This is a genomic window from Vibrio sp. L5-1, from assembly GCF_021728315.1.
In the GTDB taxonomy this organism is placed as follows: Bacteria; Pseudomonadota; Gammaproteobacteria; order Enterobacterales; family Vibrionaceae; genus Vibrio; species Vibrio splendidus_K.
The window spans coordinates 631268-688938 of sequence record NZ_JAKKCQ010000002.1 but is presented as its reverse complement, the minus strand read 5'-3'; the positions used below and the strand labels follow the sequence as shown (position 1 = coordinate 688938).

Annotated in this window: 52 protein-coding genes, 1 riboswitch and 1 other annotated feature (2 of these 54 running past the window's edge); of the genes, 38 read left to right on the top strand and 14 right to left on the bottom strand. The window is 44.4% G+C overall.

The features are described from left to right. Both ycfP and L3V35_RS09890 read left to right on the top strand, forming a co-directional pair. Positions 1 to 125: the 3' end of an alpha/beta hydrolase YcfP gene (gene ycfP, locus L3V35_RS09895; protein ID WP_237299508.1), read on the top strand. It extends 415 nt beyond the left edge of the window; 125 of the gene's 540 nt are visible here — the last part of the coding sequence; its start codon lies beyond the left edge, outside the window; it ends in the stop codon at positions 123 to 125. 510 nt (positions 126 to 635) lie between these two features. After that, positions 636 to 1925, top strand: coding sequence for an NAD(P)/FAD-dependent oxidoreductase (locus tag L3V35_RS09890; protein ID WP_004736261.1), 1290 nt, complete (start codon positions 636 to 638; stop codon positions 1923 to 1925). 95 nt (positions 1926 to 2020) lie between these two features. Here the strand turns inward: L3V35_RS09890 and L3V35_RS09885 are convergent, their stop codons facing one another. From L3V35_RS09885 to L3V35_RS09870, 4 genes are all read right to left on the bottom strand, one after another. Then, the gene (locus tag L3V35_RS09885; protein ID WP_237299506.1) at positions 2021 to 2566 is read right to left on the bottom strand and encodes a GNAT family protein; all 546 of its coding nucleotides are present in this window, start codon (positions 2564 to 2566) and stop codon (positions 2021 to 2023) included. Between the two features lie 137 nt (positions 2567 to 2703). Further along, on the bottom strand, positions 2704 to 3471 hold the full coding sequence (locus L3V35_RS09880) for a peptidoglycan binding protein CsiV (protein WP_017086100.1): 768 nt from the start codon (positions 3469 to 3471) through the stop codon (positions 2704 to 2706). Positions 3472 to 3534: 63 nt separating this feature from the next. After that, positions 3535 to 6996 (bottom strand): transcription-repair coupling factor, encoded by a 3462-nt coding sequence (mfd, locus tag L3V35_RS09875; protein WP_237299505.1) that lies wholly within the window; start codon positions 6994 to 6996, stop codon positions 3535 to 3537. A 6-nt stretch (positions 6997 to 7002) separates the two neighbouring features. Further along, positions 7003 to 7572, bottom strand: coding sequence for a hypothetical protein (locus L3V35_RS09870; RefSeq protein ID WP_004736257.1), 570 nt, complete (start codon positions 7570 to 7572; stop codon positions 7003 to 7005). Between the two features lie 227 nt (positions 7573 to 7799). Here L3V35_RS09870 and lolC point away from each other — a divergent pair, with 227 nt between their 5' ends. From lolC to lolE, 3 genes are read left to right on the top strand one after another with little or no spacing between them, the layout of a single operon-like run. Then, complete coding sequence (lolC, locus tag L3V35_RS09865) at positions 7800 to 9008, top strand: lipoprotein-releasing ABC transporter permease subunit LolC (protein ID WP_237299503.1); 1209 nt, start codon at positions 7800 to 7802, stop codon at positions 9006 to 9008. Then, positions 9001 to 9693 (top strand): lipoprotein-releasing ABC transporter ATP-binding protein LolD, encoded by a 693-nt coding sequence (gene lolD, locus L3V35_RS09860; RefSeq protein WP_017083246.1) that lies wholly within the window; start codon positions 9001 to 9003, stop codon positions 9691 to 9693. Before lolC ends, lolD begins: the two co-directional genes overlap by 8 nt. After that, a complete protein-coding gene (gene lolE / locus L3V35_RS09855) occupies positions 9694 to 10938 on the top strand; it encodes a lipoprotein-releasing ABC transporter permease subunit LolE (protein ID WP_237299501.1) in 1245 nt (414 codons plus the stop codon). A 226-nt stretch (positions 10939 to 11164) separates the two neighbouring features. Here the strand turns inward: lolE and L3V35_RS09850 are convergent, their stop codons facing one another. Continuing rightward, positions 11165 to 11677, bottom strand: a complete 513-nt coding sequence (locus tag L3V35_RS09850) for a DUF2062 domain-containing protein (RefSeq protein ID WP_017078948.1) — start codon at positions 11675 to 11677, stop codon at positions 11165 to 11167. 17 nt (positions 11678 to 11694) lie between these two features. On the opposite strand from L3V35_RS09850, the gene L3V35_RS09845 reads away from it, so the two are divergent. The 11 genes from L3V35_RS09845 to pyrF all read left to right on the top strand — a co-directional run bounded on the left by L3V35_RS09845 (position 11695) and on the right by pyrF (position 23294). Continuing rightward, positions 11695 to 14022, top strand: coding sequence for a DNA internalization-related competence protein ComEC/Rec2 (locus L3V35_RS09845; protein ID WP_237299500.1), 2328 nt, complete (start codon positions 11695 to 11697; stop codon positions 14020 to 14022). A gap of 31 nt (positions 14023 to 14053) precedes the next feature. Next, the gene (msbA, locus tag L3V35_RS09840) at positions 14054 to 15802 is read left to right on the top strand and encodes a lipid A ABC transporter ATP-binding protein/permease MsbA (protein ID WP_054546671.1); all 1749 of its coding nucleotides are present in this window, start codon (positions 14054 to 14056) and stop codon (positions 15800 to 15802) included. A gap of 14 nt (positions 15803 to 15816) precedes the next feature. After that, positions 15817 to 16824 (top strand): tetraacyldisaccharide 4'-kinase, encoded by a 1008-nt coding sequence (gene lpxK / locus L3V35_RS09835; RefSeq protein WP_146457273.1) that lies wholly within the window; start codon positions 15817 to 15819, stop codon positions 16822 to 16824. Then, positions 16805 to 16984, top strand: a complete 180-nt coding sequence (locus L3V35_RS09830; RefSeq protein ID WP_004736429.1) for a Trm112 family protein — start codon at positions 16805 to 16807, stop codon at positions 16982 to 16984. The genes lpxK and L3V35_RS09830 overlap by 20 nt, the downstream gene beginning before the upstream one ends. Continuing rightward, a complete protein-coding gene (gene kdsB, locus L3V35_RS09825) occupies positions 16984 to 17730 on the top strand; it encodes a 3-deoxy-manno-octulosonate cytidylyltransferase (RefSeq protein WP_004736427.1) in 747 nt (248 codons plus the stop codon). The genes L3V35_RS09830 and kdsB overlap by 1 nt, the downstream gene beginning before the upstream one ends. Before the next feature lie 292 nt (positions 17731 to 18022). Beyond that, positions 18023 to 18703, top strand: coding sequence for a (d)CMP kinase (cmk, locus tag L3V35_RS09820; RefSeq protein ID WP_171314744.1), 681 nt, complete (start codon positions 18023 to 18025; stop codon positions 18701 to 18703). Positions 18704 to 18809: 106 nt separating this feature from the next. Continuing rightward, positions 18810 to 20480, top strand: coding sequence for a 30S ribosomal protein S1 (rpsA, locus tag L3V35_RS09815; RefSeq protein ID WP_017057038.1), 1671 nt, complete (start codon positions 18810 to 18812; stop codon positions 20478 to 20480). 121 nt (positions 20481 to 20601) lie between these two features. Continuing rightward, positions 20602 to 20886 carry an integration host factor subunit beta gene (gene ihfB, locus L3V35_RS09810; protein WP_017073307.1) on the top strand — a complete coding sequence of 95 codons (285 nt, stop codon included), beginning with the start codon at positions 20602 to 20604 and terminating at the stop codon, positions 20884 to 20886. A gap of 129 nt (positions 20887 to 21015) precedes the next feature. Further along, positions 21016 to 21288, top strand: a complete 273-nt coding sequence (locus L3V35_RS09805) for a lipopolysaccharide assembly protein LapA domain-containing protein (protein WP_004734544.1) — start codon at positions 21016 to 21018, stop codon at positions 21286 to 21288. 12 nt (positions 21289 to 21300) lie between these two features. Beyond that, the gene (gene lapB, locus L3V35_RS09800; protein ID WP_004734543.1) at positions 21301 to 22476 is read left to right on the top strand and encodes a lipopolysaccharide assembly protein LapB; all 1176 of its coding nucleotides are present in this window, start codon (positions 21301 to 21303) and stop codon (positions 22474 to 22476) included. Positions 22477 to 22598: 122 nt separating this feature from the next. After that, on the top strand, positions 22599 to 23294 hold the full coding sequence (pyrF, locus tag L3V35_RS09795; protein WP_146457277.1) for an orotidine-5'-phosphate decarboxylase: 696 nt from the start codon (positions 22599 to 22601) through the stop codon (positions 23292 to 23294). Positions 23295 to 23420: 126 nt separating this feature from the next. On the opposite strand, the gene miaE is transcribed toward pyrF, so the two are convergent. After that, positions 23421 to 24215, bottom strand: coding sequence for a tRNA isopentenyl-2-thiomethyl-A-37 hydroxylase MiaE (miaE, locus tag L3V35_RS09790; RefSeq protein WP_012604394.1), 795 nt, complete (start codon positions 24213 to 24215; stop codon positions 23421 to 23423). Positions 24216 to 24316: 101 nt separating this feature from the next. Beyond that, positions 24317 to 25081: a hypothetical protein gene (locus tag L3V35_RS09785; protein ID WP_004734562.1), complete on the bottom strand. Its 765-nt coding sequence runs from the start codon at positions 25079 to 25081 to the stop codon at positions 24317 to 24319. Between the two features lie 322 nt (positions 25082 to 25403). Here L3V35_RS09785 and cysB point away from each other — a divergent pair, with 322 nt between their 5' ends. Continuing rightward, the gene (gene cysB / locus L3V35_RS09780; RefSeq protein ID WP_004734561.1) at positions 25404 to 26378 is read left to right on the top strand and encodes an HTH-type transcriptional regulator CysB; all 975 of its coding nucleotides are present in this window, start codon (positions 25404 to 25406) and stop codon (positions 26376 to 26378) included. Positions 26379 to 26547: 169 nt separating this feature from the next. Continuing rightward, entirely contained in the window at positions 26548 to 27756 is a 1209-nt protein-coding gene (locus L3V35_RS09775; RefSeq protein WP_237299498.1) for a methyltransferase, read from the top strand. A 174-nt stretch (positions 27757 to 27930) separates the two neighbouring features. Here L3V35_RS09775 and ald read toward each other — a convergent pair whose 3' ends face one another. Next, positions 27931 to 29055: an alanine dehydrogenase gene (ald, locus tag L3V35_RS09770; protein ID WP_017107652.1), complete on the bottom strand. Its 1125-nt coding sequence runs from the start codon at positions 29053 to 29055 to the stop codon at positions 27931 to 27933. 156 nt (positions 29056 to 29211) lie between these two features. Between ald and lrp the strand changes: the two genes are divergently transcribed. From lrp to L3V35_RS09740, 6 genes are all read left to right on the top strand, one after another. Further along, positions 29212 to 29706: a leucine-responsive transcriptional regulator Lrp gene (gene lrp, locus L3V35_RS09765; protein ID WP_004734558.1), complete on the top strand. Its 495-nt coding sequence runs from the start codon at positions 29212 to 29214 to the stop codon at positions 29704 to 29706. A gap of 162 nt (positions 29707 to 29868) precedes the next feature. Beyond that, a complete protein-coding gene (locus L3V35_RS09760; protein ID WP_237299496.1) occupies positions 29869 to 33051 on the top strand; it encodes a DNA translocase FtsK 4TM domain-containing protein in 3183 nt (1060 codons plus the stop codon). Between the two features lie 75 nt (positions 33052 to 33126). Then, complete coding sequence (gene lolA, locus L3V35_RS09755) at positions 33127 to 33723, top strand: outer membrane lipoprotein chaperone LolA (RefSeq protein ID WP_237299494.1); 597 nt, start codon at positions 33127 to 33129, stop codon at positions 33721 to 33723. A 64-nt stretch (positions 33724 to 33787) separates the two neighbouring features. After that, a complete protein-coding gene (locus L3V35_RS09750; RefSeq protein ID WP_017089177.1) occupies positions 33788 to 35143 on the top strand; it encodes a replication-associated recombination protein A in 1356 nt (451 codons plus the stop codon). A 142-nt stretch (positions 35144 to 35285) separates the two neighbouring features. Further along, on the top strand, positions 35286 to 36593 hold the full coding sequence (serS, locus tag L3V35_RS09745) for a serine--tRNA ligase (protein WP_004734554.1): 1308 nt from the start codon (positions 35286 to 35288) through the stop codon (positions 36591 to 36593). 211 nt (positions 36594 to 36804) lie between these two features. Beyond that, a complete protein-coding gene (locus L3V35_RS09740) occupies positions 36805 to 37071 on the top strand; it encodes a DksA/TraR family C4-type zinc finger protein (protein WP_017073321.1) in 267 nt (88 codons plus the stop codon). A gap of 104 nt (positions 37072 to 37175) precedes the next feature. Here the strand turns inward: L3V35_RS09740 and bioA are convergent, their stop codons facing one another. Further along, positions 37176 to 38453 carry an adenosylmethionine--8-amino-7-oxononanoate transaminase gene (bioA, locus tag L3V35_RS09735; protein ID WP_237299492.1) on the bottom strand — a complete coding sequence of 426 codons (1278 nt, stop codon included), beginning with the start codon at positions 38451 to 38453 and terminating at the stop codon, positions 37176 to 37178. Positions 38454 to 38612: 159 nt separating this feature from the next. Between bioA and bioB the strand changes: the two genes are divergently transcribed. The 4 genes from bioB to bioD are packed head-to-tail and all read left to right on the top strand — an operon-like array spanning position 38613 to position 42347. Then, entirely contained in the window at positions 38613 to 39665 is a 1053-nt protein-coding gene (gene bioB / locus L3V35_RS09730) for a biotin synthase BioB (protein ID WP_114633222.1), read from the top strand. After that, positions 39652 to 40863 (top strand): 8-amino-7-oxononanoate synthase, encoded by a 1212-nt coding sequence (gene bioF / locus L3V35_RS09725; protein ID WP_237299490.1) that lies wholly within the window; start codon positions 39652 to 39654, stop codon positions 40861 to 40863. Before bioB ends, bioF begins: the two co-directional genes overlap by 14 nt. Then, complete coding sequence (gene bioC, locus L3V35_RS09720) at positions 40864 to 41667, top strand: malonyl-ACP O-methyltransferase BioC (protein WP_237299489.1); 804 nt, start codon at positions 40864 to 40866, stop codon at positions 41665 to 41667. Then, positions 41664 to 42347, top strand: a complete 684-nt coding sequence (bioD, locus tag L3V35_RS09715; protein WP_054546661.1) for a dethiobiotin synthase — start codon at positions 41664 to 41666, stop codon at positions 42345 to 42347. Before bioC ends, bioD begins: the two co-directional genes overlap by 4 nt. Positions 42348 to 42457: 110 nt before the next feature. Here the strand turns inward: bioD and L3V35_RS09710 are convergent, their stop codons facing one another. Further along, positions 42458 to 42625, bottom strand: coding sequence for a hypothetical protein (locus L3V35_RS09710; protein WP_017078977.1), 168 nt, complete (start codon positions 42623 to 42625; stop codon positions 42458 to 42460). Between the two features lie 277 nt (positions 42626 to 42902). On the opposite strand from L3V35_RS09710, the gene htpX reads away from it, so the two are divergent. Further along, entirely contained in the window at positions 42903 to 43766 is an 864-nt protein-coding gene (gene htpX, locus L3V35_RS09705) for a protease HtpX (protein WP_010439977.1), read from the top strand. 261 nt (positions 43767 to 44027) lie between these two features. Here htpX and purB read toward each other — a convergent pair whose 3' ends face one another. The 3 genes from purB to mnmA all read right to left on the bottom strand — a co-directional run bounded on the left by purB (position 44028) and on the right by mnmA (position 47344). Next, positions 44028 to 45398: an adenylosuccinate lyase gene (gene purB / locus L3V35_RS09700; protein ID WP_017083261.1), complete on the bottom strand. Its 1371-nt coding sequence runs from the start codon at positions 45396 to 45398 to the stop codon at positions 44028 to 44030. 143 nt (positions 45399 to 45541) lie between these two features. Next, complete coding sequence (hflD, locus tag L3V35_RS09695; protein WP_004734565.1) at positions 45542 to 46159, bottom strand: high frequency lysogenization protein HflD; 618 nt, start codon at positions 46157 to 46159, stop codon at positions 45542 to 45544. A 48-nt stretch (positions 46160 to 46207) separates the two neighbouring features. Then, positions 46208 to 47344: a tRNA 2-thiouridine(34) synthase MnmA gene (gene mnmA / locus L3V35_RS09690; RefSeq protein ID WP_237299487.1), complete on the bottom strand. Its 1137-nt coding sequence runs from the start codon at positions 47342 to 47344 to the stop codon at positions 46208 to 46210. 203 nt (positions 47345 to 47547) lie between these two features. Between mnmA and L3V35_RS09685 the strand changes: the two genes are divergently transcribed. After that, a complete protein-coding gene (locus L3V35_RS09685; protein WP_004734567.1) occupies positions 47548 to 47817 on the top strand; it encodes a hypothetical protein in 270 nt (89 codons plus the stop codon). A 102-nt stretch (positions 47818 to 47919) separates the two neighbouring features. Next, the gene (locus L3V35_RS09680) at positions 47920 to 49224 is read left to right on the top strand and encodes an inosine/guanosine kinase (protein WP_004734568.1); all 1305 of its coding nucleotides are present in this window, start codon (positions 47920 to 47922) and stop codon (positions 49222 to 49224) included. Between the two features lie 173 nt (positions 49225 to 49397). Here the strand turns inward: L3V35_RS09680 and L3V35_RS09675 are convergent, their stop codons facing one another. Then, positions 49398 to 49808, bottom strand: coding sequence for an H-NS family nucleoid-associated regulatory protein (locus tag L3V35_RS09675; RefSeq protein ID WP_004734569.1), 411 nt, complete (start codon positions 49806 to 49808; stop codon positions 49398 to 49400). A 364-nt stretch (positions 49809 to 50172) separates the two neighbouring features. Next, positions 50173 to 50350: riboswitch (Lysine riboswitch) on the top strand. Positions 50351 to 50462: 112 nt separating this feature from the next. On the opposite strand from L3V35_RS09675, the gene L3V35_RS09670 reads away from it, so the two are divergent. The 7 genes from L3V35_RS09670 to hisA all read left to right on the top strand — a co-directional run. After that, entirely contained in the window at positions 50463 to 52055 is a 1593-nt protein-coding gene (locus L3V35_RS09670) for a Na+/H+ antiporter NhaC family protein (RefSeq protein ID WP_102557357.1), read from the top strand. 189 nt (positions 52056 to 52244) lie between these two features. Continuing rightward, positions 52245 to 52380: a sequence feature (His leader region), on the top strand. 53 nt (positions 52381 to 52433) lie between these two features. Then, entirely contained in the window at positions 52434 to 53330 is an 897-nt protein-coding gene (gene hisG / locus L3V35_RS09665) for an ATP phosphoribosyltransferase (protein ID WP_029224816.1), read from the top strand. After that, positions 53330 to 54649 (top strand): histidinol dehydrogenase, encoded by a 1320-nt coding sequence (gene hisD, locus L3V35_RS09660; protein WP_017094422.1) that lies wholly within the window; start codon positions 53330 to 53332, stop codon positions 54647 to 54649. Before hisG ends, hisD begins: the two co-directional genes overlap by 1 nt. A 9-nt stretch (positions 54650 to 54658) precedes the next feature. Beyond that, positions 54659 to 55699, top strand: coding sequence for a histidinol-phosphate transaminase (gene hisC, locus L3V35_RS09655; RefSeq protein ID WP_237299485.1), 1041 nt, complete (start codon positions 54659 to 54661; stop codon positions 55697 to 55699). Positions 55700 to 55830: 131 nt separating this feature from the next. Then, on the top strand, positions 55831 to 56919 hold the full coding sequence (gene hisB / locus L3V35_RS09650; RefSeq protein ID WP_004734574.1) for a bifunctional histidinol-phosphatase/imidazoleglycerol-phosphate dehydratase HisB: 1089 nt from the start codon (positions 55831 to 55833) through the stop codon (positions 56917 to 56919). Between the two features lie 24 nt (positions 56920 to 56943). Then, the gene (gene hisH, locus L3V35_RS09645; RefSeq protein WP_004734575.1) at positions 56944 to 57558 is read left to right on the top strand and encodes an imidazole glycerol phosphate synthase subunit HisH; all 615 of its coding nucleotides are present in this window, start codon (positions 56944 to 56946) and stop codon (positions 57556 to 57558) included. A 43-nt stretch (positions 57559 to 57601) separates the two neighbouring features. After that, a protein-coding gene (gene hisA / locus L3V35_RS09640) for a 1-(5-phosphoribosyl)-5-[(5-phosphoribosylamino)methylideneamino]imidazole-4-carboxamide isomerase (protein ID WP_012604374.1) crosses the window boundary here: on the top strand, positions 57602 to 57671 show its 5' end (the start). Its footprint extends 668 nt past the window's final position; 70 of the gene's 738 nt are visible here — the first part of the coding sequence; the start codon lies at positions 57602 to 57604; its stop codon lies off the right edge, out of view.

Genomic DNA, 57671 nt, shown 5'->3' with positions numbered 1-57671 from the left:
ACAATACCAAAACAGCTGACGCGTTAGAAGATTATTATGATGTCATCTGGGACGAAAAAGAGAGTCATAAGTTCAAAAAAATCTCTCAGCACTTGCAGACAATGAAAGCGTTTAAAAACGCTTAATTATTCCAGTTATTTTATAAAAGCAGCACTCAATTGAGTGCTGCTTTTTTACATCTGAACTCAAGAGCCGAACATTAATCAAATGGTTGTAGCTATTTTTTCGAAGAGTTTGAGCATTTATAGATAAGTTTGCGCAAACGTTAACTAATTCGCCGCGAATCCTCATTGTGGGCAAGGATTTTTGTTGCGGTCATCTTTTTGCTATATATAATGTTCTCAAGCAAAATATTTTGATAAATATCAAGAAAAATTGAGAGCGAGTGATAAAACTTGCCCATTATTTGTGCTCTACCTCTCAGGTAGTCACCTTTTTTATCCAAGTGAGCAAAGCGGCAAGCCAATGTTTGTTGCTTGTAACCCCTCTAACTACTCGGTGAGCTGTCGTTATTCTTTTTCGCGGTAATCCAATTTGTATAGCCTTCGCATTCAAGGCCGAGTAGATACATAGAATTTATCGGTTGGAGTAATCGAGCCGAACCCCATTTATTCATTTTGTAGAGGATTGTCATTGTGACAAAAATTATCGTAGTAGGCGGTGGTGCTGGTGGTTTAGAACTAGCAACTAAGCTAGGCCGCACTTTAGGTCGTAAAAAGCGTGCCCAGATTACTCTGGTAGACCGTAAAGCAAGCCACCTATGGAAACCATTACTTCATGAAGTAGCAACGGGTTCATTGGACGAGGGTGTTGATGCGTTAAGCTACCGCGCACACGCAAAAAACCATTACTTCGATTTCCAAATGGGCAGCCTGAACGACATCGATCGTGAACGTAAAGTGATCGCTCTGAGCGAACTGAAAGATGATCACGGTGAACTGCTTATGCCAAGCCGTGAACTTGAATACGATATTCTTGTGATGGCGCTAGGTTCAACGTCAAATGACTTCAACACACCAGGCGTTCGCGACAACTGTATTTTCCTTGATAGTCCAGAGCAAGCGCACCGTTTTCGTACAGAAATGAACAACCAGTTCTTAAAGCTTCACGCTAAGAACGGCCAAGGCACAGTGGATATTGCTATTGTTGGTGCTGGCGCTACAGGCGTTGAGCTTTCTGCAGAACTGCACAACGCGGTTAAAGAGCTTCGTACTTATGGCTTTGGCGATCTAGATTCAAGCAAGCTGAACGTTAACCTTGTTGAAGCGGGTGAGCGTATTCTTCCTGCCCTACCTCCTCGCATTTCGAGCGCAGCGCACTCTGAGCTTACGAAGCTTGGTGTAACTGTGCGTACGACTACAATGGTTACACAAGCTGATGCTGACGGCCTAACGACTAAAGATGGTGAGAAGATCCCAGCACAAATCATGGTTTGGGCTGCAGGCATTAAAGCGCCAGATTTCATGAAAGATATCGGTGGTCTTGAGACGAACCGTATCAACCAGTTGGTTGTGAAAAATACGCTACAAACTACGCTTGATGACAATATCTTTGCTATTGGTGACTTAGCGCAATGTACGCAAGCAGATGGTTCATTCGTTCCACCACGTGCACAAGCGGCTCACCAGATGGCAAGTTGTGCGTTTAGCAATATCATTGCTAAATTAAACGGCCGCGATCTGAAAGATTACATCTATAAAGATAAAGGCTCACTTGTTTCGCTAAGCCGATTTTCTACGGTAGGTAGTTTAATGGGTAACCTAACTAAAGGTTCGATGATGGTTGAGGGTCGTATTGCTCGTATCGTTTACATCTCTTTGTACCGTATGCACCAGATGGCACTTCACGGACTAATTAAAACATCGCTGATGATGTTAGTTGGTCGTATTAACCGTGTACTTCGTCCAAACCTAAAGCTTCACTAATCAGGTAAGCCTTCTAAGATCATTACGCTGATAATAAAAAAGAGCTCTTCGGAGCTCTTTTTTGATCGTGTCGACTACGTGTTGTTTTAGCCTACTTAAGAGGTTGGAGGTAATACGGAGTAAACCACGCCATCTCTCGGCTTACCGTTAAAGATAAAGCGATTCTTAGCAATGGTTTCACGTTCAGCGCCACATTTCTCGATCAGCTTTTGGCTGGGTAGGTTCTCTGTATCGCAGACAATCTCCAAACGCGTTAACTTGAGCAGTGCGAAGCAAAATTCAAATAAGGCAATCATCGCTTCCTTGGCAATCCCTTTTCTTTGAAATTCATCACCTACCCAGTAACCTAAACTTGCCATGTTAAAGGTGTGGTAAAGCTCATTAATGGCCACCATTCCAACCAGTTGATTGCTGTGGCGTTCAAAAATACCAAATCCAAATGCGTCTGCTTTTACCCAATTTAAGCGGGTAGCCAGAATGAATTTCTCGGCTTCTACAATAGAGAACGCATCGTGGCACCAGTCTACCCATGGAAATAGGCTAGGGGATGTTTGGATCAACCGTGAGAACTCAGGAGCGTCTGTAGCTTCAATAATTTTGAGGCTGAGGTGTTGAGTATTTATCTGAAAGTCAGGGCTCATAAGAAATACCGAATTACATGTAAGTACTGAACAAAGGATTCAGGACAGAATAAAGATAGATAGCACTTAATAAAACGCCCTCACAATGGAGGGCGTATTGAATTATTTATATAATTATAGCTGAATCGGCAAGTAACTTACTGCGCAACGCGTCGAACTTGAATCACCATGCCAAGAAGCGGGTGATCAAGGTAGTGAGTCTCAGTACTGCGCATACGACGTTTTTGGTCCATGCGGTAGCTCTTAAGAAACTCTTCCACTTCAACAGTCGGAGAGATTTCAGTGAGGTTGCCCACTTGAACATTGCTTTCGGCGCCACTTACTGGTGAATCTAGCTCGATTTGTTGCTCTTGAAGAGTCACTTCACGAACGCTCGGTGCTTTTAAATCCAATGTTGTTTCAGCGTAGAGGTAATGCTGAACGTAGATTTGTAGCTTGCCGTCTAATTCGTACAGTGGCTTATCAATGGTCTCTTCTTTGAAGCCATCAGTATTTGCTGCAGTTACTGCACCTTTCTCTGAACCGTCAGCGTTGAAGTCTTTTGAGAAATCTTTACCTGCTTGAATGTGGAATACAGGTGCCGAGCTCTTACCTTGGTCGCCCTGACGCCAAGCGGTATGCATTAGCACTTCAAAACCAGCGTGTTTACGTAGTTTGTCTTTCTGAGGCGTTAACTTGTATTCCGAGTAAGGCAGCATTTGTACGCCTTTCTTTGCTCGGTATTGGGTGTCTTGAAATGAACCAACGCGCTCAAGTGAAATCTTAGGCTGTGTGTTAGGCCAAGATTCATTCACTTTTTCTGCATCAACAGCACGCTTAAAAATGATCACTTCTATATCAAATTGTCTCTGCGCCAAACTTGGCAGTGAGACGAACAATAGTAGCAGTGGGATCAGTCTTTTCATTTTTACTCCGTCTTCCAGCCGATCTATCGGCTGGATAATTTATATGTGCAAGTGGATTGGGTCTTATGCTGAAGGCAGCAAGTTCTGTCTGAATTCGCCCAATAAATCACTAACAAATTGAATTCGTTTCCGTCTGTCGACCAATGGTATCGTAAACTTGAACTTTGTTGGTCCTTCCATTGAAAACTTTTGCGGTTGAGATTGCAACAGTTTAACAAGGTAGGCCGGGTTTATGTCAGCATCTGGGTAGAATTCTAAGAATCCACCTTTATCGTGAGCTTCAATTTTCTTCGCTTTGATTGACGCAGCGGCTAATTTTAGCTCAGAAACTGACAACAAGTTCTTGGTAGCATCAGGTAGAAGGCCGAAGCGATCAATCAGCTCGACTTTCAACTCGGCCAATTCGTCGGTGTCACTCACGCTCGCAATACGCTTATAGGTAGACAAACGTGTATTGATGTCTGGGATGTAGTCATCAGGCAACAGTGCAGGCAGGCGCATCTCAATTTCAGTTTGTTCACGCAGTAGGTCATCAAGCGATGGCTCTCGTCCCTCTTTTAATGCCTCAACTGCTTGTTCAAGCATCTCCATGTAAAGCGTAAAGCCAACCGACTGGATTTGACCACTCTGTTCATCACCGAGTAGTTCACCTGCACCACGAATCTCTAAGTCATGGGTTGCTAGCGTAAAGCCTGCACCTAAGTCTTCAAGGGAAGCAATGGCGTCTAATCGCTTGACGGCATCTTTGGTCATTGCTTTCGGGGGAGGTGTTAGCAAGTAGGCATAAGCTTGGTGGTGAGATCGACCCACACGCCCACGCAATTGGTGCAGTTGCGCTAAACCAAGGTTATCGGCTCTGTCCATTAATATGGTATTTGCCGTTGGTACGTCGATACCTGTTTCTATGATGGTTGTACACACTAGCAAGTTAAAACGCTGGTGATAGAAGTCATTCATGATGCGTTCTAGCTCTCGCTCTCGCATCTGACCATGGGCAACGGTGACACGCGCTTCTGGAATCAGTTTTTGCAGTGACTCAGCCGTCTTTTCAATCGTGTCGACTTGGTTGTGCAGGAAGTAAACTTGACCACCACGCATGATTTCACGCAGTACCGCTTCTCTGACTATTGCGTCATCACTCTCGCGAACAAAAGTCTTTATTGCTAAGCGTCGTGCGGGTGGTGTGGCGATGATGGAAAGATCTCGCATACCGCTCATTGCCATATTCAACGTTCTCGGAATCGGTGTCGCGGTTAGCGTGAGGATATCGACATCCGCGCGCATCGCCTTCACTTTCTCTTTTTGGCGCACACCGAAGCGGTGTTCTTCATCGACGACTAACAAGCCAAGGTCTTTAAACTTAAGGTCACTGGAAAGCAGCTTGTGAGTACCCACTAAGATATCGACCTTACCGTCGGCAACATCTTGCATGATCAATTTCTGTTCTTTAGCTGATTTAAATCGCGACAGAACTTCGACACGTATCGGTTGGTTCGCGAAACGGTCTCGGAAGTTTTCAAAGTGTTGCTGAGCAAGTAGCGTCGTTGGTACTAACACAGCCACTTGTTTGCTGTTGTCGGTACATACGAATGCCGCGCGCATCGCGACTTCGGTTTTACCAAAACCAACGTCACCACACACTAAGCGATCCATGGCTTTTGCTTGGCACATATCCGACATAACAGCATTGATGGCCATTGCTTGGTCATCCGTTTCTTCAAACGGGAAGCCAGACTTGAAGGTCGCGTATTGGCCACGATCGAGTACAAACTTGTAGCCAGGCTTAAGCTCACGCTTAGCGTAAACATCAAGCAGTTCGGCTGCAACGTCACGGACTTTCTCTGCGGCGCGCTTACGAGCTTTCTGCCATGCTTCGCCACCGAGTTTATGCAGTGGTGCAGAATCTTCAGCGCCGCCAGAGTAGCGGCCGATTAAGTTCAGAGAAGCAACAGGTACGTAGAGCTTGGCATCATTTTGATACTCAAGCGTTACGTATTCTGTTTTCATACCACCCGCTTCAAGTGTTTGCAGGCCGATGTAACGACCAATACCGTGGTCAATGTGAACAACAGGTTGACCCGGTTTGAGTTCGGCTAAGTGACGAATGACAGTGTCGCTGTTAACGCTTTTCTTGTCTTTCTTACGACGTTGTACAACGCGATCACCTAACAGGTCGCTTTCACAGACAAGGGCTATGTTTTGCTCTTCGTGGATAAAACCATGCTCAGCCGAACCTAGGATCAGGCTGAATTTATCTTTACCTTTAATCGCCGCGTCGAGGTTTTCAACTTCGCTTGGACGAACTTTGATGCCTCGAAGCAATTCACTCAATGCTTCACGGCGGCCTTCAGACTCAACCGAAAAGACCACTTTGCCGTCGAAGGCTTCAGTGAACTTTCTTAGGTTAGACAAAGGTTCTTTATTCTGATGTTGAACGCTGAGATCAGGCAGAGATACAACCGGAAGGTTGGTACGTCCGGCTTTTTCTTCAATTAAATCTAAGCTCAGATTGACCTGTGGCTTTTGTTTGAAATGTGCGAACAGTTCGTCTTTTTGTAGCCAAAGTTGTTCAGGTTTCAGCAGTGGTCGTAACGGGTCAACACCGCGTTGTTCGTATCGATGAGAAACGTCTGTTAGGAATGAATCTACCGCGGTCTCGACATCACCTAGAACGAGGATTTGCGCTTCATCGGCAACATAATCAAACAAGGTTTCAGTATGGTCGAAGAACAGCGGCTGCCAGTATTCAATACCTGCGGGCCAAGTGCCTTTTGAAACCTGCATATAAACCGATTCTGGTTCACGGCGCGCATCAAATTGTTGGCGCCAGCGAATGCGGAAATCTTCAATAGCACTTTCAGAGGTTGGGAACTCGTGAGCTGGCAGCAAACGGATCTCAGAGATATCTTCAATAGAGCGCTGATTTTCAGGATCGAAAGTACGGATGGTGTCGATCTCGTCATCGAAGAAGTCGATACGATATGGGTCTTTGCTGCCCATCGGGAACAAGTCGAGAATGGAACCTCGGCTCGCATATTCACCCGGGCCAAACACTTGGTCTACGTAGCGATAGCCTGACTTTTCAAGCTGAAGACGCAGCTTTTCCAACGAGTAGAGGTCGCCGGTTTTTACCATTAAGGTATGCTGCAACAAGAAGTCACGCGGCGATTGACGCTGTAGTAGCGTGCTGATCGGAACGATCGTAATGCCATCTTTTAACGTTGGCAGAGCATAAAGGCGAGCGATACGGTCAGAAATGATCTCTTGGTGCGGTGAGAAGCTGTCGTATGGCAGAGTCTCCCAATCAGGAAATAGTGCCACTTCATGTGACGTAAACTGCTCAATTTCTGATTGAAGCTTGAGTGCGATTTGAGGGTCGGGCACTGCAAGTAAAGTATGGCTGTTATGCTGCTCCGCAAGTCTAGCGATAGTAAGCGCGAGAGATGAACCAACTAGGTTACCGATGTGTTTTTTATCACCGGCGCCTTTGAGCTTAGGTAGTGTGAAAATGGATTGTTTTGTCATGTCTATTTACTTGTTATCTCGTTCTAGAGAGCGTTGACGTAAGAGCTTTTGTTGTTGATGAAGTGCAGCCTTGATCAGCAAGTCTTGGTCAGTATCACGAAGATGTGCATATTTGAATTTGATTTCGAAGCCTGAATCTTTAGGTTCGCTAGCGAAGACTTCCGCGTAACAATAAATAGCGGCGGCAGGGTGCTCGATAAAGAGTTTGGCTTTAACTAAGCGACCCGCTTCGATATCTGTTTTGGAAAAACAAGAGAACTGACTCGCGCCAAATGAATACGTGTGGGTACGAAATTGTTCATCATCTTGTTGCGATAACATAAAGCTCAACAACAGGTTTAATTTAGAGTTCTGTGCATCCAATAAACTGATGACATTCTTCAAGTCGCTGTTTTTCAGTTCGTTGCGAGCACTGTCAGCTAATAGATCCAATTGGCTAAATTCACTTGCCACGACAAACGGGGCAGGGATCTCAGATTCAAATTGAATTTGAGAAGGTAAAGTGAAGCCACTGTCCATTGGTTCAATATTCGCGGTGAGGCTGTGGTGAACGGTGAAAAACTCTTGTTCTGTCATGCGTTAGTTCCTTGAAGTGATCTATTGATTATCGCTATGTGGCCGCAGTAATCAAGGTCAGTTAATTGAAAGTCTCAAATAGTTGTTTGAAAGTTGGCTATTTGACAAGGTTCTGTTTTTCAAGCCTAACTAATTGAGTTAATTCACTCTATATTTTCAATTAACCCCTACACAGTAACAGCAATACCCGTTACATTAACCCGCATCCCCTTTAGATGGTTCAAAGTATGTTTCATCCTATTTCGTTGTTTGTTGGCCTGCGCTATTTGAAAGGTCGTTCAGGTGATCGCTTTAGCCGTTTTGTTTCTTATATGTCGACGGCAGGTATCACCATTGGTGTGCTGTCTTTGGTTACTGTTTTATCGGTAATGAATGGATTCGAAGCGCAGTTAAAAGACCGAATTCTCGGTGTCCTTCCTCAAGCGGTGGTTTATGAGCAAGGCGGTACCACGTCTCTTTCTGCTCAAGCGCCTAATTTTGCAGAGCAAATGTCGCTCAATGGTCACGTTGAACCTATTGTTCGCAGCGAAGCGGTAATTCAAAGTCCTGCTCAGTTATCTGCAGGTCTGTTGATCGGCATTGAACCTAATTCAGATGACCCTCTTCAGAACCACTTGATTGCGGGTAGATTGTCTTCACTTAAAGCTGGCCAGTATCAGCTTTTCCTTGGTCATACTTTGGCAAGAAACTTGAAAGTGTCTATGGGTGACAAAGTTCGCTTAATGGTCACCAGCGCCAGTCAATACACGCCACTAGGGCGCATACCTAGCCAACGAAATTTTACCGTAGCTGGCATTTTTAACACGGGCTCGGATATCGATGCTCAATTGATGGTTACCGACATCAAAGACGCGGGGCGATTGATGCGTTATAAATCCGATACCATTTCAGGCTGGCGCTTGTTCTTTGAAGACCCGTTTGAAGTGGCGAAACTGTCTAATCAACCGTTACCTGAAGGTTGGTTGTGGAGTGATTGGCGAGACCAACGTGGTGAACTATTCCAGGCCGTTCGAATGGAAAAAAACATGATGGGCTTAATGCTTGGGCTGATCATCGGTGTTGCAGCTTTCAATATTATTTCGGCACTTATCATGGTGGTGATGGAGAAGCAGTCTGAAGTGGCTATTCTTAAAACCCAAGGCATGACCGATGGTCAAGTTATGGGGATATTCATGGTTCAAGGCGCAAGTAGCGGCGTGATTGGTGCCCTATCAGGTGGCGTGTTAGGCGTTGCTCTAGCGATGAACCTCAATACTATTTTAGAGGCGATGGGTGTTGCTCTGTTCTCATTTGGTGGACAGCTGCCAATATTGATTAACCCAATCCAAATTGCGGTTGTTGTGGTTTTGGCTATTGTACTTAGCCTTGTTGCGACTGTATTTCCTTCTTATCGTGCATCTTCTGTGAAACCTGCTGAGGCCCTTCGTTATGAGTAATTTTCTTCAATGTAATGATATCCGTAAAACGTACCGCGAGGGTTCGTTGGATACCGAAGTCCTCAAAGGTGTCAGCTTCGAAATCGAAAAAGGTGAGCTGGTTGCAATCATTGGTACCTCAGGCTCAGGTAAAAGTACGCTATTGCATATTTTAGGGGCATTGGATGATGCTTCCGACGGCAGCGTTAGTTTTCTCGGGCAGGACTTAGCGTCTTTGAGCTCGAATAAGCAGGCCAAGCTTCGTAATCAACACCTCGGTTTTGTATATCAATTTCATCACCTTCTTTCGGACTTCTCAGCGCTTGAAAACGTAGCGATGCCGTTGCTTATTGGTGGCGAAAAGCCCGCTAAAGCGAAAGAAGAAGCACAGCGTTTGTTGGATAAAGTAGGGCTAAGTCATCGCGTTGATCACCGACCTTCGGAGCTTTCTGGTGGCGAGAGACAACGTGTGGCGATTGCGCGAGCTTTAGTTAACAAACCTGCTTTGGTGTTGGCGGATGAACCAACAGGTAACCTTGACCACAACACAGCGCTGTCTATTTACGATTTAATGCGTGAATTGAACCGCGAATACGATACCGCTTTCTTGGTTGTAACCCATGATGGTGAACTTGCGGGCAAGATGGATCGCCAACTGCACATGCAAGACGGTTTGCTGGTTAACGTAGAAAAAGAGGAGAGCTAAGTGTTTTCTTCTTTATCTCTATTGATAGGCGGCCGATTTAGTCGGGCGAAACAACGAGACAAGATGGTTTCGTTTATCTCTCTGTCTTCGACGATCGGTATTGCTGTCGGCGTCGCGGTGATCATCATTGGTTTGTCTGCGATGAATGGCTTTGAGCGTGAACTGCAGTCACGAGTACTTTCTGTTATCCCACATGGGGAGTTCGAGGGAGTCAATGAACCTGTGACACGTTGGGAGCATGTGATCGAACAAGCGACCCAACATGATGATGTTGTAGCGGCTGCACCTTATGTGAAAATTACTGCGCTTGCCGAAAAGGGCAAAGAGCTAAAAGCGATTGAAGTCCGAGGTGTTGACCCACAACTTGAGCAACAAGTATCGAGCCTATCGAGTTTTATCGATAAGCAAGCTTGGAGCGAGTTTAAGGCAGGGCAACAACAGATTATCTTGGGTTCTGGCGTGGCCAATGTACTCGGCGCGAAAGTCGGTGATTATCTAACTCTGATGATCCCGACGGTGAACGGTACAGTGAAGGTGCAAGCCCCCAAACGAGTTCGAGTCAAAGTCGTTGGTTTGCTGACGCTTAATGGCCAAATAGACCACAGCTTGGCTCTGATCCCGATTGGTGATGCGCAAGTTTACGCAAACCTAGGTGAGGCAGTGACAGGGGTTTCTTTAAAAGTGACCGATGTGCTGAACGCAAACTCGATTGTGCGTGAAGTTGGCAACCAGCTTGATGTGTACGTGTACCTGCGTAGCTGGCAACAGAAGTTTGGTTTCTTGTATCGAGATATCCAGTTGGTTCGCACCATCATGTATTTAGTGATGGTACTGGTTATTGGTGTGGCTTGTTTCAATATTGTCTCGACTCTAATGATGGCAGTAAAAGACAGAGCATCAGAGATCGCTATATTAAGAACCATGGGCGCATCGGACGGCCTTGTGAAACGCATTTTTGTATGGCAGGGCGTATTCTCAGGTGTGTTAGGTAGTTTGGTGGGTAGTGCAATAGGCGTGTTAGTCGCGCTTAACCTAACCACGATTATCAAAGGGCTTGAGAAGCTTATTGATCACCAATTTTTGTCCGGTGATATCTATTTTGTCGACTTCTTGCCTTCGCAACTCGATATGACAGATGTTGTTGTCGTTTCTGGTACTGCTATTGTTCTGAGCCTACTGGCTACGTGGTACCCAGCATCACGAGCGGCTAAGTTGAACCCAGCAGCAGTGCTTAGCTCGAAGTGATTTTCGAAGTAATACTCTAAGTAAACGTCACGTTGCGCGATAGACTAACGGCATAAACAAAAAAAGGATCCCTGATGGGATCCTTTTTTATTGAATTCAATTCGTGTTCTTTACGACTTTCGTTACATGTCAATCTTGCAGAGTTCAGTGGCTCATCTGATTTTAACTTGTGTACGTTTTAAGTGAAGCGCATACAAGGATAGATTGAATAACAAGGAACGGTCGTTCAGTACCTTGCTTGTCGCTTCTTCCAGCTTCTTACTACTGAGTAACGCCATAACCCGCGAATACCAAAGTAGCCAACCATTGCAGAAACCACACCACAAATCAGACAACCCAGCAGGAACGGAGGTCCTATGGTGCTCATTTGCGCCAAGATGAAATCCCAAGACAGTTCGAAATGAAAGGCTTGAGGCGGCACATGCATCACAAACGCGCCTACTTTATAAGCAAAGTAGAACAGCACCGGCATAGTCACAGGATTACTGATCCAAACCAGTGCGACAGACAGTGGTAGGTTAACACCACATGCGACCGCAAGACCTGCAGACATAATCATTTGACTTGGTAAAGGGACAAACGCCATGAATAACCCAACAGCGAACGCACCAGCCGCAGAGCGACGATTAAGGCACCATAAGTTGGGGTTGTACAAAACATTGCCAAAAACTTTCAATGCTTTCTGACGTTTGATTAGCTCATGGTCAGGCATAAATCGTTTGATAAACTTTCTTGGCATAGGAGGAAGCTACTCTCTTGTTTAACACTTGGTTCTTGATTTCATTTGCTGCGACAGTTGTGTCTGCCAGCTTCTGGCCTGTGATGCCACATTGGGTTTGGGCACCATTGATGCTGTTGTTACTGCTAGCATCAACAAAGTATAGCGTTTTCCGGAGAGCAAGAGGTCTAGCAACAGCATTGATACTAGTTATCTGCCTAGGGAATGCGATTGAAATACAAACGAGTCGCTTATTCCAATCAGGGCAGAATACTACCATAAATGCTTCGGTTGTTAGCCTTTTTAGTGAAAATAGCCACGGTTTTGAAAGCGTAATAGTAGCCAGATCAATTGGCGGCGAAAAATTAATCTTTCCCCAATTGATAAAATTGCGTTTGTTTACTCCTTTTAAGTTGACGCTCGGGGATGATGTCTATTTATCTGTCTCAATAAAACCAGTGTGGGGTAAACTTAATGAAGCAGGCTTTGATCTAGAAAAGTATTTGTTTAGCACCGGTGTGGTTGCCAATGCAACTTACAGGGCCGATACCAAATATCGAATTCACACCAATACTAACATGCGGTCTCATTGGTTTGAAAACCGTCTTGAAAGGTTAAGTGAGTTAGCAAATCAAGACCTCATTATGGCTTTGAGTTTTGGTTATCGAGACCTTATCCATCCTCAGCGTTGGGATTTGCTTAAAAGCAGTGGTTTGATTCACTTGATGGCTATCTCGGGGCTACATATTGGGATTGCCTTTGGTATCGGCTATCAGGTAGGAAAGATATTCAGGTTACTCTCACCTTCATTTCTTTGGTTTCCCACAATATTCGGTCTCGGCTTAGCCTATTTCTACAGTTGGTTTGCCGGATTCACGCTGCCAACCTTGAGAGCTTTAGTGATGTGTATTATCGCGAGCTATTTCTTGTGGCGTGGGCAAAATATTAGTGTGCTTCGGTATGTCGTCTTAAGCCTGTGCGTGGTTCTGCTGATTTGGCCGTTTTCAGCATTGTCGAGTAGCTTTTGGCTATCCTTTGGTGCGTTGGGTGCCGTTATTTATATCGCCTTGAATAGTCGGCCATCATCTTCAAATGCCACTCTTATCGATCGATGGCGGCAGCTCATCAAGATTCAGCTGATGCTGACATTTCTTATTGCTCCCTTTTCGATACTGTTTTTTAAAGGGGTGAGTCTAGTCTCTGTTCTCTACAACTTGATCCTTTTGCCTTGGGTATCAATGGTGACGATCCCGCTACTGTTTCTTGCGATGTTACTTAGCTTAATATTGGAGTCAGTGCCGGAGGTGATTAGTTTAACAGCGTTAAGTAATGGTTTTTCTGAACAGCTATGGATGTTGGTCGACTTGTCGCTTGATCCTCTCGTATTTAGCCTTCCTTTCTCTGAACGATTTTGGATTCAAGTTGATAATCACAGTATGGCGTTGTCTGTATTCCTCATCTTATTTTTCGGGTTCGTCAGTCGATATCTCAAACGAACACTATCAATATTGGTCATTGCAGTGTTTGTATTGTGGTGGGAGTTCGGTAAGCAGCAAAACAAATTAACAATCGATATCTTGGATGTAGGGCATGGGTTGTCTTTAGTTTTGGAAAAGAACAATCAGGTCGTTGTTTACGATCTCGGCAACGCGTGGCAGGGAGGTTCGATTGTTGAATCCTTGCTGATTCCCTCCTTGAGTCAGAGAGGAGTTCATGAGGTGGAAGGTGTGATAGTGAGTCATTTCGATTCTGACCATGCTGGTGGCTATCCGGCGTTACTTAAAAACTACAATCCTAAGTGGATAAGAGCCAGTCAGAACATCAATCAACAAACAAAATCTACTGTTCAAGTTCAGTCGAATATCCAAACATGTACTTTTGGAGAGGTGTGGAACTGGCAGGGTCTAGAGTTTGAGGTTTTATGGCCACCTCAAAGAGTAAAGAGGGCGTACAACCCACATTCGTGTGTGGTCAGGATTTTTGAGCCCAATTCTGAGTTCTCGATGTTGCTAACTGGTGATATTGAACGGGTAAGTGAGTGGCTACTTGCTCGTGAAGGTCAGCGGCTCAAGAGCGACGTGATGCTTGTCCCGCATCATGGTAGTAATTCGTCGTCGATTAAGCCGTTTATTGAGGCAGTTTCACCTCAGCTAGCAATTGCTTCTTTGGCCAAAGGTAATCAGTGGGGAATGCCCAGCAAATCTGTGATTGAACGTTATCATGAAACGGGTAGTGCTTGGCTTGATACCGGAGAAAGCGGACAAATAACCATCACTATCAGTAAGGAAGGTTGGAAATATCATACGATTAGAGAACAACAAGGCAGGCAGTGGTATAGGCAGATGCTTCGTAAGGGAGTAGAATAGATAGATTATTGTGAGAAAATTAAGCGATTCTATGTCAACACAAACAGATGAAACTACCTGGGTCACATTTAAAAGACTTTGGACTTATATTCGACTGTATAAGGCCGGCCTTGGTGTTGCGGTTATTGCGCTTATTATAAATGCCGTCTCTGATACCTATATGATTTCCTTACTAAAGCCTTTACTTGATGAAGGCTTTGGTAACGCTGAGTCTGATTTTTTACGCACTCTCCCTATTATTATTTTTGCCATGATGTTCATTCGTGGTGTGAGTGGCTTCGTCTCAACCTACTGCTTGAGTTGGGTCTCTGGCAACGTGGTGATGGAGATTCGTCGTAAAATATTCAGTCACTTTATGCACATGCCGGTATCTTTCTTTGATAAAGAGCAGACGGGCGCACTGCTATCTCGCATTACTTACGATTCAGAACAAGTTTCTGCAGCAACCAGTAAGGCTTTGGTCAGTATTGTGCGTGAAGGTGCCAGCATCATTGGCTTGTTGACGCTGATGTTCTGGAATAGCTGGCAGTTGTCTTTGGTGCTATTTGCTGTCGCCCCTTTTGTTGCGTGGGCAATCAGTATCGTATCTAAGCGATTCAGAAAAATCTCTAAAAACATGCAAACCAGCATGGGTCATGTTGCTTCTTCGGCAGAACAAATGCTGAAAGGCCATAAGGTAGTTCTAACTTACGGTGGTCAAGACTTAGAAAGAGGCCGTTTTGATACGGTTAGCAACCAGATGCGCCAACAAAGTATGAAGCTGGTGACGGCTCAAGCTGCCGCTAACCCAATTATTCAGATGATTGCCTCTATCGCGATTGTTGTTGTTCTTTATCTCGCGAGTGTTGATTCAATTAAAGCTGAGCTAACAGCAGGTACGTTTACCGTTGTGTTCTCCGCGATGTTTGGCTTACTACGCCCCCTGAAAGCCTTAACCAATGTAACGTCTGAATTCCAACGCGGTATGGCAGCGAGTACGACCCTATTTGGTTTGATGGATCTAGATACGGAACAAAATAAAGGTACGTTGAAGCCTGAAACCGTAGCGGGTGAAGTCGAAGTAAAAGATGTGACATTTACTTACCAAGGTGCTGAGAAACCAGCGCTTGATAAGGTCAGTTTTAATATACCGAAAGGCAAGACCGTTGCACTTGTCGGCCGATCAGGTTCGGGCAAGAGTACCATTGCTAATCTGTTTACTCGTTTTTATGACGTAGATTCAGGCTCTATCGAACTTGATGGACATGATATTCGTGATTACGAATTGAGAAATCTACGTGAGCACTTTGCACTTGTTTCTCAAAATGTACACCTGTTTAACGATACGGTAGCCAACAACATTGCTTACGCAGCAGAAGCTAAATATTCTCGCGAACAAATCGAACACGCGGCTAAGCTTGCTCATGCTACTGAATTTATCGAAGGCATGGAAAACGGCATTGATACGATTGTTGGTGAGAATGGGGCAAGCCTATCTGGCGGCCAAAGACAACGTATCGCTATTGCAAGAGCGTTGTTAAGAGAGGCTCCAGTATTGATTCTTGATGAAGCTACATCGGCTTTGGATACTGAATCAGAGAGAGCGATCCAATCTGCGTTAGAAGAGCTGCAAAAGGACAAGACAGTATTGGTTATCGCACACCGACTCTCTACTATTGAACAAGCCGATGAGATCTTAGTGGTTGATGATGGTCGTATTGTAGAAAGAGGTGCACACGCGGAGCTAATTGCGCATGATGGCGCTTATGCGCAACTACACCGAATTCAGTTCAGCGGATAAGATTAGGTCTTGTTGTGATCGAAAAGATTTGGTTTAACAATCATCCGTTAAAATACCTTCTTTGGCCGCTACTGTGGCCATTGAGTCTGCTTTTCAAAATGATCAGCGGTCAAAGACGTGACGCCTATCTATCCGGTAAAAAAGAGACCTACCGTCCGCCCTTACCAGTAATTGTTGTTGGTAATATTACCGCTGGTGGCAATGGTAAAACACCGGTTGTGATTTGGTTAGTTGAGGTGCTTCAAGCTAACGGCTTTAAGCCTGGAGTGGTTTCTCGAGGTTATGGGGCAAAAGCGCCAAGCTACCCGTTAGTATTGGATGAAAACACGCTTGCTGAACACTCTGGCGATGAACCTCGTTTAATTCGAAAGCGAACTGGTGCGCCTGTCGCAGTCGATCCTGTGCGTGCAAACGCCGTAAAGGCTTTGTTGAGCGAAGGGGTTGATGTCATCATCACGGATGATGGCCTTCAGCATTATGCACTTGAACGTGATATTGAATTTGCGGTTATCGACGGTGCTAGACGCTTTGGTAGCGAATGCCCAATTCCTTTAGGCCCGTTAAGAGAGCCTATATCTCGTTTAGATGACGTAGACTTTTTGGTTAACAATGGCGGTAAAGTGCAAGGACGAGAGTTCTCTATGTCTTTGCTACCAAGCCAAGCCGTTAACCTAAAGACCGGTCAGAAAAGGTCTGTGGCAGAATTACAGAAGCTGGTGGCTTTTGCTGGTATTGGCCACCCACCACGCTTTTTTAAAACATTGGAAGATCTTGATGGTGATGTGGTTTTCACACAGGGCTTCGCCGACCATCAAGATTTTGATAAAGATGAACTTCATGCCTTAGCTAAGAAAGGTATGAATCTGATTATGACAGAAAAAGACGCTGTAAAATGCGAAGAATATGCTCAAGATAACTGGTGGTATCTTCCAGTTTCTGCGCAGTTTGATGAAGATTCGCAACAGCAAATTTTAAAAAGAATAAAAGAGGTTATGGAATACTATGGATCACCGTCTACTTGAGATCGTTGCTTGCCCTGTATGTAAAGGTAAACTAACTTTTGACAAGGATAAGCAAGAGCTTGTTTGTAAAATTGATCGCCTTGCTTACCCAATTAAAGAGGGTATTCCTGTTCTTTTAGAACCTGAAGCTCGCACCGTTTCTATGGATGAGGGTAAGTAATGTCTTATACGGTTGTTATACCTGCGAGATACCAATCGAGCCGTTTACCTGGGAAGCCGCTTGCTGACATTGGTGGAAAGCCGATGATTCAATGGGTATACGAACAGTCAATGAAGGCGGGTGCTGATAACGTTATTATCGCTACCGACGACGCTCGAGTTGAAAAAGCGGCTAAAGCATTTGGCGCGACCGTTTGTATGACATCACCGAATCATGAGTCAGGTACTGAACGCCTAGCTGAAGTGATTGAAGTTATGAAGATTCCTGATGATCATATTATCGTGAATGTTCAAGGTGATGAGCCACTTATCCCACCAGCGATCATTAATCAGGTTGCTAACAATCTTGCGAACAGTACAGCTCCGATGGCAACACTCGGTGTGGAAATTACTCATGCTGATGAAGTGTTTAATCCTAACGCCGTAAAAGTTGTGACTGACAAAGATGGGTATGCCCTGTATTTTAGCCGAGCTACTATTCCTTGGGATCGCGATGCTTACGCGAACAACGGTACAGCAGCGGAATCTCCACTGCTTCGTCACATTGGCATCTACGCTTACCGTGCGGGTTTTATCAATACCTACATCAATTGGGAACCAAGTACACTTGAGCGTATTGAGTGCCTAGAGCAGTTACGTGTACTTTGGTATGGTGAAAAAATTCATGTGGCAGTTGCAGAAGAGGCGCCTGCTGCTGGTGTTGATACGCCTGAAGACTTAGAAGCGGTTCGAGCTATTATTGGCTAAGCTTCTTTGAGCTACTTCTTCTTTGCTCTACAAAATGCAAATTCATGAGCCTTGCTAGTTGCGAGGCTTTTTTCTACCTATCGAAAAGTGCGCTATCGAAAAGCGCGTGTGTGTCTTATTGACCTAAGCAAACGGATATTGGGCTGGTTGCATTGGTTTATGCATCATCAACTCGGAATTATCTGAGATTTACCTCGCTCGACTTCCAATTTTTCTCTATAATATGCCGCCTATAAAGTAGTGGCGAATCGCTAGTACAGAATAAAACTTACGACAAAACGTGGAGTAAAAGATGCCTTCTCAAAGCCCAGTGATTACGGTTGATGGACCAAGTGGTGCAGGTAAAGGTACCCTGTGTATGTTGCTAGCAGATAAGCTAGGCTTTCATCTTCTAGACTCAGGCGCGATCTATCGCGTATTGGCTTTAGCGGCAATTCACCATGGTGTGGATACTGAATCAGAAGATGCTTTAGTACCGCTTGCGACACACTTAGACGTGCAGTTTATTGCTGAAGGCGACTTAGTTAAGGTTATCCTAGAAGGTGAAGATGTGTCTGGTGAACTTCGCAAAGAAGAAACCGGCATGGCAGCTTCAAAAGTAGCAGCTTTACCTCGCGTTCGTGAAGCACTGCTTCGTCGTCAACGCGCATTCAGCGCGGCACCTGGTTTGGTTGCTGATGGCCGTGACATGGGAACGGTTGTGTTTCCTGAAGCTGGAGCGAAAATATTTTTAGATGCAAGTGCTGAAGAGCGTGCGAGTCGCCGCCTTAAACAGTTGCAACAGAAGGGGTTAGATGTTAAATTTGACGACCTTTTGAGCGAGATCCAAGAGCGAGACGACCGAGATCGTAATCGTCCAGTGGCGCCACTTCGCCCTGCAGAGGATGCTCTAGTGCTTGATTCCACCTCAATGAATATTGAGCAGGTAGTAGAAAAAGCACTACACTATATTGAATCGAAACTGGCTGGGTAATTTCGCCGAGCTAGTACGAACGTTGGTCGCAAGGATGATGACCGGCGAATTTATCAACCCCATGCGGTAGGATACCCATGGACGTTTAATTATTGAAGATTAAATAATGACTGAATCTTTTGCTCAACTCTTTGAAGAGTTTCTATCTGAAACTGAATTCCAACAAGGCAGCATCGTTAAAGGTACTGTAGTAGCTATCGAGAACGGTTTCGTTCTTGTAGATGCTGGTCTTAAGTCTGAATCTGCTATCCCTGCTGAACAATTCAAGAACGCTGCTGGCGAACTTGAAGTTGAAGTTGGTGCTGAAGTAGACGTAGCTCTAGACGCTGTTGAAGATGGTTTCGGTGAGACTCAACTTTCTCGTGAGAAAGCTAAGCGTCATGAAGCTTGGATCGTACTTGAGAAAGCTTGTGAAGAAGCTGAAACTGTTGTTGGTATCATCAACGGTAAAGTTAAAGGCGGTTTCACTGTTGAACTTAACGGTATCCGTGCTTTCCTTCCTGGTTCTCTAGTAGACGTACGTCCTATCCGTGACACTGCTCACCTAGAAAACAAAGAGCTAGAGTTCAAAGTAATCAAGCTAGACCAGAAGCGTAACAACGTTGTTGTTTCTCGTCGTGCTGTTATCGAATCTGAAAACAGTGTTGAGCGTGACGAACTTCTTGAAACTCTACAAGAAGGTACTGAAGTTAAAGGTATCGTTAAGAACCTTACTGACTACGGTGCATTCGTTGATCTTGGCGGTGTTGACGGTCTTCTACATATCACAGATATGGCTTGGAAGCGTGTTAAGCACCCATCAGAGATCGTTAACGTTGGTGACGAAATCCTAGTTAAAGTTCTTAAGTTCGATCGTGAGCGCACTCGTGTTTCACTAGGTCTTAAGCAACTTGGCGAAGATCCATGGGTAGCAATCGCTAAGCGTTACCCAGAAGGTCACAAACTTTCTGGTCGTGTTACGAACCTAACTGACTACGGCTGCTTCGTTGAAATCGAAGAAGGCGTTGAAGGTCTAGTACACGTTTCTGAAATGGATTGGACTAACAAGAACATCCACCCTTCTAAAGTTGTTAATGTTGGCGACGAAGTTGAGGTTATGGTTCTTGATATCGACGAAGAACGTCGTCGTATCTCTCTAGGTCTGAAACAGTGTAAAGCTAACCCATGGCAGTCATTTGCAGAAATGCAAGCTAAGGGCGACAAAGTTACTGGTAAGATCAAGTCTATCACTGACTTTGGTATCTTCATCGGTCTAGAAGGCGGTATCGACGGTCTTGTACACCTATCTGACATTTCTTGGAACGCTGCCGGCGAAGAAGCTGTACGTGAATACAAGAAAGGCGACGAAATCTCTGCTGTTGTTCTAGCAGTAGATGCAGAGCGTGAGCGTATTTCTCTTGGCGTTAAGCAAATGGAAAACGACCCGTTCAACGCATACGTTGCTGACAACAAGAAAGGTGTTCTTGTAAACGGTACTGTAACTGCAGTTGACGCGAAAGGCGCTACTATCGAGCTAATCGAAGGCGTTGAGGGTTACCTACGCGCTTCTGAAGTTTCTCGTGACCGTATCGAAGATGCATCTCTAATCCTAAGCGTTGGCGACAGCGTTGAAGCGAAGTTCACTGGTGTAGACCGTAAGAACCGCGTAATCAACCTATCTATCAAAGCTAAAGATGAAGCTGATGAGCAAGAAGCAATGGCTTCACTGAACAAGTCTGATGAAGGCGCGTTCGGTAACGCAATGGCAGACGCATTCAAAGCTGCTAAAGGCGAATAATAGCTTCTCATTAAGAGAATTATAGCTATATAGCCAAGAAAGGAGCCGCAAGGCTCCTTTTTTTTTGCTTATTTTTCCGATAGGTCTATAATTTCTAAAAAGAAAACCAACGAGGGTAACTATGACTAAGTCTGAATTGATTGAAAGACTGTGCGCTGAGCAAACGCACCTTTCTGCAAAAGAAATTGAAGACGCTGTAAAAGACATTTTAGAGCACATGGCTTCAACACTAGAAAGTGGTGATCGAATCGAAATTCGCGGTTTTGGCAGTTTTTCTCTGCATTTCCGTGAACCTCGTGTTGGACGTAATCCTAAAACTGGTGACAAGGTTGAGTTGGAAGGCAAATACGTTCCTCACTTTAAACCAGGTAAAGAGCTACGCGAACGAGTAAACTCAGGACTGTAGACTACTTATCGGAATTAAGAAAAGCGGCATACTATAATGTATGCCGCTTTTTTATGACCATAATATGGTGGTCTGATTAGTAATTTTCCTGCATAATCGTACAGCTAACTAACCAATGAGTGATGAACTATGAAAATTATAAAAATAGTCGCCGTTATCGCACTTTTCCTAATTGCACTGGCTTTAGGCTCTCAAAACCAAACAAGTGTGAATTTCAACTATCTGCTAGCGCAAGGTGATTTCCACCTATCAAGCTTATTAGGTGTTGTCTTTGTTTCAGGTTTTGGTCTTGCTTGGTTAGTCTTCGGCAATATGCACATGCGATCTCAACTGAGAATTCATCGTTTGAAGAAACAACTCAATAAGCAATCAAAGCAGGTAGCTGCTGATACCAAAGCTTAAAGGTCTTATTTGATGTTAGAGTTACTGTTCTTGCTCTTACCTATTGCCGCCGCTTACGGTTGGTATATGGGTAATCGTAATGCTCAGCAAGAAAAACAGAAACAATCACACCAGATTTCCCGTCAATACGTGACGGGTTTGAACCTATTACTGTCAGATCAGTCTGACAAAGCGGTTGATCACTTCATTGAACTCCTTCAAGTCGACAATGAAACCATCGATACTCACTTAGCTTTGGGCAACTTGTTCCGCTCTAGAGGTGAAGTCGACCGTGCTATTCGTATCCACCAAAATCTTATCTCCCGTTCGGGGCTTACTCTCGATCAGAAAAACCTCGCACTACAACAATTAGCTAAAGATTATATGGTCTCTGGCTTTCTTGACCGCGCCGAAAAAATCTTTGAACAGCTTGTAGAAGAACCCGATCACAAAGAGGGTGCTCTACAGCAGTTGGTTGCTATTTATCAGCAAACTCGAGAGTGGAACAAGGCTATTCATTACGGAAATATCCTAGTTAAGCTCGGCAAGAAGAAAATGAAGATGCGCGCGACTGTTGCACATTTCTGGTGTGAACTTGCGATGCAAGAGCAAGCCGATGGTAATCGCTCTAAAGCGCTTCAGCATTTCAAAAAGGCACTTTCTGAAGACCCTAAATGTGTTCGTGCTAGCATTGCTCTAGGCAAGTTCCACTTAGCGAACGAAGACTACCAAAAGACAATCGATTGTTTGGAGTCGGTACTCGAGCAAGATATCGACTTTATTAGTGAGGTGTTGCCAACCCTTGCTGAGTGTTACCACAAGCTTGGGCAAGAGGCTCAATTGGTCGAGTTCCTTAAAGCTTGTATTCAGAATAAAGCTGGTGTATCCGCTGAACTGATGCTCGCTCAATTGGTTGCTCACCATGAAGATGTTGGTTCTGCTCAAGAGCTACTAACAAAGCAGCTAGTCAAAAATCCAACCATGAAGGGTTTTTATCGATTAATCGATTATCACCTAGCGGAAGCAGAAGAAGGTCGTGCGAAAGACAGCTTAACCACACTTCAATCTATGGTTGGTGAACAACTTAAGGTTAAGCCTCATTATCGTTGTCGTCAGTGTGGTTTCTCAACACACTCAATGTATTGGCACTGCCCTTCATGTAAGGGGTGGGGAACGATCAAGCCTATTCGTGGGCTTGATGGTGAATAGATTTGTGGTCATTTTAAGACCAAATTATTAATTGCAGCTTTCGGGCTGCATTTTTATGACTGTTATTTATGGCCTGATTGGTATAAATATTTTGTAGAAAGTTAACTGCGTTAGGAGATGAAATGAACGACCAAAAAATCATTGTAGCATTGGATTATGATAACCAAGCGGATGCGTTAGCCTTTGTTGATCGTATTGACCCAGCATCTTGCCGTCTAAAAGTGGGCAAAGAGATGTTTACCTTGTTTGGTCCTGAATTTGTTCGTGAATTGCATAAACGTGGTTTCTCAGTATTTTTGGATCTTAAATTCCACGACATCCCAAACACATGTTCAAAAGCTGTGAGAGCTGCCGCAGAACTAGGCGTTTGGATGGTGAACGTACATGCAAGTGGTGGTGAGCGCATGATGACGGCGTCTCGCGAAATTTTGGAACCGTATGGTAAAGATCGTCCATTGCTAATTGGCGTGACAGTACTGACCAGTATGGAGCAATCTGACTTGGCGGGTATTGGTTTGGATCTTGAGCCACAGCAGCAGGTGATGCGCTTGGCATCTCTGACTAAAAACTCTGGTTTAGACGGCGTTGTATGTTCGGCACAAGAGGCTTCTTTACTGAAAGGTGCACTTGGCCAAGAATTCAAGCTAGTAACTCCTGGTATTCGTCCTGTAGGTACTGATGTTGGTGACCAGAAGAGAATCATGACGCCTTCTAAAGCGATTGAGTCAGGTTCTGACTACCTTGTTATCGGTCGCCCTATCACTCAAGCGATAGACCCTGCCGCTGTACTTGCAGAGATCAACGGTACGCTAGCTTAGGTTTGCATCAGAAAGCTATGCGAATAAGAAGGCCAGCAAATTGCTGGCCTTCTTATTTGTGTTCGAGGCCTTTTCATTTGTGTATGAGGCATTGAATTGGTCTGGACTTGAGTTATCTTGCCTAGTCTAAACCGGAGCGCCACTATGGAACTTAAAATCGCTGTCTTCTGAAGTAATAAGTTCCGCTTCTACTTGCGCGAAATGAGCAATACGCTCTGAGATATCTTTCCCTGCGATCTGCTCTGCTAACTCAAGGTAATCTTGGTAATGACGAGCCTCTGAGCGAAGCAGAGACACGTAAAACTTCTCCATATCTTCTTCCAAGAATGGAGCTAATTTAGCGAAACGCTCACAAGAGCGAGCTTCGATAAAAGCACCGATGATGAGCTTATCAACTAGAGCATCGGGTTCGTAAGTTTTGACTTGCTTGATTAAACCCTTAGCGTAGCGACCCGCTTCAATCGGTTGGTAAGTGACGCCTTTCTTTACCATCAATTCCATGACTTGGTAGAAATGATGCAGCTCTTCTTTGATCAGCAATACCATTTTATCGATCAGGTCAGCGCCGTAATTACAGCCTTCTTTCGCTGTAATTTGCTTTGATACGTTGCTTTTACCACGCAGAGACTCTAAGTCTCCGATACGACGGTAAGCAAATTGCTCGTAGGGCAAAATCCATTCATTCAGTTGTTTTGCGCTTTCTTTATCAACTGCGTACTTGCGAATAAGGAACAAAGCACTCTGTGCCGCCTTAAGTTCACAAAGCATGTGATCGCGTAGAATGATGTGAAGGTTTTCAGGCTTTTTGGCTTCATCGATCCATGAATCTGGCGTTTCAGCTTTAAGAAAAGAGTGGATTGGAGCTAATAATTCTTGATACATGGTCAGGGCAAGTTTGTTGATAATGCGGGATTTTATCACAGCTCAAGAGATCTCCCTATACAGAGAAAGGAAATTCAACAGGTACAAAAAAGGCCGCTAATTTAATGTAAATAGCAGCCTTTAAGTATTGCGTTAGACAGTTACCATTTCTTCTTCTGACCGAAGAGGGCATCCATGTCTTCGTCACGCTCTTTAGATTCGATCTGTTGTAAATCTTGCGCGTTTTTATCTTGGCGCTTCTGATCAAGATCGTTAAGCATCTGCTGAAGCTTTTCTTTCGCTTGAGTAGAGTATGAATCGTTCTTAGTTGCTAATGCGTCGATACCTTTACGCAGTAACTGAATTGCTGTGCCTGGTTGTCCTCGAGAAATCGAGTCGTTTGCACGCTTGATAACATTTTCGATGTTGATACGAATTTGAATCGTCTCTAAACGAGCGTTTTCAACAACATAAGCTTGAGTCTCGAAGCGGCCTTTATTGTGCTCGTTACGGACCGTATCACGTAGGCGCTTAACTAGCTTCAGCATCATGATCGCTTGTTTGTCACTGCTTGGAACGCGGAAGGTAGTACTTTCACCACCTTGGTAGTTCTCTTTAAGCTGAGTGATTTGTTGTTTTACGCTTTCAATACGTTGGGCAAGCTGCTTGTTTTTGGGATCGAGCTGATACATGTTTTCTAACGCATCAAGAATTCGATTGTTTAAGCATATAAGAAGATCTTGGCTAAACGGCATGTGATGAGCATTGCCAATCAACTCTTCTGTTCCGTCAATAATGGTTAGATAACGAGAAGCTTCCTGTTTCTTCGCTGTTTCTACCTTAACTTTGTATTGAAGCATGATGTTGTAGCCTAAAACCAACACCAAAAGAACGGCGACTAAGGCGATTATTAAACCAATATTCATATATTTGTGTCTGCTTGTTGTTTTCTATAGCTAACTTGAGAGGATACACGATTCCATTGTGTATCGGCACTCGTAAATTGCAATTTCTGATTATCTCTTGTTGAGCACAATCGGCAATCAAAACTTACCAACTAATGTATGAGAATGAGGTGTGGGTTGCAAAGCGTTAGTGATGTTTTTGTTTGTTAAGCTAGAAAAACTCATTATTTCTGTCATTTTGGTTCTCGAAGCGTTATAACTATTAATTATATTACACGAGACTATAAAGCTCTATTTGCAAATAAGTTAGCGCAGAAATGAGTAAAGGATTACGAGGTTAGATATGAAGTTACAGCAACTGAAGTACATTGTTGAGGTTCTAAACCATAACCTAAATGTTTCAGCGACAGCAGAGAGTTTGTATACATCTCAGCCCGGCATTAGTAAGCAAGTTAGGTTACTTGAAGACGAGCTAGGCATTCAGATTTTTGAACGTAGCGGTAAGCATTTAACCCAGGTTACACAAGCCGGTGAGGATATTATTCGTATCTCTCAAGAGATTTTAGCACGTGTAGAGAGTATTAAAGCAGTAGCGGGTGAGCATACTCATCCTGAGATGGGCACATTGAATATTTCAACCACTCATACTCAAGCTCGTTATGCGCTCCCTGATGTGATTAAAGGTTTCACGGCACGTTATCCAAAAGTGTCGCTTCACATGCACCAAGGTACACCAAGCCAGATGTCAGAAGCGGTCGCTAAAGGGACTGCGAACTTTGCGATTGCAACGGAAGCGCTGCACCTTTATCAAGATGCAATTATGCTGCCTTGTTATCACTGGAACCGTTCAATCGTTGTAACTAAAGATCATCCTCTTGCGCAAAAACGAACTATCTCGATTGAAGATCTTGCTGCTTATTCTCTCGTGACTTATGTATTTGGTTTTACTGGCCGTTCTGAGCTTGATACTGCATTCAACAAAGTAGGATTAACACCTCGAGTTGTGTTTACCGCAACGGATGCAGACGTAATTAAAACTTATGTTCGTATGGGGATCGGAGTTGGTGTAATCGCAAGTATGGCGATTGACCACGAGCAAGATACAGATTTGGTTGCTATTGATGCGAGTCACCTATTTGGTGCTAGCACCACAAGCATTGGCTTTAGAAAAGGCACTTTCCTGCGTTCTTACATGTTTGATTTTATGGAGCGTTTTGCACCACACCTAACTCGTCCTGTGGTTGAACAAGCTATTTCTTTGAAATCGAATGAAGAAATCGAAGAGATGTTTAAAGATATCGACCTACCTGTTCGCTAAGGGTCATAGTCTTACCTAGATTCCTAATTCGGCCTGTTTACAGGCCGTTTTCATTTAAGCTCATTTGTGGTTTGCTTGCTGGTAGGTTGTCTTTATACAACCTCAATTTGTAACCTTCCTTTCCATTTTAGCCTCTTACCCCTACAATCCTCGCATCATAGGGGGAAGCATGCATTCACGATTTAAAATACTCGATTCATTTTTGCTAGAGCACCAGATTTACTGGCGTTCGGAGCCTTTTCATCTATGCCAAACTCACCATCAACCATGGAAAGATGTGAATCGTCCACTTGTTGATTGGTTAGAAGGTTTGAGTATTGAGCGCATTCAAACGTTAAAAGAGCAGCCACCGCTTTTGGTCGAGGAACTGACTCGCTTCCTCCCTCGATTAGATGCTGCTAACCAAAATATCCAGTTTGATAATACGGCTTTGATTGGATTAGACCTCCCACGTGGTACTGCTGATGGTATTCCCGGCAGAAAGCTGCAACAAATCGTGGCGATGGGAGAGGCTTCATTAGATCACCATCACGGTAAAGAGTGGCTTGAATGGTGCTCTGGCAAAGGCTTTCTCGGTCGAATCTTATCTCAGCAGTCAGATCAAAAGGTCACTAGCTTTGAGTGGCAACAGTCACTGTGTGAAAGCGGGCAAAAGATTGCAGATGCACAACATCTAGATATGAGCTTTGTTCAAGGTGACGCGTTTTCAAAAGATGCAGATCGGGTGTTTAACTCAAATCAACATGCTGTTGCTCTTCATGCTTGTGGCGATCTTCATGTTGAACTAGTGAAGAAATCTGTTTCACATGGGCTTCCTGCAGTGACCATTTCTCCTTGCTGCTACCATCTTATTCGCGATGAAAGCTACCAAGCGATGTCATCCGTTGCGAAAAACTCCGCATTAACGTTGAGCAAGAGCGATTTAAGAATCCCGCTTCAAGAAACCGTCACCGGTGGTGAAAGGGTCAAGAGACACCGTCAGTTAGAAATGAGTTACCGTTTGGGTTTTAGCAAGTTGCTTAAGGCTGAACTTGGTGTCGACGAGTACATGCCTGTACCAAGCATCAAGAAATCAGAGCTATCCGAAGGCTTTGAATCATTTTGTTGCTGGGCATCTGAAGTGAAAGAGCTATCGCTTGGTTCAGATATTGATTTTGACTCTTATTTGGTTCAGGGCGAAGCGCTTTTCTGGGAAATGGAGAAGTTGAGCTTAGTACAACAAGTCTTTAGACGCCCATTGGAGATATGGTTGGCCTTAGATCGTGTCATCTATCTGCAAGAACAAGGCTATGAAGCTTCGATTGAAGAGTTCTGTGAACGCAGTATTACGCCAAGAAACCTATTGATTCATGGGGTTAAAGTCGAGCGTTATCAGTAAACAGAACTGTGCGTGTTTTACGATCTAAACTCATAAACTCATAAACGCAAAGCAAAGTCATAAATGTAAAAAAGCCAGCGCGACATAATGTCGTACTGGCTTTTTGTTTAATGCGTATGAGTTAACTGAACGCTTCAACGAGAAGGTTATTGCGTTCAGTTAGCCATTACATCATTAGTTAAACATCGCGATTGCTTCTGCAGGCGCTACGTATTCTAGGTCAAAGCTTTCAGCAACTTCTTTACAAGTCACTTTACCGTGAATAACGTTAAGACCTTCTAGGAAGCCTTCATCAGATAGAAGTGCTTCGCGGTAGCCTTTGTTCGCTAGCTTAACAATGTAAGGAAGTGTTGCATTGTTTAGTGCGTAAGTTGAAGTACGAGCAACGGCACCTGGCATGTTAGCAACACAGTAGTGAACTACGTCATCAACAATGTAAGTTGGATCTGCGTGAGTGGTTGCGTGTGAAGTTTCGAAACAACCACCTTGGTCGATCGCAACGTCAACAACTGCTGAGCCTGGCTTCATTTTCGCAATGTGATCTTTTGTAACAAGTTTAGGCGCTGCTGCACCTGGGATCAGTACTGCACCAATCACTAGGTCTGCTTCTAGAACATGCTTCTCGATAGCGTCTTCAGTAGAATAAACCACTTTTGCGCGACCTTGGAATTCTTCATCAAGACGACGAAGCGTATCTACGTTGCGATCAAGAATGGTTACGTCTGCGCGAAGGCCAACAGCCATACGTGCTGCGTTAGCACCCACAACACCGCCGCCAACAACAACAACTTTCGCTGGTTCAACACCAGGAACGCCGCCAAGAAGAAGGCCACAACCACCGTTAGATTTTTCTAGTGTTTGTGCACCTGCTTGAATAGACATGCGACCAGCGACTTCAGACATTGGTGCTAATAGTGGCAAGCGACCCATATTATCTGTTACAGTCTCATAGGCTACGCAGACAGCTTTGCTCTTGATTAGCTCTTCCGTTTGTGGAAAATCTGGTGCAAGGTGTAAATAGGTAAATAATATTTGCCCTTCACGAAGCATAGCTCGCTCGACAGCTTGAGGTTCTTTAACCTTTACAATCATCTCTGCTTTCGCGAAAACGTCAGCAGCAGTAGGAAGAATGGATGCGCCTACAGCGATGTAATCATCGTCTGAAAAACCGATACCAGTACCGGCATTGGTTTCAACAAAAACTTGGTGGCTATGTGAGATTAGTTCTCTCACGCTAGCTGGGGTCATACCAACGCGGTATTCGTGGTTCTTGATTTCCTTCGGTACGCCAATGATCATCCTGACTCCTCATTATATTATGGTTGTTTTATCTATGTGTAGGGTAATTCTGTCGAATTAATATCTAGTATAGATAGGTTCAGATAGAATTTGATACCGAATATTAAAAAGTTGTAGTATATTTTTTTGCAAGGAAGTAATAAGGTGGAATAAAAAATGGCAGACAATTATAAGAAGCCGTCCAAGGAACTAGATCGTATTGACCGCAACATTCTTAATGAGTTGCAAAAAGACGGTCGTATCTCAAACGTTGAACTCTCAAAACGAGTAGGACTTTCTCCCACTCCATGTCTTGAGCGTGTTCGTCGTTTAGAACGTCAAGGTTACATTACTGGGTACACAGCGTTGCTGAACCCACAGTATCTTGATGCTTCACTTTTAGTGTTTGTTGAAATTACGTTGAACCGTGGTGCTCCAGATGTGTTCGAACAATTCAACACCGCTGTGCAGAAACTGGATGACATCCAAGAGTGTCATTTAGTGTCGGGTGATTTTGACTATCTTCTAAAAACACGTGTATCGGATATGGGTGCTTACCGTAAGCTACTGGGTGATACGTTACTTCGTCTACCGGGCGTAAACGACACTCGAACTTACGTTGTAATGGAAGAAGTGAAACAAACTAATCAACTTGTGATTAAAACTCGTTAGTCACAATTGGTGAAATGAAAGAAAGCGGACATTTGTTCCGCTTTCTTGCTTTCTGGAATTGGGTTTTTCTGTTTGATATGGTTAAATCAACAGTAGTTTCATTGAAACGGGCGGCTTTGGTCGCTCGAGATGTTTTATTCCGTTTAATTATTAAGTTGGTTTATGTTCAAGCAGAGCAGTAATAAAGTAGAAACAATCATTAAAACGAGTGAAGAGCCTCAGTCTCCTCGTTTGAATGGTTCTCAACGTCTAAAAGAGTGCAGCCTGATTATGGGTGTTCTCTTCTCTATTCTACTTGCCGTTGCGTTATTAACTTTTAGTCCTGCAGACCCATCATGGTCGCAAACGGCGTGGGGTGGTGACATTCAAAATGCGGGTGGCTACCTAGGTGCATGGTTGGCGGATACGCTTTTCTTTGTGTTTGGTTCTTTGGCTTACCCTTTACCTATCTTGGTAACGGTTGCTGCGTGGGTATTATTCCGTAAACGTAATGAAGACGAGCAGATCGATTTCATGCTGTGGGGTACTCGCTTACTTGGCCTTACGGTCCTTATTCTTACTAGTTGCGGTCTAGCCGATATCAACTTTGACGACATTTGGTACTTTTCGTCAGGTGGCGTCGTGGGTGACGTACTAACAAGCCTTGCGCTTCCCACGTTAAATGTTCTCGGTAGTACGCTAGTTCTTCTTTTCTTATGGGGAGCTGGCTTGACGCTATTAACCGGAATTTCTTGGTTAAGTATTGTGGAATGGCTAGGCGAATGTGCCATTAAATTTTTTACATCTGCTGTTAATAAGGCTCGTGGCCAAGATCAAGAGCTACTTGAGCCTGAATTGAAAGAATCGACAGACAGAGATTCTCTAACGGAACGTCATCAAAAGCCGACTTTCCGTGATGTCCCTGCGTTAGAAGATAATCTTATCGAAGGTAAGGCTATAGAAGGGTATAAAGAAGCAGAACAAGATCAGCTCGACCCTGCGATGAGCTTCTCTGCGACCAACGACTCTTCAGACACTAGCGTCAATGCGTTGGACAACAGTGCAACGTCGAAGCGTCATTACAATATCCATATGCCAGTAGAGGCTCCAGCTAAGCCAGAGGTTTCTACTTATGAAGCACCGCAAGTTCAACCTGAAATTCAACCAGAGCAACCTATCTCTGTCGCTCCAGTTTACCACGCGCCAGAAGAACCTTTAGAAGAAGGTATTGAGCGCTCGAAGCAGTTGAATGCGACGATAGAGCAGCTAGAAAATGCCGCTATGTATGAAGATGATCTTGCTGAGCAAGAACAGACTGATGCTCACGAATCTCAGGCTGCGTACCAACAATACATGCAGAACGAACAACCAGAAGTTATCCCTACTGATATTGGCCTTGAAAGTGCTGATTCAGCAGTCGATAGCACTTTAGAAGTTGATCGCACTCCAGAAGTTGAGAGCGAATTCGATACGGAAGATGTTCAACCTGAATCGTTATACGCTTCGCCAATGGGCGAACTAGAAGAAGCCAGTGAAAACGATTTCTCAGTACAAGCATCACCGTTTGATGTGGCTGAAGAACAAAGTTATGAACAGCCTTCAGAGTTCGAGTCTGTATCGACTGAAGAAGATAATGCAGAGCAACCTGAGTCTTTAGTTAATCAACAAAATAATTCAGAATACGAGCAATCAAACGAACAAACTCAAGAGCCAACGGTTGATCTTCCTTGGGAACAAGTCATCGAAGAAGAGCCTCAGCACGAAGATCAAGATGTAGCAGCCTTCCAAAGCCTTGTCTCTGAAGCACAAGCGAACATGGCAGCGACACAAAACCCGTTCCTGGTACAGCAAGATGTTAACTTACCGAAACCGGCCGAACCATTGCCAACGCTTGAGTTGTTGTTCCACCCTGAAAAACGCGAAACCTTTATTGACCGCGATGCGCTAGAGGCGATCGCTCGTCTTGTTGAATCGAAGCTAGCGGACTACAAGATTAAAGCTGATGTGGTTGATATCTTCCCTGGTCCTGTCATCACTCGATTCGAACTCGATCTGGCTCCGGGCGTCAAAGTAAGCCGTATTTCTGGCCTTTCTATGGACTTAGCTCGTTCGCTTTCTGCATTGGCAGTGCGTGTCGTCGAGGTAATACCGGGTAAACCTTACGTCGGTTTAGAATTGCCGAACATGAGCCGTCAAACCGTATTCTTCTCCGATGTGGTGGGTAGCCCTCAGTTCCAAGAAGCGAAGTCCCCAACGACCGTTGTTCTAGGGCAAGATATTGCTGGTGAAGCGGTTATTGCTGACCTATCGAAGATGCCACATGTTCTGGTTGCAGGTACAACCGGTTCTGGTAAGTCTGTCGGTGTAAACGTGATGATATTGAGTATGCTTTACAAGGCATCACCAGAAGATGTTCGCTTCATCATGATCGACCCGAAAATGTTGGAATTATCTATCTATGAAGGTATTCCACATCTGTTGTCTGAAGTTGTGACTGACATGAAAGATGCGTCTAACGCCCTTCGTTGGTGTGTAGGTGAAATGGAACGTCGTTACAAACTGATGTCGGCTCTAGGTGTTCGTAACATCAAAGGCTACAACGACAAATTGAAGATGGCCGCGGAAGCGGGTCACCCAATCCATGACCCACTATGGAAGCCGGGCGACAGCATGGACCCTGAAGCACCATTGTTGGAAAAACTGCCTTATATTGTGGTTGTCGTCGATGAATTCGCTGATTTAATTATGGTAGTCGGTAAGAAAGTGGAAGAACTGATTGCACGTTTGGCGCAGAAAGCGCGTGCGGCTGGTGTTCACTTGATCTTAGCCACTCAGCGTCCTTCGGTGGATGTTATTACTGGTCTTATTAAAGCAAACATCCCAACACGTGTTGCCTTTACGGTATCAACCAAAACGGATTCAAGAACTATTCTTGATCAAGGTGGTGCAGAATCATTATTGGGTATGGGTGATATGTTGTACTTACCACCGGGTTCAAGCCACACAACTCGTGTACACGGTGCGTTTGCATCTGATGATGATGTACACGCGGTAGTGAACAACTGGAAAGCACGCGGTAAGCCAAACTATATTGAAGAGATTACGAACGGCGACCAAACCCCGGAAACACTGTTACCGGGTGAGAAGATGGAAGGCGATGAAGAAGTCGATCCACTGTTTGATCAAGTGGTAGAACACGTTGTCCATTCACGTCGTGGTTCAGTTTCTGGCGTGCAACGTCGATTCAAGATTGGCTACAACCGCGCGGCACGAATTGTTGAGCAGCTTGAAGCTCAAGGCATTGTGAGTACTCCGGGCCATAACGGTAACCGTGAAGTCTTAGCGCCAGCGCCACCAAAAGATTAGTTCCATTCGGAACTCATAACTATTAAGTCGGTCAAATCGAAAATATGACCGACGTATGTTCTAACAGGATTATTGATGAAAAAAGTATTCGCACTTTTATTTATGAGCTTTTCAGTATTGGCTTCTCCGAAAGAAGAACTGAGTAGCCGCTTGTCATTGAATGCAGGTTTTAGCGCCGACTTTAAACAAGTCGTGACTAGCCCTGATGGTGATGTTGTTATGGAAGGCGAGGGCACAGTTGAGATTGCACGGCCAAGCTTATTCCGTTGGGAAACGACTTTCCCTGATGAAAACGTGTTGGTATCTGATGGTCAAAGCTTGTGGTACTACAGCCCGTTCATTGAGCAGGTTAGTATTTACTGGCAAGAGCAAGCAACATCACAAACACCTTTTGTCTTGCTGACTCGTAACCAAGAAAGCGATTGGGACAACTACAATGTCGCACAAACGGGTAACCAATTTACGCTAACGCCAACAGCTGTGGATTCTAATCAGGGCGATTTCCAGATTAAGATCACTGAAAAGGGCATTGTTCAGGGCTTTAACGTGATTGAACAAGACGGTCAGAAAGGTGAGTTTACCTTTAGCAATGTTGACTTGGGTAAACCTGCAGCAGACCGCTTTACTTTTGTGGCACCGAAAGGTGTCGAGGTCGACGACCAAAGAAACTGATCTAATGAAGCAGATCATTTGGTAGTACGTCGATAGGCACAGATGCCATCAACGAATCAAGAGATTGCAATTGAGTAATTACAGTTTAGATTTTGCAGGGGACGAAGATTTTCGTCCCCTTGCTGCTCGTATGAGACCTGAAACTGTCGAACAGTACATCGGTCAGCAGCATATATTAGGCCCAGGTAAACCACTTCGTAGAGCGTTGGAAGCGGGCCATATTCACTCGATGATTTTATGGGGGCCTCCTGGCACCGGTAAAACCACGCTGGCGGAAGTGGCAGCAAACTATGCGAATGCTGAAGTTGAGCGCGTATCAGCGGTAACCTCGGGTGTTAAAGACATTCGTATCGCGATTGAAAAAGCGCGTGAAAACAAACAAGCAGGGCGCAGAACGATCCTGTTTGTGGACGAAGTCCATCGCTTTAACAAAAGTCAGCAAGATGCCTTTTTGCCACACATTGAAGATGGCACCGTGACCTTTATTGGCGCGACCACAGAAAACCCATCCTTTGAACTGAACAACGCTTTGTTGTCACGTGCGCGTGTTTACAAGCTGACTTCGCTTCATACAGATGATATTTCTCTCGTTATTCGCCAAGCTATTGAAGATAAACAGCGCGGTCTGGGTGATGTGACAGCTGATTTTGCTGATAACGTCTTAGATCGCCTCGCTGAACTGGTCAACGGTGACGCACGTATGTCGCTCAACTATCTTGAGCTGCTGTACGACATGGCAGAAGACAACGACAAAGGCGAGAAAGCGATAACGTTACAGTTGCTGGCTGAGGTAGCAGGGGAGAAAGTCGCTCGCTTTGATAATAAGGGCGATATTTGGTACGACTTGATCTCCGCTGTTCACAAATCGATTCGCGGTTCAAACCCTGATGCGGCGTTGTATTGGTCAGCAAGAATGATTGCTGCGGGTTGTGATCCTTTGTATATCGTAAGGCGTTTGCTGGCGATTGCTTCTGAAGATATTGGCAACGCTGACCCAAGAGCAATGCAGGTCGCAATGTCCGCTTGGGACTGCTTCACTCGAATTGGTCCTGCCGAAGGGGAGCGTGCTATTGCACAGGCGGTTGTTTATCTCGCGTGTGCACCAAAGAGTAACGCAGTCTACACCGCTTGGAAGCAAGCGTTAACGGATGCACACAATCTGCCTGAGTATGAAGTTCCTCATCATTTACGAAATGCACCCACAACTTTGATGAAGGACATGGGCTACGGGCAAGAATACCGTTATGCTCATGACGAACCTGGTGCCTACGCAGCTGGCGAAAAGTATTTGCCCCCTGAAATGGGAGAGAAGCAATACTATTTCCCAACAAAACGAGGCTTAGAGACTAAAATTGGCGAGAAGCTAGATTATCTGGCGGATTTGGACGCAAAAAGCCCACAAAAACGCTATGAAAAGTAGTCTTTTTTGGATATCGTTACCTAGTCATAAAAATTCAATTAAATCGTTTGAAATTGGTCGAAATAGCACCAGTTTTAGGGGTTTAGCAGTGATTCAGTAGCAATCTACTGAATATTCAAATAACTAAAGCATAGGATTAGCAATGCTGGATTCTAAATTACTTCGAGCTGAGCTGGATGAAACAGCGGCAAAATTAGCACGTCGAGGCTTCACCCTTGATGTAGAGACAATTCGTGAACTTGAAGAAAAACGTAAGTCCCTTCAGATGAAAACTGAAGAGCTGCAAGCGTTACGTAACTCTCGATCGAAGTCCATTGGTCAAGCGAAAGCAAAAGGCGACCATGAAGAAGCTGAGCGTATCCTTGCTGAAGTAGGCAACTTAGGCGCAGAACTAGACCAAGCTAAAGTAACATTGGCTGAGCTTCAATCTGAGCTAGAAACGATCACCATGTCAATTCCTAACCTACCTGATGCAGAAGTGCCAGATGGTAAAGATGAAGACGACAACGTAGAAGTTTCTCGTTGGGGTCAACCTAAGACTTACGACTTCGAAGTGAAAGATCACGTGGATCTAGGCGAAATGTCTGGCGGTCTTGATTTTGCTAGCGCAGTTAAAATTTCTGGTTCTCGTTTCATCGTGATGAAAGGCAAATTCGCACGTCTACACCGTGCTATTGCTCAGTTCATGCTGGACCTTCACACTGATGAACACGGCTACACAGAAATGTACGTACCGTACCTAGTGAACCACGATAGCCTATACGGTACTGGTCAACTTCCTAAGTTCGGCGAAGACTTGTTCCACACAAGCCCGCTAACTGAGCAAGTAAGTGATGTACCTCTTAAGACGCTATCGCTTATCCCTACTGCAGAAGTACCGGTAACGAACATGGTTCGTGACACGATTACTGATGAAGCTGAACTGCCACTTAAGATGACAGCTCACACTCCATGTTTCCGTTCTGAAGCGGGTTCTTACGGTCGTGACACTCGTGGTCTTATCCGTATGCACCAATTCGACAAAGTTGAATTAGTACAAATTACTAAGCCAGAAGACTCAATGGCAGCGCTTGAAGAGCTAACAGGTCACGCTGAGAAAGTACTTCAACTTCTAGAGCTTCCTTACCGTAAAGTGATTCTATGTACTGGTGACATGGGCTTCGGTTCTGCGAAAACTTACGACTTAGAAGTATGGGTTCCAGCACAAGAGACTTACCGTGAAATCTCTTCTTGTTCAAACATGTGGGATTTCCAAGCGCGTCGTATGCAAGCTCGTTTCCGTCGTAAAGGCGAGAAGAAACCTGAACTTGTACACACACTAAACGGTTCTGGTCTTGCTGTTGGTCGTACTATGGTTGCTATCCTTGAGAACAACCAAGAAGCTGACGGCCGTATTGCTATCCCAACAGTACTTCAACCATACATGGGCGGCGTAACGCACATCGGTTAATCAGTTAAACTGTTATACGAAAACCCAGTCAATCGGCTGGGTTTTTTATTATCTGTTATTCCGGGAAGTAGTGGATCGATAACTAATTTCATTACTCATGTGTAATAGTGTTTCTCTAATTTAGGTTATTATTACATCACTAAAAAATGGTTATAATGCGCTCTTACCGCGGTAGGTACAAATTTTCTCATGCAAATACAGAGGAGGACTTATGGCCGTAGGATGGGCAGGTGACGATAGCGTCAGTCAGCAAATTCAAAATACCATTGATGATGAGATCTCTCGTGTAAGAGGGAACATTCAAAGTGGGGAAAGCTTGCATTATTGTGACGAGTGCGGTGATGAGATATCAGAAAAGAGACGGCTAGCAATTAAAGGCGTGCGTTTCTGTATTGGATGCCAGTCCATGTTTGAACACGTTGCGTATCGTCACTCATTGTTCAATCGCAGAGCAAGTAAAGACAGCCAACTTCGTTAGAAGGCGGTCGTTCTCTATTGTCGATAATAATGAACCGGCCTCTCCTTAACTTCAATATTGCAGATAGCAAATGAACCAGTAAGGAGAGGTAATAGCTTTGTCTTCTATTTAAAGCAGTGGCGATCTTTTAATGCGCAATCAATAGCGGAAACAAGTTTCTCTATATGCTCAGGTTCGCTGATAAATGGAGGCATCATATAAATTAACTTACCAAAAGGACGGATCCAAACACCTTGTTCAACAAAGTGAGCTTGAATGGTTTCCATATCGACAGGTGTATGTGTTTCAACAACGCCAATAGCGCCTAACCAACGAACGTCTTTGACAAGATCATGCTCTCGCAACGGTGGTAGCAACTCAGAAAAGAGTTGTTCAATCTGTTGAGTCTGATTTTTCCAATGGCCTTGCTCGATGATGGATAAACTTGCCGCACCGATTGCGCAAGCCAATGGGTTGCCCATAAAGGTTGGCCCATGCATAAAGCAACCTGCTTCACCGCCACATACGGTGTCTGCGACTTCTTTGCTCGCAAGCGTCGCTGACAGCGTCATATAGCCACCAGTTAGCGCTTTACCTACGCATAAGATATCCGGTTTAACATCGGCATGTTCGCAAGCGAACAGTTTCCCCGTACGGCCAAATCCGGTCGCAATCTCATCCAAGATAAGTAATACGTTGAATTCATCACACAGTAAGCGAACTTGTTTTAGAAACTCAGGGTGGTAGATGCGCATGCCACCAGCGCCTTGAACGATAGGCTCTAAGATTACGGCGGCAACCTCTGCATGATGGGCTGTGAGTTTCTCTCGAAAGCTATTGACGTCACTTGAATTCCACTCATTCCAAAAGCCAGTTTTTGGCGAATCAGCGAAAATATGCTCAGGCAAAAAGCCTTTGTAGAGGCTGTGCATCGAGTTATCTGGATCAGTCACCGACATCGCCGCAAAGGTATCACCGTGGTAGCCATCTCTCAGTGTTAAGAATTTTGAACGAGGTTGCCCTTTAGCATGCCAATATTGGAGAGCCATCTTGAGGCTAACCTCTACGGCCACTGAACCTGAATCGGCCAAGAATACGTGTTCTAGATTACTTGGCGCCAAATTCAGCAGTTTCTTACATAAATCGATAGCGGGCTGGTGGGTGATACCGCCAAACATAACGTGTGAAACCTTATCGATTTGGCTGTGAGCCGCAGCATTGAGCTCTGGATGATTGTAGCCGTGGATGGTTGACCACCAAGATGACATACCATCAATAATTCGTTTTCCGCCTTCTAATTCTAGGTAAACACCGTCTGCGTTGGTTACTGGGTAGCAGGTCAGAGGTGTTAACGTTGATGTGTAAGGATGCCAGATATGCTGGCGATCAAAGGCGAGATCCATAGTAACTTCCATTTTTGGTGTGATTAAAAAATAACCAAATGTAAACTTTTGATATTATCAATGTGTTGACAGTCTAAAGCTTGTCGGTAGACTAGCCAAGCATAAATGTAATCTCTATTAATAGAGATGCAACATCAAATAATAAAAAAGGATCGACACGTGGAAGTTCGTCATGACTGGACAGTTGCTGAAGTAACAGCGCTGCTTGAAAAACCGTTTATGGATTTAATGTTTGAAGCTCAAGTTGTTCATAGACAGTACCAAGAGCACAACCACGTGCAGGTGAGTACGCTTTTATCAATTAAGACAGGTGCTTGCCCTGAAGATTGTAAGTACTGCCCTCAAAGTGCTCACTATCGAACAGATGTCGACAAAGAACGCTTAATGGAAGTTGAGCGTGTTTTGGATGCGGCGCTAAAAGCTAAGAACGCGGGTTCGACTCGTTTCTGTATGGGCGCGGCATGGAAAAACCCGAAAGAGCGCGATATGCCACACCTTACCGACATGATCAAAGGTGTGAAAGGCATGGGCCTAGAAACGTGTATGACGCTAGGTATGCTAACGCCAGATCAAGCGGGTGAGTTAGCGGACGCAGGTTTGGATTACTACAACCATAACCTTGATACGTCTCCTGAGTTCTACGGCAGCATCATTACTACTCGTACTTACCAAGATCGTTTAGACACTCTATCTCACGTACGTGATGCCGGAATGAAGATTTGCTCAGGCGGTATTATTGGTATGGGTGAAAGCACCAATGACCGTGCGGGTCTACTTGTAGAACTGGCTAACCTTCCAGTACACCCTGAGAGTGTGCCAATCAACATGCTGGTAAAAGTGAAAGGCACACCGATGGAAAACGTCGATGATGTTGAATCTTTCGACTTTATTAAGTTGATTGCGATTGCTCGCATCATGATGCCAATGTCTGCGGTTCGTCTATCTGCAGGTCGTGAGAACATGAATGAACAGATGCAAGCGATGTGTTTCATGGCGGGTGCAAATTCTATCTTCTACGGCTGTAAGCTACTGACTACGCCAAACCCAGACGAAGACACGGATATGCAGTTGTTTAAGAAGCTGGGTATCAATAGCCAACAGGTGGCTCAAAAGCCTGACGAAATTCAAGAAAATGAACTGTTAGATCAAGTGGTGGAGCGCGTTGCTGCTCGTCCAACGAAAGATGACATGTTCTACGATGCCACTGTTTAAATCTCGCATCAAAAGTGCCCTTGCTCATCGCCGTGAGCAAGGGTTAACTCGTCAACTTAAGGTGCTCGAAAACAGTAATAGCCCTTTGCTTAATAGTGAAGGTTCTCGCTTTATTAACTTTTCGAGTAATGATTACCTAGGCTTGGCAAACGATCCTGAACTGGTCGATGCATGGCAAACCGGACTTTCCCAATATGGTGCTGGCAGTGCGGCATCGCCATTGGTCACAGGTTTTAGTCCTGCTCATCGAAATTTAGAGGCTCAGTTGTGTGAATGGCTTGGCTTTGAACGCGCCATTCTCTTCAGTTCTGGTTTCAGTGCTAACCAAGCCTTGTTGTTTTCTCTGCTCGAGAAAGACGATTATCTACTGCAAGATAAGCTTAACCACGCTTCTCTGATGGAAGCGGGGATGCTTTCTCCTGCGACAATGAAACGTTTCAAGCACAACGATACTCAGCACCTCGAGTCTTTACTAAGCCGCTCTCCACAATCGTTAGTCGTTACTGAAGGTGTGTTTAGCATGGATGGCGACCAAGCACCTCTTAGCCAGATATTTAACCTGACTAATCGATACGACAGTTGGTTGGCGGTTGATGATGCCCACGGTATCGGCGTACTAGGTGATAAAGGGGCTGGGAGCTGCAGTGCGGCACAAGTCTCACCTGATATCTTGGTGGTGACCTTTGGTAAAGCATTTGGCCTTTCTGGTGCTGCGATTCTCTGTTCGTCAGAGGTGGGTGACTACTTAACTCAGTTTGCTCGTCATCATGTGTATTCGACAGCGATGCCCCCTTCACAAGCGGTGGCTTTGTCTCATGCTTGTAAGATGATTCAGAAGCAAGAGTGGCGTCGTGAGAAGTTGACAGAACTTGGCGCCCTTTATGCTGAGCAGATGAGTGGCGTGAAAGGCTTTATTGATACTCAGACCCCAATCAAGCCGTTCGTTATTGGCGAAGCTCAAGCTGCATTATCTATTGCCGAAGAATTAAAGCGTAACCAAGTTTGGGTAACAGCGATAAGGCCACCAACCGTTCCGACAGGGACTGCTCGTCTGCGAATTACGTTAACGGCCAATCACAGTCAGGAACAGATTCTTCAGTTAACTGACTCGTTGCTTCAAGCAATAGAGCGAAGCAACGACTCTGGAAGCCAACCAAGCATAGAACCAAGCTTTGAATTAAAGAAAGAGGCTCAGTAAATGTCACAAGAAGCAGTAGTGCATAATTACGTAGGCCACGATAAGAGTGCGATTGCCGAAGCCTTCGGTAAAGCAGCGACAACGTATGACAAACACGCTGAATTTCAGCGCGATGTCGGCCACCTACTACTGGATAAGCTACCGAGAGACCTCTCTGGCTTAAAGGTGCTCGATTTAGGTTGTGGTACTGGTTACTTCTCTGAGCAGATGATCAAGCGTGGTGCTGAAGTGGTGTGTGCTGATCTTTCTGTTGGAATGTTAGAAAGGGCAGAGCAGCGCTGTGGTGCATCGGTTTCTTTATATCAACAAGCCGATGCTGAGCAATTGCCGTTTGAAGATGGGTGTTTTGACATCGTTTTTTCAAGCTTAGCGTTGCAATGGTGTGATGATTTATCCTCGCCTTTAAAAGAGATAAAGCGCGTTGTAGCGGTTGGCGGACGTGTGATTTTCTCAACTTTGCTTGATGGGTCACTGTTTGAACTGGAAAAATCATGGTCCAAAATTGACGCACATCAACACGTTAACCATTTTATTACAATCAATCAGGTAAAAATTGCGTTAGCGCAATCTAGCTGTACTGCTCATCAACTAGACTTGCCCACCATCACCGTTTGGTACGACACTGCGTTTGAACTGATGCGCGACCTTAAAGGTATCGGCGCTAATCACGTAAGTGGTCGCTCACAAGGTTTAACAAGTCGCCGCATGTTGCAGCTTGTTGAACGGGAATATCGAGAGTTTAAAAACCATCAAGGTTTCTTACCAGCAACATATCAAGTTTGTTTAGGGGTTATTCAATTATGATTGATGCATTATTCATTGCAGGTACGGATACCGAAGTGGGAAAAACTGTGGTTTCAAAAGCGATTCTTCAAGCTTTGGCCGCACAGGATTTATCAACAATTGGCTATAAGCCAGTTGCTGCAGGGTGTGAACAATACCCTGAAGGGTTACGTAACAGTGATGCATTACACCTTCAAGAAGCTGCGACGCAAGATGTTGCTTACGAAGACGTTAACCCGTATGCATTGTTGCTACCATCATCACCTCATATCGCAGCTAAGCATGACGGTGTCGTGGTTGATGAAGCGGTATTATCAGCGAAGCTAGAACAGCATAAGCAAAACTCTGACATCGTTTTAGTTGAAGGTGCTGGTGGTTGGCGTGTGCCGGTTTCAGATGACGAATACTTGTCTAGCTGGGTTAAAAAAGAGCAGCTTCCAGTTGTCCTAACTGTTGGTATTAAGCTGGGTTGTTTGAGCCACGCTCTGTTAACTGCTGAAGCGATTCGTGCAGATGGTCTAAACCTAGTAGGTTGGGTAGCGAACCGCATTAATCCAGGCACTGAACATTATGCTGATATTATTGCGATGCTTGAAGACAAGCTAGGTGCGCCGAAGTTAGGTGAAATCCCTTACGTACCAAGAGCAAAGTCTAAGAACATTGGTAAGTACATTGATGTGCAGCCTTTGCTTACGCTTTAATTCTCACCTAGTGTACTAAACAAGAAAAGGGCTGCGATTGCAGCCCTTTTGCTATTTTAAGCCTTTAGACCATACGTTTGTAAAAACCGGTCTTTTGAACAAGTTTGGGATTAATGTTCTTTTGTCAGTCCCATTAATGCTTGTTGCGTTTCTGTGATTTTTGTCTGTGCCGTTTGCGGTGTTAGGATTCCAATCTGCTTTTTCGCTTCTTCTTCAGTAATCCCTAGGTGACAGCACAGTAAATCGATAGCCATTTGAGTGTTAGTACCTTCAACCATGATTCTTCCCTTTTTGTACATGGACTAGCCAATAAATCATCTGAGGTCACTGTAAACGGATTGTTATATCGACACCATACGACTTAGGTCTAATAGACCGTGATTCACTCATCTACAATCTCGTAATCAAATGTTGCAATTTAATGCTTAACCTTGTTTTCTTAATCTAAGACTATATGTATAAGTAAGTATAAGTCTTCAAGGTTGGAATCTATTGCCGTCTGCCTTGTCTATAACAATAAGTTTTATAAAAACAGCTTTCATGCGGAGATAAGTAATGAAGCGAGTAATGTTGTTCCTTGCAACCAACCTTGCGGTTGTATTGGTACTAAGTGTTGTTCTTAATATTGTATATGCAGTCACAGGTATGCAACCAGGAAGCCTTTCAGGCTTGTTGTTAATGGCTGCGGTGTTTGGTTTTGGCGGCTCATTCATCTCATTAATGATGTCAAAGAAAATGGCGCTACGCTCAGTAGGCGGCATGGTCATTGAAAGCCCACGTAACGAAACAGAGCATTGGTTGATGGAGACGGTAAGCCGTCAATCTCAACAAGTTGGTATTGGTATGCCAACAGTGGCGATCTACGACTCGCCAGACATCAACGCATTCGCGACGGGTGCTAAGCGTGACGATTCGTTGGTCGCAGTATCAACAGGTCTGCTGCACAACATGACGCGTGATGAAGCTGAAGCAGTATTAGCGCATGAAGTGAGCCACATCGCGAACGGCGATATGGTGACCATGACGTTAATGCAAGGTGTAGTGAACACGTTCGTTATCTTCCTATCTCGTTTCATCGCCAACATTGTTGCGTCGAATGACAACGAAGAAGAGGGCGGCAGCAACATGATGGTGTACTTCGGTGTGTCTATGGTGTTGGAATTGGTATTTGGTTTCTTAGCAAGCTTCATTACGATGTGGTACAGCCGTCATCGTGAATTCCATGCCGATGCAGGTGCAGCGAACCTAGTGGGTAAAGAGAAGATGATTGCAGCGCTAGAGCGTCTAAAGGTGAGCCATGAGCCACAACTAGAAGGTTCTATGATGGCATTTGGTATCAATGGTAAGAAGTCTCTAACAGAGCTTCTAATGAGCCACCCACCGCTAGATAAGCGTATTGCGTCTTTACGTAACATGTAATTTCTAACACAAGCTGCTGTCGTTAAGTGGCAATATGTATTCTAAAGGCTTCCTTCGGGAGGCCTTTTTTGATCTTGGCATTTAAGGATGTTTGTTTAATGTGGCTTGCAGTATTTGAATGGGGGAGGTGAGTAGGACAAGTCAGGTTTGATTGACGACTGTTGTTTACTTAGGGACTACTGTTCGAGACATTTGTTCTACGCAACAAAAAGGCTTCCACATGGGAAGCCTTAGTCTATTCTGTGATTCGAAATTCGAATCTTACAGCTTGTCAGTTAGCTCGATTGCTTGACCGATGTAGTTCGCTGGCGTCATCTCTTTTAGACGTACTTTCTCGTCTGCAGGGATTTCAAGACCATCGATGAATGCACGCATGCCTTCGCCATCTACACGTTTACCACGAGTTAGCTCTTTTAGCTTCTCGTATGGCTTCTCGATGCCGTAACGACGCATTACTGTTTGTACTGGTTCAGCCAATACTTCCCAGTTCTTGTCTAGTTCAGCAAGTAGCGCAGCACGGTTAACTTCTAGCTTGCTAATACCTTTCAGAGTCGAAGTGTATGCAATGATTGCGTAGCCAACGCCAACACCTAAGTTACGAAGAACTGTAGAGTCGGTAAGGTCACGCTGCCAGCGAGAAACTGGAAGTTTTTGTGCAAGGTGGCTAAATACTGCGTTAGCTAGACCAAGGTTGCCTTCAGAATTTTCGAAGTCAATTGGGTTAACTTTATGCGGCATTGTAGAAGAACCGATTTCGCCAGCAATAGTCTTCTGTTTGAAGTGACCAAGAGCGATGTAGCCCCAAACGTCACGGTCGAAGTCAAGAAGGATAGTGTTGAAACGAGCAACTGCATCGAATAGCTCAGCGATGTAATCGTGAGGTTCGATTTGAGTTGTGTACGGGTTCCAAGTTACGCCAAGAGATTCAGTGATGAACTCTTCGCTGAACTGGTGCCATTCAACTTCTGGGTATGCAGAAAGGTGTGCGTTGTAGTTACCTACAGCACCGTTGATTTTCGCTAGGATCTCAACGTTTTCGATTTGCTTGTATTGACGTTCCATACGGTACGCAACGTTAGCCATCTCTTTACCCATAGTAGAAGGAGAAGCTGGCTGACCGTGTGTGCGAGACAGTAATGGAATATCACGGTACTCGTTCGCAAGTGCTTTGATAGCATCAATTACGTTACGGATTTCTGGAAGAATCACTGTGTCACGAGCTTCTTTAAGCATAAGCGCGTGAGAGGTGTTGTTGATGTCTTCAGAAGTACATGCAAAGTGAATAAATTCGTTTACAGCGTGAAGTTCAGGAACGCCAGCAACTTTCTCTTTCAAGAAGTACTCAACCGCTTTAACGTCGTGGTTAGTCGTGCGCTCGATCTCTTTGATACGTAGAGCATCTTCTTCACTGAAGTTAGCTGCTAGTTCATCAAGAAACTGGTTAGCTTCTGCACTGAACGCTGGTACTTCTTTGATTGCATCTGTAGCTGCAAGCTTTTGTAACCAACGAACTTCAACGATAGAGCGGTACTTTAGTAGGCCAAACTCACTAAAGATGCTGCGTAATGCAACAGTCTTGCTTCCGTAACGGCCGTCTACTGGTGAAACAGCAGTCAATGCTGACAGTTCCATGGTGTTCTCCTGAATTGAGTTTTCTAAATTTTGAGAGGTTTATACCAGTAACAATCTCAATTGTCACGCATATTGCGCAATCGTTTGCGTGAGAGTTGTATTGGCACAAAAAACAAGCTCGCGACGAGGCGCGAGCTACTAAATCACATGCGAGCTAGCAGGATCTGAGCCTGCTCGATCATTTTTTTGCGACCGAAGATAAGGTGACGACGTTTGCCGCCAACTTGACGCCATAACACAGCGCTTCGAATTCCTGATAGCAGCAGAGCACGAACCTTATGCTGGCTCGATGTCTGTTGAAGTACTGCTGGCGTACCAGAAACCTGAATACGAGGGCCAATAGGGCTCACTACATCTAAGTAGATGCTCGCAAGGTTGCTGATCATTTGCTCGTCAAATAGATCGAAGTGCTCAGTTTGACGCTCTGCAGTTTGAATACGATCGCCAAGCTGTGACATAGAGTCATTGCGAGCAGATAGTTTGCGTTCAAGCGCCATCAAGCTGATGATGTAGCGAGTAATGTCGCTACCAGCGGGAGTACTGTCGATACCCTTTACTAAGCATTCAAGGCCTAGCTTTAGGTTCGCCTCACGGCCAAATACACCCACAGTGTTCGCTGGGTTAGTATTTAAAATGGCATTGAGTGAAGCTTCGAAGGCATCTTTATCACAACGGCCGTCTTTCGCTACTTGTTGAACCAAAGCCACAGCTTGGCAAATTCCAGCGAAAGCAATAGTACGGTCATAAAGTGTATTAGCCACGTAGTAACTCCTAGTTGTTTTCTATCGTTTGTTGTTCGTTCGATTAGATTAGATGCGTTTTTCGATGATACCACCACCAAGACAGACTTCATCTTGGTAGAACACAGCCGACTGGCCTGGCGTTACAGCGATTTGCGGCTCATCGAAGATAACCTTAATGTTATCATCGTCAATTGGGATGATTGTACAAGGAATATCGGTTTGACGGTAACGTGTTTTTACCGTGCATGTCATAACTCCAGTAATTGGTGTGCGATTAACCCAATGAAGCTGAGATGCGAACAAGCCTTCTGATTTAAGAAGCGGGTGGTCTTTACCTTGAACCGCGATCAGAACATTACGCTTAAGGTCTTTTTCACCAACAAACCATGGGTCTTCATTACCGCCACCGCCTTTGGTGCCACCGATATGTAGGCCTTTACGTTGACCTAGCGTGTGGTACATCAAACCTTGGTGTTGACCAATAACTTGGCCTTCAGGTGTCTCGATGTTACCTGGTTGAGCCGGTAGATATTTGCCAAGGAACTCTGTGAACTTACGCTCACCAATAAAGCAGATACCTGTTGAGTCTTTTTTCTTCGCAGTGATCAAGTCTTGCTCTTCAGCAATACGGCGCACTTCAGGCTTCTCTAATTCACCCACAGGGAATAGGCTGCGTGCCACTTGATCTGAACTTAGCGTGTATAAGAAATAGCTTTGGTCTTTGTTGCCGTCTAGGCCACGTAGCATTTCTGGTTTCACGCCAGCGTCTAGCTCTTCTTGAGTTGGGAAAGTACGACGAACATAGTGACCCATCGCAATGTAGTCTGCGTCTAATACTTCATCCGCAAACTCTAAGAATGCTTTGAATTTAATTTCTTTGTTACAAAGGATATCTGGGTTCGGTGTACGACCCGCTTTGTATTCTTCAAGAAAGTACTCGAATACATTATCCCAGTACTCTGCTGCAAAGTTGATAGTGTGAAGGTGGATACCTAACTTGTCACATACCGCTTGAGCATCAGCAAGGTCTTCAGCTGCCGTGCAGTATTCTTCGTTATCGTCTTCTTCCCAGTTTTTCATGAAAAGGCCTTCTACCTGATAGCCTTGTTGCTGAAGAAGATACGCCGATACTGACGAATCTACACCGCCGGACATACCGACAATTACTTTCTTTTCGCTGTTTCCAGAGCTGATATCTGACATGTCTAAACACCGTTACTATTACTTGGTCGCAGATTCTAACAGAAAGAGAAACACCGCGACAGATCCGAGACCGGAATCACAGTTTCATTTGCACAAATATTGCGCTGACTTCGTTAGATAATCGCATGAACGCGAGGAGACTCGCTAGGATGTCAGATCTATATGTGGCATAGTCGCTCGAAATCCAAGACCTGAGATAAAAAATGTCTGAACAAAATGAGTTTATGCAAGAAGAACAGTTGATCGAGATTATCGAGAACCAACTTGAAGATGGCCAACCTGTAAAAGTGAAAGAGACGCTGATGCGTTTAATGATGACAGGTACTCCTCGTGAAGAGGCGATTGCGGCTATGGCATGTGCACTGGCTATTGAAGTATTTGATGTAATGAAAAACGGCGCTGAGTTTAATCAAAAACGTTACGCCGAGCATTTGGGTATGCTACCTGACTTAAGCTTTATGGAAGGCGAATAAAAAAATAGCCTAGCAAACGTTTGCTATAGTTTGAAAGATTGCCGCGTTAAATATAGCGCGGTAGAATCCGCCACCTATTTCCCCTTGACTTAGACTAGCCTTATGAAATTCCCTGGACAACGTAAATCAAAGCACTATTTTCCGGTTCACGCTCGTGATCCTTTAGTAAGCCAAGCTCAAACTAGCAAAAGAATGTCACGTACTCATATTATCGGTATTGACCAAACTTTGGTGGATATTGAAGCGAAAGTGAGTTCTGAGCTAATCGAAAAATACGGGCTAAGTAAGGGACACTCACTGGTAATTGGTGATGAAGCTGCTGAATCCTTGTATCAAGAATTAAAAGAACAGTGCCTGATCACCAATGAATACGCTGGTGGCACTATTGGTAATACATTACACAACTATTCAGTACTTGCGGATGACCGTTCAACGCTATTGGGTGTAATGAGCCAAGATATTAAAATTGGTAGTTACGGTTACCGCTATTTATGTAATACATCAAGCAGAATGGATCTGAACCATTTACAAGGGGTAGATGGCGCAATTGGTCGCTGCTTTGCATTAATTACAGAAGATGGTGAACGTACTTTCGCAATTAGCGAAGGACAAATGAACCAATTAAAACCAGAAAGCATCCCTGAGAAAATTTTCAAAAGTGCTTCTGCTTTAGTATTAACGGCGTATTTAGTTCGTTGTAAACCAGGTGACCCTATGCCTGAAGCAACAATGAAAGCTATCGAATACGCGAAGAAATACGATGTGCCTGTTGTTTTAACTCTTGGTACTAAGTTTGTTATTCAAGATGATCCAGAGTTCTGGAAAGATTTTCTTGAACAGCACGTCACCGTTGTTGCAATGAATGAAGACGAAGCTGAAGCCTTAACAGGAGAAAGCGATCCTCTTGCTGCTTCAGACAAAGCACTAGAGTGGGTAGACTTAGTTCTATGTACGGCAGGCCCTGTTGGCTTATTCATGGCGGGTTATACTGAAGACGCGGTGAAGCGTGAAACTTCATTGCCGTTGTTACCAGGCTCGATTGCAGAATTTAACCGCTATGAGTTTAGCCGTCCTGCACATAAAGAGTTATGTGACAACCCAACGAAAATCTATTCGCATATCGCGCCTTACATGGGTGGTCCAGAAAAGATCAAAAATACCAATGGTGCAGGGGATGCGGCGCTGTCGGCTTTATTACATGATATGGCAGCAAATAAATATCATAAAGAAAATGTACCGAATTCTAGCAAGCACCAACATGCATTTTTAACGTATTCATCTTTCTCACAAGTTTGTAAATATTCAAACCGTGCAAGTTATGAAGTGTTGGTTCAGCACTCTCCTCGCTTGTCTCGCGGCCTTCCTGAAAGAGAAGACAGTCTAGAAGAAGCATACTGGGAAAGATAAGATATTTTTATCTTTTTCATTTATATTTCTAATAGTGAAATATAAAAAAAGGCTCCGAAAGGAGCCTTTTTTGTTTCTGAATATATTGAAGCCGTAAATAATACTTTAGTCGACTTAATATTAATTCTATTGCTTAGTGTTTTATTGATTATTCACTTAGCATACACGATGCCTTAAAGAGCAAACTCTTCTAGAGATTTACCAGCATCTAGTTGTTCTTGGATAGCTGAAGGCGTACGGCCTTGACCTGTCCAAGTTTTCTCGTCGCCGTTTGCGTCTACGTATTTGTATTTTGCTGGGCGAGGAGCACGTTTAGCTTTAGTTGTTTTAGATTTTGCTTCACCAGAAAGTGCAGCAATAAGATCTGCAACATCAATTCCGTCTTTTGCAATTTGTTCAGCAATAGCAGAAAGCTTAGCTTCTTGCTCTGCTTTAGCAGCGCGTTCTTCAGCTTCAGACTCTTGACGCTCTTGTACAACAATAGTCAGCTTGTCTAGCGCTTCTTCAAGTTGCTCAAGAGTTAATTCACGTGAGAACGCACGAAGGCTGCGGATATTTAATAGTGTTTTTGTTAATTCAGACATGATATTTCCCATCAAGGTAAACTAAATAATCCTCCTAATAATAAACAGTGCCTAGGAATAAAACAAATAGTATTTCTTGTATTGGTTATTTAAATATAAAAGTGAGATGAATAGTTGAAAAAGAAACGACTCACTTTTGATGAATTTATAATAATTATTAAGATTATCTTAAAAATCGATATGTGACTGGTGGAGTAATTGCTATATCTAGACTATTTTTTTATTGATTAGTTCATTAACAAAAAGACATTTTTGTCGGAATGATATGTTGCATTGTTGCTCTTGATGGGTACAATTGCGGCTACCTGATGCGATGCTTTGGTTAATTTGTTGTTAAACTATGGTTTACACAGTTAATAATGTTATCGCACGTAGAGGCGCAATTATAAAAAGTAGTTTTCGTTGGGGTGATGCCAATGAACGGGAATGAAAGGTGTAATTGCCGAAGTAAATTGTATATCTAAACAATTTGCTGGGGTTGTGCTCAATAGGTACAACACTGCCATAGTCTTAATTTTAAACTATGGAGCGCTACTGTAGGGTTGGGTGAAGTGTTCACTTCCCTTTCGCTTAGTTCAACATGAGCTTGATAAACCGTATCAAGTTTGTCTGCAGTAGATCTCTAGCCAAATAAAAAACTGGTTTTTGAAGATCATGAATTTAATAGATTTTGCAACATCGCCTTTATCGCTGCTTCCTCCTTTGGTTGCATTGACTCTAGCTATTGTTACCCGCCGTGTATTGGTTTCCTTGGGTGTTGGTATCGTTATGGGTGCGATTCTACTTGCTGACTACTCAGTAGGTAACGCAGCTAGTTACGTGTTCACTAAAGCATCTGGTGTTTTCATCGAAGATGGTGGCATTAACACTTGGAACATGAGCATCATCGCATTCCTAATTATTCTCGGAATGACAACTGCATTACTCACACTATCTGGTGGTACTCGCGCATTCGCTGAGTGGGCACAGTCTCGTGTGAAGAGCAAACGTGGTTCAAAACTACTTGCTGCCTTCTTAGGCGTATTCATCTTTGTCGATGATTACTTCAACAGCTTAGCGGTAGGTGCTATCTCTCGTCCTGTAACAGACCGCTTCTACGTATCTCGCGCTAAGCTAGCTTATATTCTAGATTCTACCGCTGCTCCAATGTGTGTGATTATGCCGGCTTCTAGTTGGGGCGCTTACATCATCACTATTATTGGTGGCATCTTAGTGACACACGGTGTGACTGAGTATTCTGCACTGGGTGCTTACGTTCGTCTTATCCCAATGAACTTCTACGCTGTGTTCGCACTATTAATGGTGTTTGCTGTTGCGTGGTTTGGTTTAGATGTTGGTAAAATGCGCGAGCATGAGATTGAAGCCTCTCAAGGCCGTGGCTTTGAAGGCGACAACGATCAAAAGCAAGCTCACGATCTAAACGAAGAGCTAGACATTCAAGAGAGCGAAAACGGTTCTGTCTCTGATCTTGTTATGCCAATCGTATCGCTAATCGTAGCAACAGTTGCTGCTATGCTTTACACAGGCGGCCAAGCGCTGACTGCTGACGGTCAAGCATTTAACCTGCTTGGTGCGTTCGAAAATACAGATGTAGGTAAGTCTCTTGTTTACGGTGGCGTTCTAGGTCTGCTTGTTGCGCTAGCGACAGTGTTTAAGCAAAAGCTACCAATGTCTGATATCGCAAGAACAATGTGGATCGGTGCTAGCTCTATGTTTGGCGCTATCCTAATTCTTGTGTTCGCTTGGACTATCGGTTCTGTCATAGGTGACATGAAAACAGGTTCGTACCTATCATCTCTAGCAACTGGCAACATTGATTACCACTGGCTACCCGTTATTTTGTTCCTTCTTGCTGGCCTAATGGCGTTCTCGACAGGTACATCATGGGGTACGTTCGGTATCATGCTACCTATCGCGGGTGACATGGCTGCAGCTTCTGACATCGCGCTAATTCTGCCTATGTTAAGTGCGGTTCTTGCTGGTTCTGTATTTGGTGACCACTGTTCTCCAATCTCAGACACAACGATTCTGTCTTCTACAGGTGCTCGTTGTAACCACATTGACCACGTATCGACTCAGCTTCCTTATGCGCTGTCTGTGGCGTTCGTATCGTGTATCGGCTTCATCACTCTAGGTATGACATCATCAACTGGCATCGCGTTCGGCGCAGCGTCTCTAACGTTTGTGGCAGTATGTTTTGCATTGGCTTATTTCTCACGTTGTAAAATGTCGACGTGCAAAAGCTAATCATCACTTGATTGAATAATGAAAAGGGAGGCGTTTGCCTCCCTTTTTTTGTGCTCGTTAATTTAATTTTAAATTTCGTGAAAAAAGTTCGAATAAATGGTTGAAAAAGGGTGTCAGCTTAGTTAGTGTGGAGACAAGACAGCAAACAACCTAAGAGCTGATAAGTATGCGTAAATTAGTAATGAACATTCATCACCATCATCACCCTATCTAGTCTTTCGGGGAGATTTACGTATACCCGGGAGCAAGAATTCTCCCGGAGGTTAAGTCAAAGAATTTAGATTTAAACCCTCGGGACGACAAAGTCTTCCGAGGGTTTTTTAGTTTTAGTACTTTTAAATAATCAATAAATTCAAATATTTGCACAGGGATACAGCAATGCAGACACAACGCCTAAGAATCGCAATTCAAAAGAAAGGTCGCTTAAGTAAAGAGTGCCAAGATCTACTTAAAAAATGTGGTGTTAAATTTAACATCATGGGTGAGCAGTTAGTTGTTCATTCACTAAATATGCCAATCGACTTGTTACTGGTTCGTGATGATGACATCCCAGGTCTTATCATGGACGGTGTAGTTGACCTAGGTTTCATTGGCGAGAATGAACTAGAAGAAGTTCGCCTAGACCGTATCGCTCTAAACGAGCCATCGCAATTCAGCACTCTACGCCGCTTAGATTTCGGTGGTTGCCGCCTTTCTATCGCTATCAACAAAGATGAAGAATACAACGGCCCACAAGATCTTGCGGGTAAACGTATTGCGACAACCTACCCACAACTACTTAAAGCCTACATGGACGAGCAGGGTGTTGAATTCAGCACTTGTATGCTAACAGGTTCGGTTGAAGTTGCTCCTCGTGCAGGTCTAGCTGACGCTATCGCAGATTTGGTTTCTACAGGCGCTACGCTAGAAGCGAACGGCCTGAAAGAAACGGAAGTTATCTTCCAATCTAAAGCAACTCTGATTCAACGCACTGGCGAATTTGATGCAGACAAAATAGCATTGATTGAAAAACTACTGACTCGTATGCAGGGTGTTCAACAAGCGAAAGAGTCTAAGTACATCATGCTTCACGCGCCAACGTCTCAGCTAGAGCAAATCAAAGCGCTATTACCTGGAGCTGAAGATCCTACTGTTCTTCCTCTATCTACAGACAAAGACAAAGTTGCCGTTCACCTAGTAAGTACTGAGAACTTGTTCTGGGAAACTATGGAACAGCTGAAGGAGTTGGGTGCAAGCTCGATTCTAGTATTACCAATCGAAAAAATGATGGGGTAGTGACGATGAGAACCGTTGTTTGGCAATCTTTAAGTGAATCACAGCAAGACTCGGTACTAGAGCGTCCAGCTATTACTGAAGGTGCAAACATCACTGCGACTGTTTCTGATGTTATTGCAAAAGTACGAAATGAAGGCGATGCCGCACTTAAAGAGCTGACTGAAAAGTTCGATCGTGTGACTCCAGAATCCATTCGAGTCAGCTCGACTGAGATTGAAGAGGCATGTGCTCGTTTAACACCAGAAATGAAGCAAGCGTTAGAGCAAGCTTATAGCAATATTGCTAAGTTTCACGAAGCTCAGAAGCCGCAACCAATTAAGGTTGAAACACAACCAGGCGTTGTGTGTGAGCAAGTGACACGCGCTATTAATACTGTTGGCCTTTATATTCCGGGTGGCAGCGCGCCACTTCCGTCAACGGTTCTTATGTTAGGTGTACCTGCTCAAATCGCGGGTTGCCGCAAGGTTGTGCTTTGTTCACCTCCGCCAATCGCGGATGAAATCTTGTATGTCGCTAATCTTTGTAAAATCGATGAGGTTTACAATGTCGGTGGTGGTCAAGCTGTTGCTGCCATGGCTTACGGTACGGAGAGTGTCTCTAAAGTAGATAAAATTTTCGGTCCTGGTAATGCGTACGTAACGGAAGCTAAGCGCCAAGTGAGTAACGACTTCCGTGGTTCTGCGATTGATATGCCGGCAGGCCCATCGGAGGTGATGGTAATTGCAGACGAAACTGCGGATGCTGACTTCATTGCTGCGGATTTACTGAGCCAAGCAGAACATGGCCCAGATTCACAGGTTGTATTAGTAACACCATCGCCAGTGATTGCCGACCAAGTAACCGATGCGGTTCAGAAGCAACTGAAAGAACTGTCTCGTGCGAACATCGCTCAGCAAGCATTGGCTTCAAGCCTAATCATCATTGCTGAATCGATCACTCAAGCGATTGCGATTTCGAACTTCTACGGCCCGGAACACTTGATTGTTCAGACCAAGAATCCACGTGAGTTGCTGCCGTTGTTAGACAATGCCGGTTCAATCTTCCTTGGTGACTGGTCTCCAGAGTCTGCAGGTGACTACGCATCAGGTACAAATCACGTTCTTCCTACTTACGGCTATACCAAAACCTATTCAAGTCTAGGTTTGGCTGATTTCTCTAAGCGTATGACGGTACAAGAGTTAACGGCTGATGGCTTGAAAGGCCTAGCGCCAACGGTAGTCACAATGGCGGAAGCCGAAGGTTTGGATGCGCACAAACGTGCTGTGACTATCCGAGTTGAAAAATTAAATCGATTTGAACAGTTAAATAAAGCGAAATAAGGGTAGGGCATGGAAAAGTTAGCAAGAAAACAAGTTCAGGCTCTTACACCTTACTTGTCTGCAAGACGCATTGGTGGCAGCGGAGATGTGTGGCTAAACGCTAACGAGTCTCCGTTTGATAACGAGTACAACCTAAATTTGTCTCGTCTTAACCGCTACAGCGAGTGCCAGCCTAAAGAGCTGATCGATGCTTACGCTCAATATGCAGGCGTGAAATCAGAGCAAACGCTGACCACTCGTGGCGCTGATGAAGGCATTGAGTTACTGATTCGTGCTTTCTGTGAGCCAAACGAAGATGCGATTCTTTATTGTCCACCGACTTACGGTATGTACGCAATCAGTGCGGAAACCATTGGTGTTGAGCGCAAGGTTGTGCCTTTAACTGCTGAATGGCAATTGGATCTTCCTGCTATTGAAGCTCAACTAGACAACGTGAAAGTAGTGTTTGTTTGTAGCCCAAACAACCCAACGGGTAACTTAGTTGATCGCAAAGACATCATCAAACTGCTTGAAATGACGCAAGACAAAGCGATTGTGGTGATGGATGAAGCGTATATCGATTTCTGTCCAGAAGCGTCAACGGTCGACTTGCTTGAGCAATACCCGAACCTTGCGATTCTGCGTACCTTGTCGAAAGCTTTTGCTCTGGCGGGTTTACGTTGTGGCTTTACGCTGGCGAACAAAGCGCTTATCGATGTACTGTTGAAAGTGATTGCGCCTTACCCAGTTCCAATTCCAGTTGCTGATATTGCCGTTCAAGCGCTTTCTGAACAAGGGCTTGCGCGAGCGAAGTTCCAAGTTTTGGATTTAAGTGCTAACCGAGCGTATCTGCAAGCTGGTTTGTTGGGTATGCCTCAAGTGACGGTATTTGATGGTTGGGGTAACTACCTGCTGGTTAAATTCCCGAACGGCGATGAGTTGTTTAAAGCGGCATGGGACACGGGCATCATCTTGCGTAATTCGCCAATTGAAAACTGTGTTCGTATTAGTATTGGTAACCGCGAAGAGTGCGAAAAGACACTTGGATTCATTCGTAACTTTTTTCAGTAACGAAAGGCTTACCATTAATAACATTTGTCAGTCTGAGTTGATTAAAAACAGACTGGCAAATGAAACCAATATTTTGGGTTAGCGTTTGATTTTAGCTAGGCCAGCAGATTTAAAATTAAAAGGAAGTTCAAGTGAGTAAACAACAGAAAATACTTTTTATAGACCGTGATGGCACCTTAATTGTTGAGCCACCAGTCGACTTTCAAGTAGACCGTTTAGACAAACTAAAATTCGAACCGCTAGTGATTCCTAGCCTACTGGCATTGCAAGATGCGGGTTACCGTTTAGTGATGGTGACTAACCAAGATGGTCTAGGCACAGATAGCTACCCACAAGAAGAGTTCGATGCTCCACACAATATGATGATGGAGTTCTTTGAGTCTCAAGGCGTTAAGTTTGACGATGTGCTTATTTGCCCTCACTTTGACGAAGACAACTGCTCTTGCCGTAAGCCTAAACTGGGTATGGTTAAAGAATACCTACAAGGCGGCAAAGTCGACTTCCAACACTCTGTTGTGATTGGCGATCGAATGACGGATCTTCAACTTGCTGAGAACATGGCAATTCGTGGTATCCAATACGGCCCGGATGCGGAAACGGAAGGCACACTCAACTGGCCACAGATTGTTAAAGATTTAACGGTTAATGCTCGTGTTGCTGAAGTGGTTCGTACAACGAAAGAAACTGACATTAAGGTAGCCGTAAACCTTGATGAAACCGGTGGTAACAAGATCGATACTGGCATGGGTTTCTTCGATCACATGCTTGATCAAATCGCGACACACGGCGGTTTCCAAATGAACCTGACTGTGAAGGGCGACCTACACATTGATGATCACCACACAATCGAAGACACCGCTCTCGCTTTAGGCCAAGCACTTAAAGATGCATTAGGTGATAAACGTGGTATCGGCCGTTTCGGTTTCAGCCTGCCTATGGATGAGTGCTTAGCTCAGTGTGCTCTAGACCTATCTGGTCGTCCGTACCTAAAATTTGATGCTAAGTTTAGCCGCGAGCAAGTGGGTGACCTTTCTACGGAGATGGTGGTTCACTTCTTCCGTTCTTTAACCGATACACTGGCTTGTACATTGCATCTTTCTTCAGCTGGTAATAATGATCACCACATTATTGAGAGCCTGTTTAAAGCGTTTGGTCGTACTCTTCGCCAAGCAATCAAAGTTGAAGGTAATGAATTACCAAGCAGCAAAGGCGTTCTGTAAGGTTAACGTTAGCAAGGAAAAACAATGAAAGATCAAAAAGTTGTTATTATTGATACTGGTTGTGCCAATGTTTCCTCAGTGAAGTTTGCGATTGAACGTCTGGGCTACGCAGTTGAAATTTCGAAAGAACCAAAAGTTGTTCTAGCTGCGGACAAGCTGTTCCTACCCGGTGTAGGTACAGCAAGTGAGGCAATGAAGAACCTGCAAGAGCGTGACCTTGTTAGTCTTGTGAAGCAAGTAGAGAAGCCTCTGCTGGGTATCTGTTTAGGTATGCAGCTGTTAGGCAAACTGTCTCAAGAGAAAGGCCAAAAAGCTGACGAGTTAGTTGAATGCTTAGGATTGTGTGATGGTGAAGTTCGTTTACTTGAAACGGGTGATTTGCCATTACCACACATGGGTTGGAACACAGTTACCGCGACACCTAACCACCCTTTATTCAAAGACATTGAAGAGGGCGAGTACTTCTACTTTGTACACAGCTTCGCAATGCCAGTGGGTGACTACACAATTGCACAATGTGATTACGGAAATCCGTTCACTGCGGCAGTGCAAAGTGGCAATTATTATGGTGTTCAATTCCACCCAGAGCGATCTTCGAAAGCTGGCTCTAAGCTGATTCAGAACTTCTTGGAATTGTAATAAGGATTAGGCAGCGGCTACCGTTGCCAGATAAGGAATGTAAATGATTATTCCCGCGTTAGATTTAATTGAAGGCCAAGTTGTTCGCTTATTTCAAGGGGACTACGGGCAAG

Bases quoted from the DNA above. Each gene is read 5' to 3' on its own strand.
- ihfB (WP_017073307.1), top strand. From the start codon at position 20,602: ATGACTAAGTCTGAATTGATTGAAAGACTGTGCGCTGAGCAAACGCAC.
- lolD (WP_017083246.1), top strand. From the start codon at position 9,001: ATGAGTAATTTTCTTCAATGTAATGATATCCGTAAAACGTACCGCGAG.
- L3V35_RS09675 (WP_004734569.1), bottom strand. From the start codon at position 49,808: ATGTCTGAATTAACAAAAACACTATTAAATATCCGCAGCCTTCGTGCG.
- L3V35_RS09670 (WP_102557357.1), top strand. From the start codon at position 50,463: ATGAATTTAATAGATTTTGCAACATCGCCTTTATCGCTGCTTCCTCCT.
- L3V35_RS09885 (WP_237299506.1), bottom strand. From the start codon at position 2,566: ATGAGCCCTGACTTTCAGATAAATACTCAACACCTCAGCCTCAAAATT.
- bioD (WP_054546661.1), top strand. From the start codon at position 41,664: ATGATTGATGCATTATTCATTGCAGGTACGGATACCGAAGTGGGAAAA.
- L3V35_RS09805 (WP_004734544.1), top strand. From the start codon at position 21,016: ATGAAAATTATAAAAATAGTCGCCGTTATCGCACTTTTCCTAATTGCA.
- L3V35_RS09680 (WP_004734568.1), top strand. From the start codon at position 47,920: ATGAAATTCCCTGGACAACGTAAATCAAAGCACTATTTTCCGGTTCAC.
- mfd (WP_237299505.1), bottom strand. From the start codon at position 6,996: ATGACAAAACAATCCATTTTCACACTACCTAAGCTCAAAGGCGCCGGT.
- L3V35_RS09850 (WP_017078948.1), bottom strand. From the start codon at position 11,677: ATGCCAAGAAAGTTTATCAAACGATTTATGCCTGACCATGAGCTAATC.
- rpsA (WP_017057038.1), top strand. From the start codon at position 18,810: ATGACTGAATCTTTTGCTCAACTCTTTGAAGAGTTTCTATCTGAAACT.
- cmk (WP_171314744.1), top strand. From the start codon at position 18,023: ATGCCTTCTCAAAGCCCAGTGATTACGGTTGATGGACCAAGTGGTGCA.
- bioF (WP_237299490.1), top strand. From the start codon at position 39,652: ATGCCACTGTTTAAATCTCGCATCAAAAGTGCCCTTGCTCATCGCCGT.
- bioA (WP_237299492.1), bottom strand. From the start codon at position 38,453: ATGGATCTCGCCTTTGATCGCCAGCATATCTGGCATCCTTACACATCA.
- L3V35_RS09775 (WP_237299498.1), top strand. From the start codon at position 26,548: ATGCATTCACGATTTAAAATACTCGATTCATTTTTGCTAGAGCACCAG.
- ald (WP_017107652.1), bottom strand. From the start codon at position 29,055: ATGATCATTGGCGTACCGAAGGAAATCAAGAACCACGAATACCGCGTT.
- L3V35_RS09870 (WP_004736257.1), bottom strand. From the start codon at position 7,572: ATGACAGAACAAGAGTTTTTCACCGTTCACCACAGCCTCACCGCGAAT.
- L3V35_RS09880 (WP_017086100.1), bottom strand. From the start codon at position 3,471: ATGAAAAGACTGATCCCACTGCTACTATTGTTCGTCTCACTGCCAAGT.
- lapB (WP_004734543.1), top strand. From the start codon at position 21,301: ATGTTAGAGTTACTGTTCTTGCTCTTACCTATTGCCGCCGCTTACGGT.
- purB (WP_017083261.1), bottom strand. From the start codon at position 45,398: ATGGAACTGTCAGCATTGACTGCTGTTTCACCAGTAGACGGCCGTTAC.
- L3V35_RS09830 (WP_004736429.1), top strand. From the start codon at position 16,805: ATGGATCACCGTCTACTTGAGATCGTTGCTTGCCCTGTATGTAAAGGT.
- L3V35_RS09785 (WP_004734562.1), bottom strand. From the start codon at position 25,081: ATGAATATTGGTTTAATAATCGCCTTAGTCGCCGTTCTTTTGGTGTTG.
- lolA (WP_237299494.1), top strand. From the start codon at position 33,127: ATGAAAAAAGTATTCGCACTTTTATTTATGAGCTTTTCAGTATTGGCT.
- L3V35_RS09685 (WP_004734567.1), top strand. From the start codon at position 47,548: ATGTCTGAACAAAATGAGTTTATGCAAGAAGAACAGTTGATCGAGATT.
- hisH (WP_004734575.1), top strand. From the start codon at position 56,944: ATGAAAGATCAAAAAGTTGTTATTATTGATACTGGTTGTGCCAATGTT.
- kdsB (WP_004736427.1), top strand. From the start codon at position 16,984: ATGTCTTATACGGTTGTTATACCTGCGAGATACCAATCGAGCCGTTTA.
- mnmA (WP_237299487.1), bottom strand. From the start codon at position 47,344: ATGTCAGATATCAGCTCTGGAAACAGCGAAAAGAAAGTAATTGTCGGT.
- msbA (WP_054546671.1), top strand. From the start codon at position 14,054: ATGTCAACACAAACAGATGAAACTACCTGGGTCACATTTAAAAGACTT.
- L3V35_RS09710 (WP_017078977.1), bottom strand. From the start codon at position 42,625: ATGGTTGAAGGTACTAACACTCAAATGGCTATCGATTTACTGTGCTGT.
- htpX (WP_010439977.1), top strand. From the start codon at position 42,903: ATGAAGCGAGTAATGTTGTTCCTTGCAACCAACCTTGCGGTTGTATTG.
- bioC (WP_237299489.1), top strand. From the start codon at position 40,864: ATGTCACAAGAAGCAGTAGTGCATAATTACGTAGGCCACGATAAGAGT.
- lolC (WP_237299503.1), top strand. From the start codon at position 7,800: ATGTTTCATCCTATTTCGTTGTTTGTTGGCCTGCGCTATTTGAAAGGT.
- pyrF (WP_146457277.1), top strand. From the start codon at position 22,599: ATGAACGACCAAAAAATCATTGTAGCATTGGATTATGATAACCAAGCG.
- cysB (WP_004734561.1), top strand. From the start codon at position 25,404: ATGAAGTTACAGCAACTGAAGTACATTGTTGAGGTTCTAAACCATAAC.
- lrp (WP_004734558.1), top strand. From the start codon at position 29,212: ATGGCAGACAATTATAAGAAGCCGTCCAAGGAACTAGATCGTATTGAC.
- hisC (WP_237299485.1), top strand. From the start codon at position 54,659: ATGGAAAAGTTAGCAAGAAAACAAGTTCAGGCTCTTACACCTTACTTG.
- hisG (WP_029224816.1), top strand. From the start codon at position 52,434: ATGCAGACACAACGCCTAAGAATCGCAATTCAAAAGAAAGGTCGCTTA.
- serS (WP_004734554.1), top strand. From the start codon at position 35,286: ATGCTGGATTCTAAATTACTTCGAGCTGAGCTGGATGAAACAGCGGCA.
- L3V35_RS09760 (WP_237299496.1), top strand. From the start codon at position 29,869: ATGTTCAAGCAGAGCAGTAATAAAGTAGAAACAATCATTAAAACGAGT.
- L3V35_RS09740 (WP_017073321.1), top strand. From the start codon at position 36,805: ATGGCCGTAGGATGGGCAGGTGACGATAGCGTCAGTCAGCAAATTCAA.